This is a genomic window from Deltaproteobacteria bacterium (assembly GCA_016180845.1).
Classification (GTDB): domain Bacteria; phylum UBA10199; class UBA10199; order JACPAL01; family JACPAL01; genus JACPAK01.
The window spans coordinates 57,672-99,066 of sequence record JACPAK010000007.1; the positions used below are offsets into that span (position 1 = coordinate 57,672).

Sequence of the window (41,395 nt, forward strand, 5' to 3'; positions counted from 1 at the left end):
GCAGAGGTCACCAAGAAATTCTCTTTTTTGGAAGACTGAACATATTGAAATAAATCTCTCATCAGCTGAGGGACAAGGGAGGGCTGAGGGCCCATATGAATGACCTCTTTTCCTTGAATGACACCAACACTCTTTGACCGCCACTTTCCAGCATCAAGAATTAAACCGTTCATCATCTGTTGGTGTGCCTTGAGAAAAGATTTTTCAGAAAGTGGGTTGTAGCTGGCAACATGGTTGTAGACCTCAACGGCATTTTTAGCTTCGAGGATGTCTTTAGCTGGTCCAATGACCTGTTTATTCTCAAGGATTGCCGCCACTTGTTCCAAGGATAGGGCATTTCCTTCGATTGATAAGCTGCTCTGGATTGTCTTGATCTGGTTCTTTCGGCGCAGTTGGGGTTCTGGCTTGGGAAGTTTCAAGCCTTCGTATTGACCTACTAACCTACCGATTTCTGTACATAAATTGACAATTTCCGAAGAGAGAGTATAGGGAGGCTTCATAATATGATAGTATCATATGATACTATCAATACGTGTGCAACTGTCTTTTTTTTTAAAAACTAACAAAACAAACAAAACACGACAGTCGATTTTTAGCCAAAAGTCGACTGTCGACTTTCCCTTAAATCCCGATTGCCTCTTTTTGATCTCCAGTGCTAGTCACCCGATCGATGAGATTTCTTACTCGGACACTTATTCTGCTGACCTTCTGTCTGATCCTCTTGGGTGGTGTCGTCCACAACACCGACTCAAGCCTCGCCTGCCCGGACTGGCCGACCTGCTACGGGAGCCTGATGCCCCCGATGAAGGGGAATATTGCGATCGAACATGGACACCGCCTCCTCGCCTCGGCTGTTGGATTCCTTACGATTATTCTGACAGCGCTGCTCTGGAAAAAGTCTAAAAGCCGCTCTCTCAAATGGATGGGGATCTCAGCACTTTTTTTGGTCATCTTCCAGGGGGTTCTCGGAGGGATCACGGTCCTCTACCAACTCCCCGATCTGGTTTCGACCGCACATCTCGGAACGTCGCTGCTATTTTTTTCATTGTTAATTATCATAAGCAGTAAAATTGGGGCAGGTGACTCGGGTTCCGCCCCGTCCCGATTTTTATTCTTCACCCTCACACTCCTCTACCTCCAGATCCTTCTCGGCGCCTTTGTCCGTCATGCCGGTGCCGGTCTCCTCTGCCCCGATATCCCGTTTTGTTATGGAGATCCGTGGCCTGACTTCTGGTCACGACAACTCCATATGGCACATCGGTATGGTGGGATTTTGGTCTTCTGTTTCTTGACCCTTCTGCCGATCCTTTACTGGAAGACTTCTTCCAGAAGGCAACAGTTCCTATTGTCTCTGCTTCCTCTGATGGGACTGTTTCAGATTGTTCTTGGAATTCTTTCTGTAAAAACCTTGCTTGGATTACCAATGGTGATCGCTCATTTGGGAATCGCAGCAATTTTAATGGGCATTTTAGTCTTTAATATGATGTGGCGGGTGACTCGGGCGGGGGCGCCCACCCGCGCGCAACGGGTGAGCACGGGTGGGCTTGAGCCCGAGGCAGGACCCACCACAGTGGTGAGAGACTTGCTTACCCTCACCAAACCCCGCGTTACTCTGTTGGTCATCTTGACAACAGCTTGTGGTCTCTGGATGGCCCCTACCCTCCCTTCCGCCTCAATTATCATTTTGACCCTGTTCGGAACCTCACTGATGGTCGGTGCTGCTAACGCACTGAACATGTATCTCGAGAGAGAGATCGATGCCCTCATGAAAAGGACGGAGAACCGCCCCCTCCCTGCCAAAAGACTCCGACCGAAAATCGCACTATGGCTTGGCATCACACTCTCCGTTCTAGCGTCGTTCTTGCTGGCTCAGGTAAATCTCTTGACCGCGGTTCTCGGATTTTTTGCCTTCGTCAGCTATGTCCTTTTTTATACCCCACTCAAACAAAAAAGCATGACCGCCCTCCTGGTCGGGGCAATCCCCGGCGCGATGCCACCCCTCATGGGTTGGACAGCGGCTACCGGTTCTATCTCTTTTCCAGGACTGGTTCTCTTTTTTATCCTCTTTCTCTGGCAGATCCCCCACTTCCTCGCGATCGCACTCGTTTATAAGGATGAGTATAAAAAGGCGGGTATCCATGTGCTGCCTTTGGAAAAAGGGGAAAAAGAAACCCGTCACTGGATTTTTCGGTATGCGATCGGACTCCTCGCTATTTCATTGTATCCCTTTGTTATCGGACAGACGGGTACGGTTTATTTTGTTATTGCGTTGTTGCTTGGACTTATCTTTCTCGGACTGGGTGGCTATGGACTCCGTGAAAAAGCGGGTCTTAAATGGGCGCGGTCATTCTTCTTCGCCTCGATTATCTATCTCCCGGCCCTCCTGATTTCCCTCGTTGTGGGGAAGATCTGAAAGCTTGTATCACAAAAACCCCCAACAGCAGGAGGGCAGCGAGGTAAAAGGGAAATCCCTGCCGGTAATCATACAGGATTCCGGCGACGACCGGCCCAATGATCCGCCCCAGACTCGCGAATGACTGAAATGTCCCCATGACAGCCCCTCTCTGGTGAGGTGATGATTGCTTGGAGACGAGGCTCATCAGAGAGGGCTGGCTGATCCCACGCCCCATAGAGGCGACTCCCAAAGGGATCAGTAAAAAAGAGACCCTCCCCATCACTGGAATTCCAAAAAAACAGAGACTCAAGATAAGAACGCCGGCCAAGAAGAGCTGTTCCTCGGAAAAAAAATGGGTTGCCCGTCTCATAAAGCCCCCTTGAATCGCGACCATGATGACCGCCATCATGACGAGAATATAGGCGACCTCCCGAGCATCATAGGCAAACCGATCCAACATAAAGAGCGCGAAGACCGATTCGAGCTGGCTGACGGCAATTGTGAAAATCAGATAGACGAGACAGAACTTCAAGACGGTACGATTGCGCAGCACGGAAGTACGCGGGATCCCATTGACAGGATGATGTCGCTTCGGCTTTCGTAACCGAACCGTGGCAAAAATCAAATTAGCCGCCGTGAGCATTGCAGAAAAAAGGATCGGGACATGATACCCATAGGTGGACAGGATCCCTCCGATCGCCGGTCCTAAAATAAACCCGATCCCAAAGGCAGCGCCTATCAACCCCATCCCTTTCGCACGATCTTTTTCCGTTGTGACATCCGTGACGTAAGCGCTCGCCACACTGATGTTCGCGGCAAAAAGCCCCCCCAAAAGACGCCCGATAAAAACGAAAACAAGTGTCGGGGCGAGTCCCAGAAGAAGCTGGGCAAACGTACTCCCAAGCAATGTCGCCAAAATGACGGTCTTCCTTCCATAGCGATCGGAAACCCTCCCCCAAATCGGGGCGAAGAGAAATTGCATCCCGGCATAAGACATGAGGATCATGCCGAGTGTCGTCGCACTCGCTCCGAACTGGACGGCATAGAAAGGGAGGATCGGCATGATGATCCCAAAACCGATCAAATCAATGATCACCACACTGAAAAGAGGCCAGACATTTGACATGGGAGGTTGTGCTATGTCATCAAAACTGAAATGAAGCAAGTTTTCCTTGTCATTTTACTGCTCCTGATGGGAGTTGGGTGCTCGAAACCGCTGCCCACGTTTGGAGAGATCCCGGATTTTTCACTTCTGAATCAGGAAGGAGAATCAATTTCCAAAGAAGATTTTCTGGATTCCGAATGGGTCGCCAATTTCGTTTACACCGGCTGCAGCGACATATGCCCAATGCTCACAACTCAGACAATCCGTCTGGGAAAAGAATTGCAAGAAGCTGGAATTACGGGTGTTAAATTGGTCACCTTCTCTGTCGATCCTGAAAATGACACGCCGGAGCGTCTCAAAAGTTATCGCGAACGATTTGATGGAAGAGATCTTGAGTGGGCACTGCTGACAGGCCCTCTTGATGAGGTCGAAAAGACAGTCATTCATGGATTTCACGTCACGATGCAGAAAAACCCCGAGGAGCTCACGTCTGTTCTTCATATGGAAAAATTTGTCCTCATGGATCGGAAGGCCCAGATCCGTGGCTATTACGATGTCGATAAACTCCCAGAGCTTGTCAAAGCCCTGAAAAAATTAAAAAAGGGTTCATGATGGTAAATCTCGGTTCCCAACTTGCCGCCTTGAATGCCATCCTGAACGGCTCAGCCGCACTTCTCCTTTTATCAGGGCTGATTGCCATTAAAATGAAGAAGGTAAGAATCCACCGAGCCTTGATGGCCAGCGCCTTTTCCGTCTCGATTGTCTTCTTGATCTCTTACCTCACGCGATTTTATCTGACAGGGGTCCACCGGTTTGAGGGTGACCCACTGGTTCGCAAACTTTATTTAGGGATCCTGATTTCCCACACCTCCCTTGCGGCAATAACCCCATTCCTTGCGATCCGAACCTTGTATCTCGCCTGGAAAAAACGATTCGATGCCCACAGAAAAATCGCCCGGATCACCTGGCCGATCTGGATGTATGTGTCAGTGACCGGAGTGGTGGTGTACTGGATGTTGTATCGGCTTTAAATGGCCAGTGTATCCGGCTGGGGGCCTTTTGGTTTTCGGGGTGAAGTAGCTGTGACTTCCGGCTCTTTTTCGTGGCAGCTCTTTAAAAATTCTTTGGCGAGGGCAAACCATTCCTCGGCGACCTTCTCATCAACACTCTTTTCCCGAAGCGATTGGACCTTTTTGTGAAACCCTTTGTACTGAGGAAGAAGGTCAGTCCGGCCAAACTGGTTCTCAAACTCATGAGTCGTCTCGATATCATTAAAGGTGGAAACCAACTTCAGATAGAGAAGACCATTTGCCGCCTTCACGATCGCCTCGTATGCCTTGTGGGCGACCGACTCATACTGCCGATGTTCGCGATGGGCCTTGGCCATTTCCAATAGGGGATCTCCATCAGCCACCTTGGGAGGGATATCCTCCTTCATCTGGCCAGCACACTCACCAATGACCCCTTTTTGAAGCGCAAATTCTTTCTGATCCTCCCAATCAACATAAAAGTCAGGTTTTTCTGTATACGAAAGAATCTTTAAAAGCGGATCCAGGAGTTGAATCACCTTCTCTTTTCCCATCCGCTTATAAAATTCGTTGAATGACTCCCTCCCCTTTTGATTTTCGGCAAAATAACGAACCAAAGAGATGACCGCATCGGGGACGTTTTTTGAGGGAATCTGACAGATCGGTGTCGCAATCACCGTCTCACGTCCAAAATTTCCACCAAGCATGAGTTGGAAGGCAGGCACCGTATGTCCATTGACAGGGATCGCCCCACCATAAAATCCGATATTGGCAATGTGGTGCTGCCCACAGGAGTTTGGACAGCCGCTGATCTTGATCCGGAGATCGCGTGCAAGGGAGGTGATCTTCCCATCTTCCTGATAGAGCCGACTCTCAATCACACGGGCCAGTCCCATCGAAGAGGCGATCCCGAGCCGACAGGTATCGGTTCCGGGACACGCGGTCACGTCGTAAATTGTCTGGGCATCTTTTTTCACCATCCCGATCGCCGCAAGTTCCTCATAGAGCGCAGGCAAATCCTGATCTCGAATCCAACGTATGAGCAGGTTTTGATGAACAATCGTTCGGACCTTTCCTCCGGCATAACGACGCAAGATATCGGCAAGCGACCGCATCTGCGCAGGATTCATATCACCCGTCGTCAATCGGATCTCGACCATTGAATAACCAGCCTGTTTTTGAGGAGTGATATTCGTTTTTTTCCATTCCAGAAAATCTCCCCCGCCCGCTTCGCTGGGCACCCCCCTCTTTGACAAAGAGGGGGGTTGGGGGGGGGATTCTTCCCAATCAGAAAGCCTTTTTAGGTAATCATTTGCCTCCTGCGGCAACTCAACCTCCTTCATCTCTTCCTTCACTAACTGGCAAAATTTCTCGAACCCAAACTTCTCGATCAAAAATTTCATCCTCGCCTTCGCCCGGATCTTCCTCTCTCCATAACGATCGAAGACCCGGAGGATCGATTCGGCAAACCGAAGCAGATCCTCGACCGGCATAAAATCATAAAACTTTTTGGAGACAACAGGGTAAGATCCAAGTCCCCCACCGACATAAACCTCAAAACCACGACGATTTCCTCTCATCGTCGCAATGAGCCCGATGTCGTGGATCAGCGGGAGGGCGGTCATGACCCCTCCCCCATCGAATGCCACCTTGAATTTCCTGGGGAGGTTCTGGTTAATCGGATTTCGGAGCAGATGATAGGCGAGGGCATGCGCATACGGGGTGACATCAAATGCCTCTTTTGGATCAACACCGGCACTCGGGGAAGCGGTTACATTCCTCACGGTATTTCCACACGCCTCGCGCGTCGTGAGTCCCACAGATGCGAGCCTTCGCATCATGTCGATTGTATTCTCCAACTTCACATAATGGATCTGGATATCCTGACGTGTCGTGAGGTGGGCATTGTTATGGGCAATCGTTTCGGCAAGATCGGCAATGCACTCCAATTGGTCGGCATTGAGTCGTCCCAGAGGGATCTTGATCCGGACCATCTGGACCCCCTCTTGCCTCTGACCGTAGATCCCGTGCTGGAGTCGAAAACGTTGAAAACTATCCGGGCCGATCTCCCCTGCCCGAAATTTTTTGACTGTTTCTTCGTAATGATCGATTTCGTCACGAATCTCATCGGTAATTAGAAATTTCTTGTCGATGGTCCCCATAGGGGGTGAATGGTAGGTCAACAAGAAATCACCGTCAAGCGAAGGAAATTTCTATTGTGCAGTCAAATAATGATCGAGTATGAGCAGAAGAATTGATCGGGACGTAGCGCAGCCTGGTAGCGCACACGCTTGGGGTGCGTGTGGTCGCGGGTTCAAATCCCGCCGTCCCGACATTAATTTCTGATTAAAGTACAGGCGGTGTTCCCAACCGCTCGAGGTCCGAGAGGACCCGGGCTCCGACTCGTTTCACTTTCATTGGAGGGTTGAACAGGAGCAGGTAGTGACGTCGGACCCAGATCGGCTGGTCTGGCATCGGTTACAGAAATACCGGTGGTCGCCGTTGGCTGGACCCTGCCGGCAGAGGGATTCCGGTCATCCGAATCACAAACCGCACCGACGGTATCCATATCGACATCGAGCTGGTCCCTATTAGCCATTAACGGGCAGTTGTCGTTCGCATCCGCAATATCATCATTATCATCATCGGTGTCACAGGTATCCCCTTCTCTGTCGTTGTCCTGATTCTCCTGAGACAAGTTCGGCATCGTCGGGCAATTATCCCGATCATCCGCTACCGTATCGCTATCACGATCCCCGTCACAGAGATCACCGATACCATCTTTGTCGAGATCCTCTTGAACCTGATTGGCGGCAAAGGGACAGTTATCATTAGGATCCAAAATCCTGTCATTGTCATCATCAGGGTCGCAGAGATCCCCTCCATCGGCAGCGCCATCCATGTTGACTTGATCACGGTTTGCGACACGTGGACAGTTATCCGGTTCATCAAGAACCGTATCGTTGTCATCATCGGTATCACAGGCATCGCCACCATCGGAATCACGATCCGTATTCAGCTGGTTATCATTCGACAACAGTCGACAGTTGTCAGTGAGATTGGGAACCCCATCACCATCCATATCGTCATCACACTCATCTCCTGCACCATCTCCATCGGCATCGAGTTGTTCGGCGTTCCGAATCAGAGGACAATTATCGACCCGAATCTCTTCAACCATATCCCCATCGACATCACCATCGCAGGGATCCCCCTGTCCGTCACCATCGGTGTCCGTTTGGTCTGCAGATAATTCGAACGAGATAGGGCAATTGTCGGACTTGTCAGAAATAGTATCATCATCGTCATCATCATCACAGGCATTCCCTAATCCGTCACCATCCGTATCGGTTTGGAGAGGATCAAAATTTAGTGGACAGAGATCCGGACGATTATCAGGAACCGTGTCATTATCATCATCACTGTCGCAGGCATTACCACTCCCATCTGTATCGGTATCCAACTGATCTTCATTCGCGGCGAACGGACAATTATCCTGACCTCCGGTCTTACTCAGGCTACAACCAAAAATCTCCTCTGTCCGACTGCAGATCCCGTCGTTGTCGTCGTCTGGGTCGCAAAGATCCCCTTGACTATCGTCATCAAGATTCGACTGGTCGGCATTGGCAGCGTCGGGACAATTATCCATACCATCCAGATCACCATCATTATCGCGATCATCGGCCAGGAAACGAGCGACGAGGAAATCGGAATCACTTGTCTGAGTATTGAGACGCGATCCTGCCAGCACAATCTTATGATCCGGCCCAATCCCAAGAACCGGACTATCATTAGTAACAATAGAGGTCTCAAGAACCATCCCACTCCCGGAAGTGGGTCTGCCAAAGGATGAATGAAACGAACCGTTTTCGTTGAAGACAGCGAATGAAGGATTAATGTCTCTTGATCGACCACTGACAACAACGGAATGATCGGCGCGAATTTTGATATCTGAAGCGTAGATAAATTGTGACAGAAAAACAGGCATTCCACTGTTAAATGACGGATCTGGCTCCAGTGTCATATTCAGGGAAAAACGGGCAATCACCGCTTCACCCTCTGGGGAAGTTGCGGTCGTACTCCTTCCACTCACAACCAGATTTCCATTCCTGTCCAGAACCATCGCGAGGATCCGGTCATAATTTCCGGAGCCGGTGTCCGATGTCGCTCGACCTGTACCAGCTTGAAAATCTGAGCAGGGCAAACCATCAGCCCCTTGGAAACAAGCAACGGCAAAATCATCGTCCGTCGTTGATGAACCTCCACTCCAATGAGTCACACTGGCCAATCCGCCCAGATAAATCTTGCCATTCGCCGTAAGAGCCATCGCGAATGTCTGATCGGTTGATCCAAAATTCGCGAAGGCAACGCCATCCCCACTAAAACCAGGATCGGGTGAACCTGCGCTTAATTCAGGCGTACCTTCAGAGAGGTAACGCGCTACACAGAAATCACCATTACAGGTTCCCGCCGCGAGGATCTTTCCTGAGTTGTCAACGGTACAGGCATTAAAGGTATCAACACCCGATGTGGGGTTTGCTGTCACACAACCATTTGAACCAAAGGTCGTATCAAGACTCCAGGAACCAGGAAGGTTAAAACGACAGATCTTCCCACCTAAGGAAGAGGAGCCACAGGCAATGAGCTTCCCATCACTCTGATAAGCAAGCCCCCTTAAGGTATCTCCCGTCGAGTCGGGCAACAGATGCGTTGTCACGAAGCTGGGATCGCCATTCCGATTCACACTGTAGAATGCCCAGCGGCGGAGACTACTCCTGATCATTTCCCCACCAACGATATAACCATTCAAATCACCGTTCGAGGCAAGGTCGAGGATCATCGCCCTCGCTGCATCTGACGTACTACCGGCATCGGCGGTCCAAATCCCATCGGTATCAAAACTCGCATCACGATCCCCCGGCACTGGAGGGGCGGCATAAGAGGCTTCTGGAATCATCAGGGTGGCAAGGAGGAAAAAAACAAGAACCCTATTTGTCTTCATGCTCACCCCTTAAGTGCATTTCTCATGCCAGAATCGCCATCGGATTTTTATTGCTAACCATTTGATTTATAAAGATATAGTAAATATTCTCGTCGGAAGTTATTATCATTCTGAGAATAAATTCTCAATTTGATAACGTTTTCTTGCAGAGGGTTTATGCCTTATTTAAGGCGGCCTTCAGGACCTGGCTCGGTCGAAAGGTTAAAACCGATCGTGCGGAGATCTCGATCTCCTGCCCTGTCTGTGGATTTCGCCCAATACGCGGTCGTTTTTGACGGACGACAAAATTGCCAAAACCGGAGATCTTTATCTTTTCACCACGCTGAAGTGTTTCCTTCATGGTATTCAGGACCAATTCCACCACCTCGGCGGATTCCTTCTTGGAAAAACCAATCTTTGTATAAACACTCTCAATAATCTCCGCCTTGGTCATGGTCGATTCTTGATTCGTTGTCTCATCTAATGTCTGCATGGAATTCCCTCCTTAAAGATTCTATGATTCTTTGCCACGCCTTCTGAATCTCCTCTTCTATCAAGGTCTTATCTTGCCCCAAGAAGAGGGAAAAGGCGAGACTTTTTTTGCCCTTCGGAATCTGCTCCCCTTCATAAAGATCAAACAAGAGGACCTTCTTGACCAGGTTTTCAGACTGACTTTCCAGAAATTGTTTGATTTGACCTGATGGAATAGTCCCATCAACCAGCAAGGCAAGATCCCTCTGAACCTGAGGGACCTTAGAAAAGGATTGGAAATGGACCTCCGACATCAGCCCCTCCACCAAACGATCCCATAACACCTCAAAAAGAAAGAGGGGTGACTTCAGATTAAAATGCTCAAGCACCTTGGGATGCACTTCACCCAAAAAACCGATCTTTTCCCCATTTCTGGAGACAGAAGCGGACCCTCCAGGAAGAAGCGATGAAAATTCGTCTCTCTGAAATTCAAGCCGAACCCCCAGATGATTGCCAAGCGATTCCAGAAAACCCTTGATGTCAAAAAAATCAGACCGGCGCTGTTCATACCACGCAGGTGTCCGTTCTGAACTGATCACGGCAGCCAACGATCGCCTCTCTTCCTTCCCCCCTTCTTTCCGACGATAGATGGTCCGAAGCTCGAACCCTCGAAACCCTGAGAGTTTATGCTGCTCATGATAGGCAGCTGTTTTTAAGAGCGAGGGGATCAAACTGGGTCGAAGCAGCGAATCTTCATAACCCAACGGATTCGCCAAAGGAACCGCCAGACCAAGAAGTGGAGGATCATATTCCAAATCCCGTGGCGAGACAAAAGAGAGATGGACGCATTCAAAGAATCCCTGATCGGCCATCCAGAGACGCGCCCTCTCCGTCAAATCACGATGAAATGAAAAAACGGGCGGTTCATTCAGAGGAGAAAGCGTCAGCGGGACCTTATCGTACCCCTCGAGACGCACAACCTCCTCTATCAAGTCGATCTCTTCCTGAACATCTCCCCGATAGGAAGGAACGAGCCATTGATTTTTTCCCTTTGGAATGAATCCAAGTCGACGAATCCTGGAACGAATCAGAGAGGGGGACCTCTGATCTCCAAGAAGGCGGGAAACAGACTCCGGCCTGAAAGAAATCTTTTTGGGGCGGAACTTTTCAACTTTTCTATCAACACAATCTGCACTCGACTCGCCGGAAGCGATCTGCCGAAAAAGATCGGTGGCCCTGTCCAGTGCCAAAGAAACAGCCTCGGGATCAACCCGTCGTTCAAACCGATAGGAAGATTCCGTCTGTATGCCAAGACGTCGTGCTGTCTTTCGAATGGTCGCGGGATGAAAAAAGGCGCTCTCCAGAGCGACATCGCTTGTCGAGGAGGAGACCTCGGAATAGGCCCCTCCCATAATTCCAGCAAGGGCGATCGGTCCTTTTGGGTCGGCGATCAAAAGATCACTCGATTCCAATTTGTATTTTTTGCCATCGAGCGCCTCAAACTCCTCGTCCGGCGTCGCATAACGAATGATGATTTTGGAACCAATTTTCTGTAGATCAAAGGCATGCAGGGGTTGTCCTAGTTCCAGCAGGACGTAATTCGTGACATCGACAACATTATTAATCGATCGGAGGCCAGACTGGACCAGACGACGACGCATCCATTCAGGGGAAGGGGCTACTTTCAAATTCCGGATCACGCGAACCATGTATCGCAGACAACCCTTTTTTGCGCGAAGATCCAGATCGAGCACGCCTTTTGTTCTGACCAATGACGTCTCTCTCCTCTGCTTGAGAGAAACTGGAATCCCCTTCCGTCCCAAAAGTGCAGCGACTTCTCGGGCGATCCCGCGGATCGAGAGGCAATCGCCACGATTTGGCATCACAGCAACATCCAAAACCTGATCCCCCTCACTCTCGGAAATCCCCTCCACCTCAAAACCGGCAAGGGTCAACTTTTCAGCCAACTTTTCGGCAGGAAGCGAAAAAGAAACGAACTCTTTAAGCCACGAAATGGGAACCTTCATCGAAATTGCTCCAAAAATCGAAGATCATTTTCGTAAAACATCCGGATATCCGGAATCCTAAGCTTCAGCATCGCCAATCGCTCAATACCGAGACCAAAGGCAAAGCCGGTCACTTTTTTGGGATCATAGCAAACCTTTCGAAAGACATTCGGATGGACCATCCCGCAACCAAGCACCTCAAGCCAACCTTTTCCCTCCCACCAGACATCGACCTCGGCAGAGGGCTCCGTGAACGGAAAGTAGCTGGGGCGGAATCGTATCCGGTTTTTTTTCTGGAAAAACCGATCCAGAAAATAGCTCAGGGTCCCCTTCAGGTCCGAAAATCGGATCCCCTCTCCCACCACAAGCCCCTCCACCTGATGAAACATCGGTGAATGGGAGATATCGGAGTCGCGTCGATAGACGACACCTGGCGCGATCATCCGTATCGGTGGCTTCTGTTTTTCCATGACATGGATTTGAACGGGAGAGGTGTGGGTACGAAGAAGTAGGGGCGATCCCGCGCGCGGGGTCGCCCCTACATTATCTATATAAAATGTATCCTGCATATCTCGGGCGGGGTGATCGGGAGGGATATTCAACGCCTCAAAGTTATAATAATCAGTTTCGATCTCAGGCCCCTCATGGACAGAAAAGCCCATGGAGACAAATATTTTTTCTACCTCCCGAAGTGTCATCGAAATGGGATGCAGAGAACCAGCCGGTGTGGTTCGGCCCGGAAGGGTGACATCAATCATCCTTTCACGAATCTTTTTCTCCTGGGCCTCTTGTTTTAACGATTCAAGCCTTTCGCGGCAGGCATTTTCGATCAAATCTTTCAGCTTGTTTGCGGCTGACCCGACCACCGGACGCTCTTCGGGTGGAAGGGTCCTCAGATCTTGAAGAACTTGGGAGAGATGTCCCTTCTTGCCAAGGAATTGTGATTTAACATCCAGCAACTCCTGAAGAGAATGGACGTTTTGAATCTCATGAGCAAAGCGTTCTTCGACTGTCTTGAGGTCCATGGGATCTTAATGCGAAGCGACTTCAACAATTTTTCGAAATGCCTGCGGATCATGGATCGCCAATTCCGACAACATCTTGCGATTGATCTGGATATTCGCCTTCGAAAGGCGTCCCATCAATTGTGAATAGGAAACCCCCAAATCCTTCGCAGCAGCCCCGATTCGTGTCACCCACAGATTACGAAACTCTCTCTTGCGCACCTTGCGATGCTTGTAGGCGAACCTCTGGGCGCGCTTCACCGTCTCAATAGCAGAACGGATAAGGCGGGATCGTCCCCCACGAAATCCGGAAGCAGCCTTTAAAACCTTTTTTCTTCGTTGGCGGGTTTTGAATCCACCTTTTGCTCTAGGCATAGGGTAACAACCTCCTTATCTCGGCCTGATCGGATCGATGAACAAGCGCTCCACGACGAAGCTGCCTCTTCCTCTTCTTCAATTTTGACGTCATAATATGACGAAGAAATGAATGACGTCGCTTGAACTTTCCATTTCCAGTCTTTTTAAACCGCTTATGCGCGGCCCGATTTGTTTTAAGTTTCGGCATCTCTTCTCCTCTTTATGCTGGCGCCAGTATCATAACCATCATTCTCCCCTCCATCATCGGCGGTGATTCGACAGTCGCCTTGCCTTTCACTGTTTCCAGGACACGATCCATTAACGTCCTTCCATGGATCTTATACTCAAGCTCTCTTCCTCGAAAAACGACGGTCACTTTGGCCTTGTTCCCTTCTTCGAGAAACCGCTGAATGTGTCTCATCTTAAATTGAAAGTCGTGCTCGTCCGTCATCGGACGCATCTTCACCTCTTTTAAATGCACAACCGTCTGTTTCTTCTTCGCCTCATGCTCCTTTTTCTTCTGCAAGTACTTATACTTTCCATAATCCATGATCTTGCAGACAGGTGGTTTTGCTGTCGGTGAAATCTCAACAAGGTCCAGCTCGGCCTCCTGGGCCAATTTCAGTGCCTCCTCAAGTTTCACAACTCCCAGTTGACTTCCATTATTGTCAATCAGCCGGATCTCCGGGATACGGATCCGGCGATTTACTCTTAACTCCTTAATACGAAATCACCTCCTCGATTTAATCTCTTCCTGGATATGGGTTATAAACTGATCAAGACTCATACTGCCTAAATCACCAGACCTTCTCGATCGCACACTTAAGGTGGAAGATGCAACCTCCTTCTTCCCTAAAACCACCATATAAGGCACCTTCTGAAGCTCTGAATCACGGATCTTACCACCCAACTTTTCATTACGCACGTCTAATTCAACACGTATCCCCCCTGATTTTAGCTCGGAAACGACCTTCTCCGCATAAGGGATCTGATCTTCAGCGATCGTGATCACATTCACCTGGACAGGTGATAGCCAAAGCGGAAAGGCCCCTGCATAATGTTCGATGAGGACCCCAAAAAACCTTTCCAAAGAACCGAGGAGGGCCCGATGAACCATAATCGGCTGGGTCCGCACACCGTTTTCAGCGACATAGGTTAACTCAAAACGTTTCGGGAGATTAAAATCGATCTGGATTGTCGAACATTGCCAAGCACGATCGAGGAGATCTTTGATTTTAATGTCAATCTTCGGTCCATAAAAGACCCCCTCTCCCGGATCGACCTGATACGGTATTTTTTTTGATTCGAGCCCCTTTTTGAGGGCACTGGTCGCCCTCTCCCAGTCTTCATCGGATCCGACAGACTTTTCAGGGCGCGTCGAGAGCATGACTTCATAATCTTTGAATCCGAAAGTAGCCAACATCGACAAGGTAAAATCAAGAACTTGAGCAACCTCCTGCTCCAGCTGGTCCGGTCGACAAAAAATATGGGCGTCATCCTGCGTAAACCCACGAACCCTCAGCAGACCGTGCAGGACCCCGGAACGTTCGTAGCGATACACGGTCCCCAGTTCTGCCCATCGGAACGGCAACTCCCTGTAACTCCGCAAGCGACTCTGAAATATCTTGATATGAAAGGGGCAATTCATCGGTTTCAACTGGTAATCCACCTCATCGATCATCATCGGCCCATAGAGATAATCTTTATAAAAATCGAGATGCCCGGAGGTCCGCCAAAGATCACGTTTTGCTATATGGGGTGTGAAAAGGATCTCGTATCCCCCCTGCAGGTGACGCTCCCTCCAGAAATCCTCGATCACCTTTCGAATCCTCGCACCCTTAGGATGCCACAGCACAAGCCCGGCCCCTTCATCATCCATCGTACTGAAAAGATCCAGTTCCTTTCCCAATTTTCGATGATCTCGCGCCTCGGCTTCATGCAAACGATGAAGGTACTGATCAAGCTCTTCCTGCTTCAAAAAAGCGGTTCCATAAATTCTTTGAAGCCTTTCCCGCTTTTCATCGCCTCGCCAATACGAGCCGGCGACATTCAGAAGTTTAAAAACCTTGAGCTCCCCTGTTTTTTCAACATGAGGCCCCTTGCAGAGGTCGATCCAATCGCCATGTTGGTAGCAACTGATTTCCTCTCCCACGGGAAGACCTTCGATGATCTCTACCTTAAATTTCTCCCCTTTTTTCCGGAACAGTTCGATCGCCTCCGCACGACTCATCACCTTTCGCTGAAACGGAGAATTTTTCTCGGCGATCTCCCTCATCTTCTTCTCGATTTTTTCCAGGTCTTCAGGGGTAAACGGGCGGGAAACATCAAAGTCGTAGAAGAATCCCTCCGGGATGACGGGACCAATCGTCACCTTTGTGCCAGGGAAAAGGGCCTGAACGGCAGACGCCATGATATGCGCGGCCGAATGCCGAAGTTTTTCTAACGGATCATTCTCATGTCCTGGACGACAGACCATAATAGTACCTCTAGTTTGCCTCCCCTTGTCGGTCTTCCTCGACACGTGTCGCTCGCCCTCTCAAGGCCGGGCTCGCGCACTCCCTCTCATCCCGCTCATTATCACAGGCCTTTGTAGAGCGGGACTCCGAGAGGTCTCGATTGACCACCAAGGGTTCGGCAAACTTAGTCAAAATATATCTGGAACCCAACACTGTATGGGCGCGACAGGGTTCGAACCTGTGACCCCTTCCATGTCAAGGAAGTACTCTAACCAACTGAGCTACGCGCCCGCGTAACTTCTCGAAAAACTTTGGATTTTTAATTGAATCGGTTTCGAGGTGTCAAGCGTTATAAGAGTCTCGGGATGATCAGGGCGGGGTCAACTGTCCGCGCAGGATAATTTTCGAGGCTTGATTTGTGGTTTGAGTCGTTGTCGTCGAGCCTCCTGTTGCTGTGCCCCCCCCTTCAGTCGTTGGACTGGCGGAGGGACTCGAGGTGGTCGCGCTGACAGAATCCGATGTCGCCGCATCACCGGTATCACCTGATTCTGCCGTCGCAGGATCAAAGTCAAAAACAGCCTCCTCTGTCGACGGGGCTTTGGAAGAGAGACCCTTTTCCCAAAGATCCATAGAGGCGGCGCAACCTGTTGTCAGTGCAATCGCCAATGTGATCAGCACCAATTTAATTTTTTTAATGATCACGGCCGTCCCCTCCCTTCTGGTGGTCCCCTTCTCCCCTCTCCTTCATCATCATTACCGGCAGGAGGCGATGGTTGTGGAGCTGGTGGTGTGGGGGTGGTATCAGCATCATCGAGCAGTTGATCGACAGGATCAATATCGTCCAGGCAGTCTCTTTCTCCCCCGTCTCCGTTCCCTGCCCCCCTGCCTCGACGACATTCACGAACCGATTCATCATGACGATCCAATTCATCTAAAAATTCGTCAGGGTCTGAAAGAAGTTCATCCTCGCTCTCCTGATCCATCTCTCCATCCCCCACTGAATCTGCCAGATAATTGGCAATCAGCCAGGCATCTTCCGAGTCTTCGAGATGATCGTGAACCTCAGGGGCTATATTGATAAAAAGGTCCCCAAGCTCTTGAAGCTGCTCATCGGATAACTCCCCTTCCTCGAGGGACAGTTCACCAACAAGCTCAAGGGCGGCATCAAAATGACCTCGGGAAAAATCGACCTCCATCGCCTGCTCGATAACCCCTAAAAGAACATGCTGATTCATTTCATTCGTGAAAAGGGCCGGTTCCTCTTCCTCCATCCCCTCTTCGATCAGATCCTCAACAATCTCGAAGGCACGATCGCCATTCTGAAGATGGTTGTCACTCAGGCTCTGGACCGTCTGCACCGCCGCATCGATCCATCCAGAATCCTCCTTCATCTTTTCAAAAACCTCTCCCTCGTCACAAAGTCCCGTGGCGGCAAATTGGGCAATCCGACGCGTCACTTCTTGAGCCTGATCAAGGCGTGCCCTGATGATTGTCGCATTATAATCACAATGCGATTCAACATCCTGAGAGAGAGACTCGATCGTTTCACTGCTGAGGCTCCCCTCCCGGATCGCCGAGATGAGATCTTGATAGCTGGAAAAACCATACAGAGAGGGACTCAGGTTTTCCTTGATCAAGCATTTCACGACATCCTTGGCAGCCCCCATCCCTCCTTCAATAGTGGTCACCTCACGAGAGGCGCTTGTATAGAAACGATCCATAAAGGAGACAAAACAGGCAGGTTCGAAATCACGGATCGTCTGCATCCCATTTTCGTCAAGGTGGTCTTTCAACATTTCAAGGGCGATTGTCTGCTCGGTATCGATCTCACCGGCCTGAACCTCTTCCTCACCATCCTCAAACTGTTGCTCATCGTAATCGGTCTCATAAAACATCCCGTAGGTAACGGTCTGGCAATAGGCCTGAATCGCGACGCGGAGTTTTGATCTCTGGTCCGGATCCGCTATCTTCAACGGATCACATTCAATCGCGAACGCCTCCCCTTCACGAATCGTGACCCGTCCGCATTCCTCACCGGTCAGAAAATTTGTCGCGATAACAACACACTCCTCCTGAGTTTCAATCGTTTCATCCCCTCCATCACAATCCTCCGCACAAACCCCCTCCTCCGACGGGGCACAAGTCCCGTCACCGCAGACCGGTTCCGGTTCCCCATCATCATCCGTGATCGTCGCCGTCACGATGCTGCCGGTAAGATTCGCGTTCTCGACATCCAGAATTCTCACCGTAAAACTCTCCATCTCTTCCTCAATCTCGTCATCAACCAACTCGATCGAAAATGTCGCGCTCGTCTCTCCAGATTCTATCCTGATCTCACCCAGATCCGGTGCGAAGTCCAAGGCCATCCGTGCCGTCCCATCGGTAACCGCCTCCCAACGAAACCGAACATCGGAAAGGCTCGTCTCGGAGACCGTCGCCGTAAAAATGATCGTACCATCGCTCTCCGAGGCGCTGGCATTAGTGACAGTCAGGGTTCTCGTTCCATCATTGTCGGTAATCGTACCGATCCCCTCCCCATCGGCAATTGTCGCATTGAACGGATTGGTCAAACGAATCGAAAAGGTTTCAGCCTCTTCTGGCAAAATTCCGAAAATCATTGAGACGATATCATCCAGGACAGGAACCGTAATTGTCTTGTTCGTCTCACCTGGAGAAAAAACCAATTGCCCTATTGCAGGGGCATAGTCGAAGGTTACCAGGGCGGTTCCATCCACGGTCTCATAGTCAACCATCACAGTCTCCTCGTGAGGTTGAGAAAGGGTGACTGTAAAGGCGAGCGTCCTTGTGGCCTCCAGAGGATCTTCGGTCTCTCCTCCTGAAGCATCGCTAATCGAGAGGGTCGGCAACGGACCGTCATTGTCCCGGATCGTCGCCACTCCCCTGTCATCTGAGATAGTCGCATGCAGCGGCTCGCTTAAGACAACCTCAAAAACCTCATCTGACTCAGGGATCGAACCGTCAAGGATCGGGATATAAACAGGAACAGAGGTCTCTCCCGGCTCAATCGACTGAACAAAATCTCGCGCCAGAAAATCGACATCCTCCATGGCGTTGATCCCGTTCGTCGTGACTCGAAAACGGACATATCTCGCACTCGGTTCCGAGAGTGAGACGGTAAACGCAACACTATCGTCCACTTCATCAAAGGTCAGATCGTTAATGGATAGGGTCGGTTCGGGACTGCTGTCCTGGATAACAGCATCACCAAAATCATCCGCCACAGTCGCATTCACCGCACCGGCGAGATAAATAAAAAAGACCTCATCCTCTTCGTCGATCGCATCACCCCACACGGCGACAGAAACTGTCTTGACCGTTTCTCCCGGATCAAATGTCACTGTCCCGTTAAAACTCTCGAAATCAACACCGGGAACGGCATCATTATAATCCTCATTATAATCAACCGTAACCGTCTGTTCGCTGGGACGTGAAAGGGTTATCGTAAAGGTGCCGGTTGCCTGGCCACCCTCGCCAGGCTCCGGGATGGCAATATCATTCACCCTGATCTCAGGACCGGAGTCATTGTCGATAATCGTCCCACTTCCGATCGAATCGACGATTGTGGCATTGACAGGATTTGAAAGTTCTATTTCAAAGCTCTCTTCTCCCTCGACAAGCAGATCACCGGAGATCCAGACGCTCACCGTTTTGCTGGTTTCACCGGGGGCAAAAGAGACTGTTCCGGTGAGAACCGCTCCCTCGGCAATATAGTCATCACCTGCCGTTGTCGACCCATCACGAATCTCATAGTCCACGGTCACTGCCATGGAACGAGCAGTTGAAAGAGTGACCGTGAAAGTTTCAGGGCCGATGTCATCAAAAACAGAATCTGTCTCTATGGCAGAGATATCATCAACAGAGAGCTCATAGAGGCCACTGCGGTATTTAGCCAAAGAAGGACTCCCCGAGGGGCCAACATTAACGACCGACACCGATAAACCGGCGACCAGAATCCCCCCATCACCCTGAAACACAATCGCCCGACCGTCGTCCCCTTTGCTGCTACCCTCCCAGACAAAATCGGTCCTGACCTTTCCATCCCCACTGAAGGTTGGATCGAGGCTCCCGTCACTGTTGTATCGAAACAGCAAGAAATCGTCCTGTTGTGGCGAATCGGCATCGAACCGGCCGGCGACAAGAATTTTCCCATCAGGCTGAAGGGTCACCGCGTTACCGCTTAGAATCTCCGCTACCTTTGGTGTCTTGACGATGCCATCACTGTCAAATGAGGAATCGAGTCCCCCATCGTCACCAAGACGTGCGAGACTGATCCCCTGCATCCCGCCTCCGGAGTAAGATCCCATAACGACGATCTTTCCATCGGATTGAATGACGACATCTTTGGGCACATCATAGCTTTGATTATTGATGTCGATATAAACAGAGCCGTCTGAATCGAACGAAAGATCCGGCTTCCCGTCGGACAATAAACGGATCAGGTGATAATCGATCCCATTCCCATTGGAGTCACCACCACCAACACCGACGATTTTACCGTCAGGTTGAAGGGTCACCGCAGTCGCGATCTCATTTGTAGAGGAGAAGGCAAAAATCGCACGCCCATCTCCACTAAAAGTAGTATCAAGTTTTCCGTCCTCATTCAGGCGTGCAAAGGCATACGTCCCCGCCGGTGAATAGTTTGTCCATCCGACGAGGAGAATCTTCCCGTCGGGCTGAAACGCTAGATCATACGCCTGATTCCATCGGCCATCGTTTAATTTATGTTGGTTGACGTTCGTCGGCATCTTGGCGCCACTAAAAGAGTCGGTAACCAGGCCAGACGCCCCAAAGCTGTTATCCAGCGTTCCATCGGTATTGAGTCGCGCCACGGCAAAATTCTCATAGAGGTCCACCTGCACATCAACGAAACCACCAACAATAATCTTGCCGTCGTCCTGGATCACCACTCCTGTAGCGATTGAAGACCTTCCCGAAGTCACACTGCATTGGGTCCCGTTTTGCTTCAACTCGGGCTCTCCAAAATTCAGAGTCACCTTCCCCTGATCACCAAACGTGGTATCGAGGGTCCCATCGGCGTTGAACCTGGCAACCGCCATATCCTTCCAGATCCAGCCGTTCCCGTCGTTGAAACAACCGACGGTGCGCGAAACGGTTCCGACAACGACAATCTTGCCGTCCGACTGGAGGGCGATCTCTTCGACTGGAAAGCCCCGTGTATCGGATCCTGTAAAGGTGGTATGAACAAGGCCCTCTGTTCCAAACAGCGGATCGAGATCCCCCGGAGCTGCCCATGCTGAAGGGGAAATCAAAAAAAGAATAAATAAAGAGAGTCGTCTCCACATACCCAATGAGTGGTTAATGCAAAGGGCATGCCGGGGACGGTTTTAGTTATGAAAAATGAGTGATTACAATATATTGTCAGTCAAAGGAGGGTTTTATCACTTTAATAAAATTATCATTTTGATAATAAAAAGTGATAATAAAGACCCTACTCTGTAATCCCGTATTCCTTCATTTTATTGTACAAAGTCCGTGAGGTAATGCCGAGGATCTTGGCCGCCTTCCCATGATGTTTGTCTGAGCGACGCAACGCCTCGAGAATGACCTGCCGCTCCACAAGCCTTACCGTCTGCTGGGAAACCTCCATGAGCGGTCGATCATAGGTCACAGGAACCTTGACTTCGTGTATCTTCCCCTCCGTGGAATGAGGTTTTCCCAGAAAGGCAGCGGAAATTTTCCCGAGGACCTCTTCGAGGCGTTCTTTGATTTCCTGAAGCTCCAGATAAAGATTTTCAATAAAAACCTTCGGCTCTCCGTCAGTCACTTTCTCCTCCTCTTCAGATGGTGCTTCAAGAGTCTCTTTTTAGCCGCCCTTTTATAGGGGACAGGGTACAGCGCCGCAACAGGAATGGTTCGGGTCTGTTTTTTCCGATTGATCATCATGATATCAATATCCCCTGCCAATTCCCAAATAACCTGCCGGCACGCCCCACAGGGGGAGATGAATTCTTCTGTGTTCGCTGTCACCGCCAGCACCTTGAATCTTCTCTCACCCGCCGCAACCGCATGATAAAGCGCCCCTCGCTCCGCACAGATCGTGAGCGCATAACAACAGTTTTCCACATTCCCTGAGGAAAAAATCTTCCCCCCGCTCGTCAGAACCGCCGCTCCGACCTTGAGATTCGAATACGGGCTATAGGAGTTTCGTCTTGCGCGAAAAGCAGCCGCAATCAATCGATCTTTCATGAAAATTATCCCCCTTCCAGGTGAAAAAGTTTTTTCAGGATCTCAATATAATAAGGTCTCTCTTCTTCCATCTCTTCCGCCTTCATCGTCACTATCGGTTCGTGAAGGATCTTGTTCACAATTGCCGATGTGCAGGCATTCAGTTCCTCGCGCTCTCCAGCGGTCAGATGAGGGTGTTTTGAAAAATAACGCTCCGTCTCTTTATGTCTGATAAATTCCAGCTTCCTTTTCAGTTCCTCAATAGTCGGGGCGACAGATCTTTCCTGAAGACTCTTTTGAAACAGAAGGACCTCTTCAGCAATAATCCCCTCCGCCTTTCGAGCCTCCTTCTCGCGCTCCTTTTGATTCGCGAGGACAATCCCCTGAAGGGCATCCAAATCATAGAGATAAACATTCTCAATCTGGTTCACCTCCGGATCGATATTGCGCGGGACACCCAGATCGATCAGGAACATCGAGCGCCCCTTCCGTCGTGACATCGCCTTACGGACCTGGTCCGGTTTAAGAAAAACAGTCTCGGTTGCCAGAGACGAGATGAGGATATCAGACTCCTCCAAAGAAGAATCGAGAAGACTCAAAGGGCGAGCTTCCCCTTCAAATTGACCCACCAGCGCCTCGGCATTTTCAAGGCTTCGATTCACCATAATAATTTTTTTGACCCCCCGCTCCTGAAGATGCCGACAGGCGAGAGACCCCATCTCCCCAGCCCCCAAGACAAGAACCGTCTTTTCATCGAGACTCTCAAAAATCTTGGTAGCCAGAATCACCGCCGCATAACTTACCGAAACGGGGTACTGCCCAATCGCTGTTTCGTTGCGTACCCTCTTCGCGACCCGCAAGGAACGATGCACGAGTCTGTTCAAAAAACTTCCGGTCGTTTTGCTTTCAACAGCGATTTTGTACGCCTCCTTCACCTGTCCCCCGATCTGTGGCTCTCCAAGAACCATGGAATCGAGCCCTGCCGTCACACGAAAGAGGTGGGCAATCGCCTTCTCTTCACTTTTAAGATAAAGGTGTGGGGTCAACGCCTCTTCTGACAAGGAACTCAGACGGACAAAAAGGGTCTTGGCCCACCCGGCGCCCCGCTCCACATGCTTCGCAAAAAGATAGGTCTCGACACGATTGCAGGTCGAGATCGCCAACGCCTCCTGAACATCGTCCGAGGAAACGAGCCCTTTAAGCAGCTCGGAGAGTTTTTCTCCAGAAACGGCAAGCTTTTCCCTGAGCTCCAGGGGGGCTGTCCTATGCGAAAGGCCGAGAACAAGAAATGGCATTATAAACCTCGATGATGGATCCCTAAGAAGATCAAAACTACTGTCATAAATCCGATTAACGAAAGAAGGATTCCACGTCTCCCACGCCAACCGGAACGAATCCGGACATTTAAAAAGAAGGCATAAATCGCCCAGGTAAAGAGTGAGGCGATCTGCCTGGGATCATCGGTAAAAAACCTCCCAAACACCTTTTTCGAAAGAAAGGCGCCAAAAAGCATCCCGAGAGAGAGAAGAAGAAAACCGACACTCAAAACCTTGTAGTGAATTCGATCCATGATCTCCTGAGAGGGAATCCTCTGAAACCACGGCGGGATCGGTCGCTGTTTTTTCAAACGTCCCTCCTGAAACAGGTAGAGCAACCCCACCAAAAAACTCACCGCGAAGGTGAGAAGGGCCGCCACCATAAAGATCAAATGGGTTGTCCCAAGCAGGCTCATAGAAACTCCTCTCCAAAATGATCCCTCACCAAAGATCTGATTTTTTCCGAATCATTTGCCCGAATCGCCTCCAGGATCGGGGAGCGAACAAAGAGACTGAATTTTTCCTCATACTTTCTTCTCTCTTCCGGTGGAATTTTCGCTCGAATACCGGCCAAAAGGGCGGTTAGATCGCCGTACTCTTCGCCGAACTGAGCCTCCAACTCCTCCCGAATTTTTTTCGCCAGCGCCGGTGATCCCCCTCCTGTAGAAATCGTTAAAAGAAATTCCCCACGAGCGACCTTGGCCGGAAAGACAAAATCACAAAACTCAGGTTTGTCGACGATATTCAAAAGAACGTTTTCGGAGGTTGCCTCATCACGAAGTTCAAGATTCAGGGCCCGATCATCCGTCGCCGCGATCGCTGCGAAGGCTCCCCGAAGATCACCCGTGACATATCCCCTCTCCTTCAATCGGATCGCCCCCTTTTGAGCTAATTGTTTTAATTCCGGGTGGGACTCAGGGGCAACCACTTCAACAACCGCCCCTGCCTCAATAAGGCCTAAAACCTTCCGATAAGCAACGCTCCCGGCACCGATCACAACGACCTTTTTGCCCTTAAGATCAAGATTGATTGGATAATATCTCATATAAGACAGCACCCTAGGCCAAAATCCCTTGCTTTTTCAAATGGCAAATTTTAAGAGTTTTTCATGTCTTCAGAAAATTTAAAAATCGCGACGGATCAAAATTTCGAGAAAGAGGTGCTCAAAGGTGCCCGACCGGCGATCGTCGACTTCTGGGCCACCTGGTGCGCCCCTTGCCGAGCCCTTGCCCCACTTATTGAAGAGGTAGCGACCCAATATGCCGGCCGTATTGATGTCTACAAAATGGATGTTGATAGCAATCAAGAAACCCCTGCCCGTTTTGGAATTCGCGGGATTCCCACAGTGATCCTTTTCAAAGGGGGACAGGCGGTTGATCAAGTGGTTGGCGCCGTTCCTAAGGCTCAAATTGAGGCATTATTGAAAAAAGCTCTTTAAAAAAGGGGGGGGTATGAGTCACGAACAAGTGATCTCCGTGGATAACAAGGAGCTCCCAGAACTCTACAAACAGCTCTTAGCCCTCGCCCGTCAAAAAGATCCCGGCCAAAAAGAAGAGGTCGCCTTTCCCGAAGATCTCTCGGTCACTGACCTAACCTCCAGACCTTCTGATTTCTCACTTGCCGTTACCAGCGGTGAACACTCCCATACCGTTTATGAGGATCGGTGGCTCAAGGGAATTTACGCGATCGGCAGATATTGGGATCTTGTGAGCGATGACAAGATCGACGGAAACATCGACTTGAGTAAGGTCGATTCCGAAATCTCCCTGGAACCGATCGAGGCGGTCCGATCGTGGCTCCCGTACAAAACAGCACTGCATCTGACCGCCAATTCCGTGGTCCGAATCGATATTATTGACAAGAAAAAGAAACAACCGATCTCCTGTGGTTCCGGTGGGGTCTGGCATGTCGAAAAAGACCCCGGAGGGGCCGGTTACATCAACTACATCGTGACCAACTATCATGTTGTCGAAGAACTTGATCAAAAGGTCGAGGTAACGCCGAAACTGAAACCCCAAGATGATCCTACGGCAGCACCTGAGATAGAATTCAAGATCGAGTTTAAAGAGACAGAGGCGGTGGTGAATGTCGAAGACCCCTTTGGCAAAGAGTCGAAATTTGCCCTCGACAGGGTGATCTATCGAAGCAAGGACAATCCCGACATCGCCCTCCTCGTTGTCCGTACGAAGGACAACGTCTTAAAACCTCTGGAAAGGGAAATCCCCTCTAATCCAAGAACATTGATTGCTCAGGAGGTGATCATTACCGGTGCAGCGGTCTGTCTCAGAGGTTTTGCGAAAGGCATGATTTCCGCTTATCGCGCAAAAGGGGTTGTTGATGAGGCCGAATATTACCAGGTGGATGCCGCACTGAATCCAGGTCACAGTGGCGGACCGACCCTCCGACTCCACAGTCATCGAATAGTCGGGGTGAATGTCGGCAAGCTGACCGGCGACGCTATTGATAATATCGGGCTCGTGATCCCCCTCTCACAAATCGATCGTTTGATTGAAGGGGCTATCAGAGAAGACCTCGAAGCGAGGAAGAAGGCACTCAAGTCCTTAAAAGGGGCATCAACGCCTCAGCAGTATCTTAAAGTCCTTGGCGGGATGTGGGGTAGCGGACACTAATCCAAAGACACCCCTGAAAAGTGAAGCCCCAAGATCACAAGCCCGATCAGGATTCGATAATAACCAAAAATCTTGAAACCGTGACGTGTCAGGAACGTGATGAACGACTTGATCGCGATCAAGGCAACACCAAAGGCGACCAGATTGCCAATCAACAACTCCGGCCAGACATTTCCTAACCCGTTCCCCTGTTCATAAAAGGCCCATAGTTTGTACACGGTAGCGGCAAACATCGTCGGAACCGCGAGAAAAAAGGAAAACTCCGCCGCTGTCTTGCGTGTTAATTTTTGCGACAGCCCTCCGATGATCGTTGCCGCGGAACGCGAGACGCCCGGGATTATCGCGACCGTCTGAAAACAGCCGATCCAAAACGCCGTTCGATAAGAGACCTCCTCCTTACTCTCGGGACCTTCCCGAAACAGACGATCGATGAAGAGGAAAATAACGCCGCCGATCAAAAGAGAGACCGCGACGACGATCACGCTTCCAAGGAGTTGATCAATCCAGTCATCCAGCAACTTTCCAATCACGGCAGCAGGCAAAAACGCAACGAGGAGCTTGGCGTAAAAGACAGTCGACTGAAAAAAACGCCTCCAATAAAGAACAATGACAGAAAGAATCGCCCCAAACTGGATACAGACCGTGAACATCTTCGTAAACTCCTGCCCAGCGATCCCCATTGCCGAAGAGGCGATGATCATATGTCCTGTCGAGGAAATCGGAAGGAATTCCGAAAATCCTTCGATAATCGCCAGGATGATTGCCTGATAAACTGACATCGATCCTCCGTTAGAGGATTTTTGAAGGGTCCGCAAGTTTGTTAATCTTTTAAATGAGATTTTGAGCATCTTTATTCAATCTATTACGATAACCTTAAAGAGTATCATATGGTTAGAATTGGAGTTTCCCCTATAAGACTTATCGAAAAGGCAGTGCATGAGCTGGTAGCCACTGGATCGATGACCGAGGCTCGTTTACAACTGGAATCACTGGTGACCCAAGCCTTCAGACGAATAGTCGAAACTAAGAGATTTTTGGCGGCTGCTGGCCTGTCTGGACGTGATACAATCGGTTCCATGAGATGGTACGATGACGATGAGTTTTGGAGGATTATGGCGCCAAAAATTTTTGGCGCTAAAACGCAATCGACTACCCAAGCTGAAGTCGAACAATTAATTGCCCTCATGAAGCTTACATCCGGCTCTTCTGTACTTGACCTGGCCTGTGGTCAGGGACGACATTCACTCGAGCTGGCGCGTCGAGGATATCGCGTCACGGGGGTTGATCGGACAAGAGATTATCTCGAAACAGCGAGGAAGAGTGCGTCAAGAGAGAGACTCATCGTTGAATGGGTTGAAGGTGACATGAGAGAATTCTGCCGACCGGATTCCTTTGATGGAGGAGTCAATCTTTATACATCGTTCGGATATTTTGCGGACCCTGCTGATGATCTCAGGGTTCTTACTCATGTTTATGAATCTCTACATCCCGGCTCTCCATTTGTCATAGATGTTGTCGGCCAAGAGGTGTTTCTTCGTAGTTTTACGAGACAAGCCACATTTGATATCGACGGAATTCATTTTCTAGAAGAAAGGATTTTAAGCGCCGATCGGACGATCTTAACGACTCAATATACCGCAACTCAGGGTAGATCACGACGGACATTTACAATCTCACATAGACTTTATTCTGCTGAGACCCTGACAGCGCTATTAAGAACTGCCGGCTTTAAAGGAACCCGTGTCTTTGGTTCTCTAGAAGGAACCCCCTACGACGAATCAGCAAAACGACTCGTCGTACTTGCGCACAAGTAAAAACGTTCTTTCGGTATTAATCTGAAATGACTCCCTTAAATTTCTTTAAATTACGCAGATCGATCGCATGTCCTGGGTATTCTTTAAAGAGAGTAATCCGCTCCTCCTGCTCAAAACGATTCCCATCCACTGAAGACTGAATCGTAATGTAACGATGATGGGGAGAGACGAAGGATGACATCGTCGAACTTCCCTCTTGACTGTATTCTGACTTAGCATCGGCACAAACCCTAGCATTTGACTCTGTCTTCCAACACATTCTAAAAAAACCATTTACTGTCCCGCTACTCGTTGGGGTCCACACTTCAACAGCCGGTTCCACAGAGGCTAAAGCAACCTTCGGTGTTTCTCCTTTCAACTCATAACGAGCAGTGATCATCCCCTTTGACCCCACATCATAAGTTACATTGCCTACAAATTCTTCTCCTGAAGAGAAAGAAACAGTCCGCGTAAATTTGATTACCTTCGCATCTCGGAACGGATTTAAGGCCTCGCCGACCGCCTTTGAACAACGTGGCTGCCCTGTCAGAATAATTGTGTTCAGGAATCTTTTGTCAAAATCGTCGGGGGTTTTAGTAAAATCAGCCGTTGCAATCAACTCGCCAGTATTTAAATCACAAAGGGTCTGCACATTGGCCTCTATATCTTCACCATTAATCTGCCCTGTTATGCTTCCTTTAGCCATGACAATGGACGAAGGAAGATTCGGCTTTTTTTGTTCTGCTCCAATCTCTGAAAAGACAATGGAAAAGAGTACGGTTAATCCGACCACTAATACGGCGCTTGATCTAGTATGTTTCATATTTCCCCCTTCTTGGTTAATAAAGTTCCAGTCGGGAGGATGCTATCTTAAAGTCATCCAACCGTCAATTTTTTATTGCGTTTGTTGATCTCGATCTGGAGGGCCTCTTCGCCAGTACTCATGACCCAGTTATGATTCCAACGAAAGAGTGGTTTTAAAAAGGGGGAAAACCACCTCACCAACCGTTTTTCAGCTCGAACATTCCAGTGAAATTCAATTTTCGTATCTGGGCCGTGCTGAGATAGCGTCCATAGACCTGTACCGACTAGCTCTCCTGAGACGCGTATTTCCAACTGCCAAGGAGGATCTTCTCGAACCAGTTCGGTCATAAATCGCAATGTATAGGGAAGTTTTGCTCGAACCTTCGAGATGACTTTTTTATCTGAAAGCAGTTTTGACTCCTGATACGCAGGTTGCCACCATCGGGCGTAATTGGCCCCATCCTTCAGGATGGCAAAAACCTCATGGCAGTCGCCTCGAATTTTCCAGTGGGTTACAAATTGATAGTCGTGATTCATTCAGTTAACTTTTCAAATAACCTGATCAATTTGATCTTCGCTAGCCGGTGGGTATCCCCCGGTGCCAGGCTCTCGCGCGGACCGGCAATATTCAGTGTCCGGATTCCATTATTTTGTAGCCAAAGTTTAAAAGAGGCATCGTCCTTGTTTGATTTCAAATCCAAAATCATGAATGGCTTCTCTAATTTTTTTGCCGTCTCAATAGTAAAAAGTGTGCCGCTACTTGGCTTCCCGAAACCAAGCACAAGAGTCCCATCAGAGTCTCTGACGTTCCACTCGGTACGCTGGCTATAATCACGAAGGGGTGTTTCTTGAAGCGGGTATTTTTCATCGATAACTCCATCTTCGGCAATCCTCCCTTTGGGACACCAACCCCCACAAGGAATACCCAATTCCAAGGCAGAATCGAGCGCCGCACGGTCCACGCCTGTTTGCCCCCCAGAAATGATTTTAATTTTATTAATGATCATACAAACTCTATAGTAATTTCAATAACATATGCCAGGTTTCAAGATTTTCAAGATTTTAATAATAGAGACGAACAACTCAGTCTCATTGGTGAGCGATAATAAAGGTAAATGGAGGCAAACTTATGAGTGCAACACCCCCCGTGACAGTGACAAATGGTGGCTCCTTAACCCTTCCAAGTAAAGGAGACACTGCCGAGGTAGCTCTTCAAGGTAGCTGTTCCTCAGCATACTTCTGTAAGCCGGTCGAGGTTCGACTGGAAGACCCCAGTGCTCCAAGGGGTTCAAGTTTAACCCTTGATAGCGGAGAAAGTTTTAGTGTTACTGTTGGCGGCAGAATTATTCCGGCAGAGGGTAACTATAGAGATGGTTTTCATCTCGAAGTCACATTAGATCATCCGAGAACTTTCCCATCTGATGACAAAAGAATTGCGATCAGGCCCTATCGGCAAGGTCAGTTGGTGACGGTAGGCACTAAGGGTGAACCGATCGTCCCACCGACTCCTGAGGAAAGTGCGGCTATGCTTCTGGCAGAGAGACCTAGACGTAAACACCCTAAATCCTATTCAGTGACTCTGAAACCCACCGAAGCCCCGTCCGAGCAAGTCACTGTTAAAGGCGCTCGCGGCAAAGATGTTACGATTCATCTCGACGACTATGATCCCGCTAAAAACGGGACGGCAGTATTAATCCGAAGCAGAGTACCCTTTTTAGTTTCTGGAATGGAAGTGGGCGAGGGCCGCAAAGATTCTTATGGATATTATAGCGCCGATATCGACACAGAAGATCCAAGGGTCATGGATCAGGGAGCTCATACAATAGTTGTCACACCGGTATCACCAAACCAGGAGTTCCGTGTCGATACCTTAAGAAGGGCTGAATATATTGCTGACCCACATCCCCACTTGAAACAATAAATACAAACTTCAGATCCCAGCTCAAACTTCCGGCTGGCGGCCAAGCCTTTTTACTACCGCGCCGTTTGCCTTCAGCCACTGGCTGAAGTTTACCGGCTTGCTTCCTACAACTTGCCGTGGTCGCATTTGGCGGCGGCGGCCCCGTTTTGTAATTTGCGTCCCGAACAGTGCGTGATTCTGAAACGGGTTGTTTCTTTTAAAATAAGCTGGCAAAGTTAAAGTGGCTTCAATCCTTAGATCCTCGTCGAGAAATTTTCTCTGGATTAAATATAATGAGATTAGTTGATGGCATCCACATGTCTGGCATACGAGACCTCACTGACTCGTAGATAATCCCGTCAAAACCGTTCTCTACAGCTGTAACTGCAATTTGTTCGGTCACTTTATAAGAAACTGCCTGATCCCTTGACTGGAGTATGTCAGAATAAAATGAGACTTCCTCGGGCCACGGACCTTCGTCTTCAATCAGTCCAATTAACGGGTGTGTAGGTCTACTCAAATCGAGAAGGATTACGTCTCTGTGAAGTTTGTACGAGCGTGGATAACCGGTGTAGTCAGGATGGAGATCCGCTTTCCCTGAAAGATAGGGATCGAGATCCTTATAAAAAGTCAGATCTTCCTTGTCACGAAGTGACCTAATTGTTTCACAGCACATGGTGGCAAAATCCTCTGCAAAATAGGCAATGGGCTCTCCCGGAAGGTTAAAGCGACCAACTGACCTTGGGTAAAAGACGTCTCGTTTATAAGGAACTTCCCGATTTCCGTACAAATCAATCTGCTCGAGAAAACCGTCATTTAAATGTGGTTCGGGTCTTCTGAGGTAGAGCTTTCCATTCCACCATTCCCTTTTTATCCATCGAGTGTTTTTGCCCCGCGCATACCAATTTCCCCATTGAATTTTTCCAATTTCTGGCAGAAGAAGTTCTAGGGAAGTCGTACGAGTCTTTTTTCTTTTCATGTTCACAAAGATGGCGCTTTAATGCCTATTTAATCTGAATCGAGAGCTTCTTCCCCGTCGCTGCGGCAAACCGCGCCAAGGCGTCAATACTGACGTTTGCATCACTCATCAGGCGCTGGACCTGGGAAACGCTACTTCTCATTCTTTTGGCCAACTGGCGGATACTCAGGCGCTTTTGTTTGACGATTCTTCGAACCATCTGCCCGATCATGATCTCGGCCGTTACCTTCTGAGGAGGACAACCTCCCCTTCAAAAAACCCATAAAAGACCCGGTGACGACCTGCCCTAATCTCAAAGAGATCCTTTTGTCCTGCCATCTTTCTCCCATGCGGCATATCGAGCCTGCCGGTTACTTCCAAGACACGCAGGCATCCTCCGATCTTGGCCCGGTCCTTGGCGGACAATTCTTTTATGTAATCCTTTACAGGCTCATCACCACGTGCCGTTTGGAAGAACCGGATCTCGAGTTTCACTAAGGATAGATGTACCAACAAACAGGTACGGAGTCAACCCTAAGAATTAAGCGGGTGATAAGTGTAACGGGATTCATCCTTCCCCCGGCGCTTTGCGCCTCCTCCAGGATCCGGCCGCCCTCGCTGTCGTTCGGCCTGGAGTAGGCTAGGCCTCACTTTTCGTCCACTGGACGCGCTTCGGGTCGGCTTCTCATCCCGTGTCGAGATCAAAAAAATCGGCTCAAACCACAAGGGTTCGAGCCGATTTTTTGCGTGAATTAGTGGCCCAAGTTCGAACCTTTTACGAGGAAAATCTATAGAAAAATTGGACGGGATTTTTTGGATGATTGGAAAATATTTTTTTCGAACGTCTTACTTCCCACTTGTCCCTCACTTGCCTGCCCGCCTCTGGCGGGGCCCAGCGACTCGCCCCCCAAGGAAAAACCAAAGTGTCACCGAGGCCACAGCGCCGCTCCTCCCCCCGCCTCTCCGTCGCGGCGCCGTGGCAACCGGGGAGGGAGGGGAGACTAGATGCGCCTAGGCGCATTTAGCGCATATTTTAGTGGAAACGGGCGATCGGATCAGGTAGTCTCCATGACAATGACGACCTCCCTCACCGATACTGCCCCTTACAGAAAACTGGTCGCTGACCTCAAAACTCTCTTGGAGAAAGGCAAGACCGAGGCCGAAGCTGAGGTTAACCGAATCCGGGTCGAGACCTACTGGAAGATGGGGAAACGGATCGCCGAGATGAAAGAGACAGCGGATCCTGCCGAAGAAGGGCAACTCATCTCTACCCTCTCCGAAGGACTGGGCCTCGATACCTCTCTCCTCTACCGAATCCTCCAGATTTACAGAACCTGGCCCGAAGAACTCCCCTCAATGGAAGAAGCGACTCAACTTAGCTGGGCCCATTACGTTGAGCTCCTCTCCGTCAAAGACAAGAGGGAGAGAGATTTCTATTTCAAGACCGCATCTCTCGAGGAGTGGAGCCGCGATACCCTCCGCAAGGCGATCCAGAAGGATTTTTACAACCTCCAAAAGTCGCCAAAGAAATTGAAATCAGGCAAGGCGACCCTCGAACGTGGCGGTGATCCACTTCACATCTACAAAGCGATCGTCGAGAAGGTGGTGGATGGGGACACCTTGGCTGTCCGCATCGACTTGGGCTTTGCCGTATGGGTCAACCAGCGAATCCGGTTTCGGGGGATCAACACGGCCGAACTCGTCAAAGATGGGATCAAGACCGGCAAGGCCCCCGACCGGGCCGATCAGGCCAAGAGCTTCGTGGAGGGGAGGCTCAGGGACATTGAGTTTGTCGTCATCAAAACTTACAAGACCGACATGTACGGCCGCTACGTCGCTGATGTCTTTTATCACCCGACGATCAAGAAGAAGGAGGAGGTTTACGAGAAGGGGTTTTTTCTGAATACGGAGCTTTTGGCTGAAGAGCTTGCTGATATTGTGGTCTGATGAAAATACCATTCAAGAACTAGACAATCCGCTGATAGTTTCGTAGGTTAGATGGGAAACTGGAAAAAGTTTGTAGGGAATCTCTTATGTTCGAACAAGCTTTCAAAAATATCGACGACGTCCTCTGGAAAGATGCCGGTTGCACCAGCGAGCTGGATTACACCGAGCAGACCTCCTGGCTCCTGTTCCTGAAATACCTCGACGCGCTGGAGCAGGATAGAGCCACTGAAGCCGCGTTGGACGGGAAGAAGTACACCTACATCCTTGACAAACCTTATCGCTGGGAAACCTGGGCCGCCCCCAAGGGCAAGGACGGCAAGCTCGATCACAACGCCGCCCTAACCGGCGATGACCTCCGCGACTTCGTCAATCAGAAGCTCTTTCCCTACCTGCACGACTTTAAGCAGAAGGCGAGCGGGCCGAATACGGTCGAATACAAGATTGGGGAGATCTTCGGAGAGATTAAGAACAAGATCCAGAGCGGCTACAATCTGCGCGAGATCATCGACCACATTGACGAACTGCGCTTCCGTTCCCAGACGGAGAAGCACGAGCTCTCCTACCTCTACGAGGCCAAGATCAAAAACATGGGAAACGCCGGGCGCAACGGCGGCGAGTATTACACCCCGCGCCCGCTCATTCGCGCCATCGTTCAGGTTGTGAAACCTATGGTCGGCGAACGCATCTACGACGGCGCAGTCGGCTCGGCGGGCTTCCTCTGCGAGTCGTTCGATTACCTCAAATCCAGGGGCAACCTCACCACCAAAGACCTCGCCACGCTCCAGACCCGCACCTTCTATGGCAAGGAAAAGAAGTCACTCGCCTACGTCATCGCGATCATGAACATGATCCTGCATGGGCTAGAAGCGCCCAATGTCATCCACACCAATACGCTCACCGAGAACTTGGCCGACATTCAGGAAAAAGATCGCTACGACGTAATTCTGGCCAATCCTCCTTTCGGGGGTAAGGAGCGCAAGGAGGTCCAGCAAAACTTCCCGATCCGCACCGGCGAGACCGCCTTCCTCTTCCTCCAGCACTTCATCAAGAGCCTGAAGGCCGGCGGGCGCGGCGGCGTGGTCATCAAGAACACCTTCCTCTCCAATACCGACAACGCTTCGGTGAGTCTGCGCAAGCTCCTGCTGGAAACTTGCAACCTCCACACCGTGCTCGACTGCCCCGGCGGCACGTTCCAGGGCGCGGGCGTGAAGACCGTGGTGCTCTTCTTCGAGAAGGGCAGTAAGACGCGCAAAGTCTGGTACTACCAGCTCGATCCCGGCCGCAATCTCGGCAAGACCAACCCGCTCAACGACGCCGACCTCGCCGAGTTTGTAAAGTTGCAAAAGACCTTCGCCGACTCGCCGAAGTCTTGGAGGGTGGATGCCAAGAGCATTGACCCGACAACCTTCGACCTCTCCGTGAAGAACCCGAATGGCGGCGAGGAAATCGCGCACCGTAGCCCGGAGGCAATCATGGACGAAATCGCCGCGCTGGATGCCGAGAGTGCGGAGGTGCTGGGGAACATCAGGAGACTGCTATGAAAATTATGCCCGTGCTTTTTGAACAACACGAAATCCGGCGTATTTACGATGAGAAGACCGAAACCTGGTTTTTTTCCGTTGTGGATATTATTCAGGTACTGACGCAACAGCCTGACTTCCAAGCGGCGAGAAACTACTGGAAGGTTTTAAAAAATCGTCTTGGCAAGGAAGGAAGCGAGTCGGTTACAAAATGTAACCGACTGAAATTGCCCGCCGCCGACGGTAAAAGCTACCTCACCGACGTCGCCAATGCCGAAACCCTGCTGCGCCTCGTCCAGAGCGTTCCCAGCCCAAAGGCCGAGCCGATCAAGCTCTGGCTTGCCAAAGTCGGCCACGAGCGGATGCAGGAAATGGCCGATCCGTCCCTTTCCCTAAACCGCGCCCGTGCCACCTGGCAGAGACATGGCCGCAGCGAGAAGTGGATTCAGCAACGGATGACCGGGCAGGAAACCCGCAACAAACTCACCGACTACTGGGCCACGCACGACATCAAGAAAGGCGATGAATACGCCATCCTCACCAACCTCATTCATGAGGAATGGAGTGGGGTCAGCGTCAAGGTCCACAAGGATTTGAAAGGTCTCAAAACCCAGAACCTCCGTGACCACATGAGCGAGGCCGAGCTCATCTTCACCGCACTTGCCGAACTCTCCACCCGCCAGATTGCCGAGACCACCGCCGCCACCGGTATGGTGGAAAACAAGACCGCCGCGAAGACCGGCGGCAAGATTGCCAAGCGCGCCCGCTTGGAACTCGAAGCCAAGACCGGCAAACGAGTCGTGACCGGCGAAAACTACCTGCCGCCGGGCGGCGTCAAACGAATCAAAGGCTCAAACGATGAATAAAACCGGCGCCGTTGAGAAACCTCGTGCCAGACACCGGGAGCAAGGAGGTGTTGCAAGCCATCCGAGGGCTGAGATGAAGGCGGGATGGCAAAAAATGCCCCTGGCTGAAGTCTGCGAGGTCTTTGCAGATGGCGACTGGGTTGAGAGCAAAGATCAATCTCCCGATGGCGTCCGCCTCATTCAAACCGGCAATGTCGGCCAAGGCGTGTTCAAGGATCGAGGTGAGAACGCCCGCTACATTTCCGAGGCGACCTTCAAACGCCTGAGATGCACTGAGATTTTCGAGGGCGATTGCCTAATTTCAAGGCTGCCTGATCCGGCGGGGCGAAGCTGCATACTGCCTGACACAGGCGAACGGATGATCACAGCCGTTGATTGCACGATTGTTCGCTTCAGCGCGAAGCAGGTTATTCCGGCGTTCTTCAACTACTACTCTCAGTCTCGAGACTATTTGAAGGATGTCGATTCTGAAACAACCGGTACAACGAGGAAGCGAATTAGCAGGGGCAAGCTCGGAGAGATTCAAATTCCCATCGCACCGCTCCCCGAACAACAGCGGATCGTCGGCATCCTCGACGAGGCGTTTGAGGGGATCGCCGTAGCCATTGCCAATGCCGAAAAGAACCTCCAAAACGCGCGCGCCCTCTTCGAAAGCCACCTCCAATCCGTCTTCACCCAGCGCGGGGAGGGATGTGTAGAGAAAAAGTTAAGTGAAGTTTGCTCGATCACATCAACCCTCGTTGATCCTCGCAAAAAGGAGTTTCTCGATTTAATTCATGTGGGAGCGGGAAACATCGTGTCAAAGACGGGCGTCTTCGTTGACCTCAAGACTGCGCGGGAAGAGGGTCTGATTTCGGGGAAATTTCTTTTCGACAAATCGATGGTACTCTACAGCAAGATTCGTCCTTACCTTATGAAGGTGGCGCGTCCCGATTTCGACGGTTTGTGCAGCGCTGACATGTATCCGCTTGCACCGTTGTCAAAAGAGATCGCCCGCGACTATCTTTTCCACCTGTTGCTGAGCAAAAGTTTTACCGACTACGCAATCCAAGGTTCGGCCCGCGCAGGAATGCCAAAGGTCAATCGGGAGCACTTGTTCGAATTCAAGGTGTGGCTACCCAACGTGAAGAAGCAAAAGGAACTAGCCGAAAACCTCGACGACCTCCACGAAGAAACCCAACGCCTCGCCACGATCTACGAGCGTAAGCTCGCCGCACTGGAGGCGTTGAAAAAGTCGCTGTTGCACCAGGCCTTCACCGGCCAACTCGGAGCGCAAGCCGCATGAACGAAGCCGAAACTAGAGCCGAGCACATTGATCCCGCCCTGAAGACGGCGGGTTGGGGCGTCGTCGAGGGCAGCAAGATCCGGCGCGAGTATCCGATTGCACCCGGTCGCATCGAAGGACACGGGCGGCGGGGCAAACCGCTGACGGCGGATTATGTGCTGGAGTATCGCAACACCAAGCTTGCTGTTATCGAGGCCAAGGCATGGGACGAAGAACTGACCGAAGGGGTGGGACAGGCGAAGAATTATGCCGAAAAGCTCGCCATCCGGTACACCTATGCCACCAATGGGAATGGCATCTACGGCATCGACATGGAGACCGGCAAGGAAGGCGAGGTGCCACGGTATCCCAGCCCGGACGATCTCTGGGGCTTGACCTTTGCCAAAGCGAACGACTGGCACAACCGCTTCTCTGCCGTGCCATTCGAAGACAAGGGAGGCTCGCATCCGAGTCGTTACTATCAGGACATTGCCGTTGGTCGGGTCATGGAGGCTATCGCGGAGAACCGCCAGCGCATCCTGCTCACTCTCGCCACCGGCACCGGCAAGACCTTTATCGCGTTTCAGATCGCATGGAAGCTGTTCCACAGCCGCTGGAATCTTGGCCGTACACCATCCCGCCGCCCCCGCATCCTGTTTCTGGCAGATCGGAACATCCTCGCCAACCAGGCCTACAACGCCTTCTCCACATTCCCGGAGGACGCTCTGGTACGGATCGAGCCGGGGGACATCCGCAAAAAGGGCAAGGTGCCCAAGAACGGCAGCCTGTTTTTTACCATCTTCCAGACCTTCATGAGCGGCCCGCCGAAGGACGGCAAGCCGTCGCCTTATTTTGGCGAGTATCCCCCGGATTTTTTTGATTTCATCATTATTGACGAATGCCATCGGGGTGGCGCGAACGACGAGAGTAATTGGCGCGGGATTCTGGACTACTTTGCCCCAGCGGTGCAGTTGGGCATGACCGCCACGCCCAAGCGCAAGGACAACGTGGACACCTACGCCTACTTCGGTGATCCGGTCTACATCTACTCGCTCAAAGAAGGCATTAACGACGGCTTTCTCACGCCGTTCAAGGTGAAGCAGATTTCCACAACGCTTGATGAGTATACCTACACGCCCGACGATAAGTTGATTGAGGGCGAGATCGAGGCGGGCAAACGCTACGAGGAACCGGAATTCAACGTAGTCATCGAGATCAGGGAGCGTGAGGAGCACCGGGTGGCTTTATTCATGAGCCTGATTGACCAAAACGAGAAGACGCTGGTCTTCTGCGCCACGCAAGATCACGCGCTGGCCGTGCGGGATCTTATCAACCAGATGAAGACGAGCAATGACCCGAACTACTGCCAGCGGGTCACCGCCAACGACGGCGCACTTGGTGAGCAGCACCTGCGCGACTTTCAAGACAACGAGAAGGCGATCCCGACGATCCTGACCACCTCGCAAAAGCTCGCCACCGGCGTCGATGCGCGCAACATTCGCAATATCGTCTTGATGCGCCCGATCAATTCGATGATCGAGTTCAAACAGATCATCGGACGCGGCACACGGCTTTACGATGGGAAGGACTACTTCACGATCTACGACTTTGTGAAGGCGCATCATCATTTCAACGATCCGGAATGGGATGGCGAGCCGATTGAACCGGAGCCGAAGCCATTACCGCCGGACCGACCACCACCCGGTCCGCCTGTGCCTCCGGGCCCGAGACCAGGCCCCGGTCCGCGTCCGCAAAAGATTAAGATCAAACTCGCCGACGGCAAGGCCCGCACCATCCAGCACATGATGGCGACAAGCTTCTGGCATCCGGACGGCACCCCCATGTCCGCACAGCAGTTCATGGAGCTTCTTTTCGGAAAACTTCCCGAGTTCTTCAAGAATGAGGACGAATTACGCGCCCTGTGGAGCGCGCCGGACACGCGCGCAAAACTTTTGCAAGGACTCGCCGAGAAAGGTTTTGGTCACGATCAACTGGCCGAGATGCAAAAGATCATCGACGCCGAGAAAAGCGACCTGTTCGACGTGCTGGCGCACGTGGCCTACGCCATGCCACCGCTCACCCGCGAGCAAAGGGCGGCAAATGCCAAAATCATCATCAGCACGCATTTCAACAGCAAACAGCAGGTCTTCCTCGACTTTGTGCTCTCGCATTACGTGAGCGTCGGTGTGGAAGAACTCGACCAGCAAAAACTGACCCCGTTGCTCCGGCTCAAATATCACGACTCCATCGCCGACGCTGTGGCCGACCTCGGCAAGCCGGACGAGATCGGGAAGGTGTTCACGGGATTTCAGAAGTATCTCTACCAAGAGGTGGCGTGAGTGTGGCGGCATTGATGAAAACTAAATGGGCCAGACAGGAGCAACAATGGAGAATGTGTACACAATCGAAAGGATTAGAAAAACGGTCAAAATGGATCAATCCAAGTTTGCGACTGTGGTTGGTATTCCTGAGGAGAGAATTCGAGATCTTGAACTAAGCGGCCAACCTCCCTCAGCGGAGGAACTCAAGAAGATAACCAATGCGCTCGCGGCATATTATAGAACGCCTGCAAAGTTGCCTACGCTGGAAGCCGTTTACACAAGCCTCCTACAGCAAATTGCAGAGACGCTGTGGGGCAATTTAGAAAAACTTTCTCACCAATTCCTTCCCCAATTCGATGCCTATATTGAACCGCTTTACAGAGAGGCGAGAAACGCGATTTTTTTGGGTTTACATACAGCTGCGTTAGCGACTTCATGTGTTCTTTTGGAATACGTCATAAAAGATTTGATTCAAGATGGCCGAGAGAAGGCCAAAGGGACATCGTTAAACACACAAGAAGAAAAAGAGATTGAAAAGTTAATGTTTTGGAAGGCTATAGCGATAGCAGCAGAAGAAAAAATTATTGATGACGAAGAAAGGAAGAAGCTTCAATGGATCGGCGAATGGATGAGAAACCCATTGATGCATTCTAAATTATTGAAAATCACCGAAAATGATAAATGGGCTAACGTGCAGTCCGCTTCGATGAGCACAGGTGAAACGAAGATGATGGAATTAAATGGCAAAGACCACCGATTTATCAGGAAGGTTATCAAGCTTGAACGGGACAAGCAGGATGCTTGGCCATTCTTTCTCTGGGTCGAAAGCTTTATTGCCAAGAAATATGCTGGAACGATTGAAAAAGCCCAATCTGGTCAATTGGGCGCCATATTTAGGGTAGAAGGATAAAATGAGTACCACCAAAACACAGCAACTTTTAGACGAGCTTCTAAGTAAGGATCCTGCAAAGACCAGTCTCGACATCTATTCATTTATTCAGCAGCACAAGAGACTCTTCCTTGAGAAATTTGGAAATTTCGTGAAACAATTTGAAGATCTTTTTAATGAACTGAATTTGATCATCCAGCTTCTAAATTACGTTCCCAAGGACGGGTGGAAGCAAAGCAAAGGTGCTCAGTATCTTTTATATCCTGAGACAATGAAAACATTGCACAGGGCTTTTGAGGACACAATTGATGGTTACTATGACGAAGCGATGATATTGAACCGGAGTGTCTATGAGACATTTTTGAGGGTCGTTTTCGCCTCTTGTTACCCTAGCGATTATGAATCCATCTTCGTGCCAATTGCCGGAAAGCGTGCTTTTAATGTCACGAATTTTGTAAAAGACGATCTGAAACTCAATTGGGAGTTTCTCTACTCCATCATGTCAGCGATTCATCATTCCAAAAAAACTAAACATCTAAGGCGCATGAATGACCCTTCTCAGCAAAAAAACCCTATAATTCTCGAATACGAATCGAGCGAAGACGGAATGGCTATGTGCGTGAATATTACCTGTTTTAACCTTACTTGTCTTTTTCATGCCATCGCCTCAATTTTTGAAACGGACTTTCCCAATCACCCCGATCTTAAACTCCGTATAGATCGTATTCATAAAATTGACGAGGCCCTCTTGGGGATCATCGAAGCGAACCCAAAGAAGGATTTTAGTAATTTATCATCGGATATCAGAAAAATAGGTATGATCATCAAAGCATCAGGTCAAAACCAGGACTGGAAGAAAGTCGTCTAAGGCTTGAATTATACATTTTATGGCGGCTCCGGCTTCCTGTTATTGGAGAAGAAGGAGCGCCCCGAATTTTCTATTTCCCCACCGCCTCGCGACAACTGAGACAGTTTGCCACTTGCGACCGAGTGCCCACCCTCCCAGCCCTCCGCGGATCCCCGGCCCGCGCGTTGATTGATGCGGGGGGTTTAAAGGTGGCGCGGGCCTCGTAAAGCCGGGGCGAGTCGCTGGGCCCCGCCAGAGGCGGGCAGGCAAGTGAGGGACAAGTGGGAAGTAAGACGTGCAAGCCGAGTGACGGAGTTTACGACGGCGCGA

Annotated in this window: 40 protein-coding genes and 2 tRNA genes (1 of these 42 running past the window's edge); 15 read left to right on the forward strand and 27 right to left on the reverse strand. The window is 50.4% G+C overall.

The window, feature by feature from the left end; genetic code table 11:
• Nucleotides 1-500, reverse strand: partial view of a Fic family protein gene (locus HYT76_09065; protein MBI2083696.1) — the 5' portion only. 463 nt of this gene lie to the left of the window's left edge; only the first 500 of its 963 coding nucleotides appear in the window; its start codon is at nt 498-500; the stop codon falls past the left edge of the window.
• Between the two features lie 170 nt (nt 501-670).
• Here HYT76_09065 and cyoE point away from each other — a divergent pair, with 170 nt between their 5' ends.
• Nucleotides 671-2,413: a protoheme IX farnesyltransferase gene (cyoE, locus tag HYT76_09070; GenBank protein MBI2083697.1), complete on the forward strand. Its 1,743-nt coding sequence runs from the start codon at nt 671-673 to the stop codon at nt 2,411-2,413.
• Here the strand turns inward: cyoE and HYT76_09075 are convergent.
• Nucleotides 2,364-3,521 carry an MFS transporter gene (locus HYT76_09075; protein ID MBI2083698.1) on the reverse strand — a complete coding sequence of 386 codons (1,158 nt, stop codon included), beginning with the start codon at nt 3,519-3,521 and terminating at the stop codon, nt 2,364-2,366. The genes cyoE and HYT76_09075 overlap by 50 nt on opposite strands.
• 30 nt (nt 3,522-3,551) lie before the next feature.
• Between HYT76_09075 and HYT76_09080 the strand changes: the two genes are divergently transcribed.
• The gene (locus tag HYT76_09080; GenBank protein ID MBI2083699.1) at nt 3,552-4,112 is read left to right on the forward strand and encodes an SCO family protein; all 561 of its coding nucleotides are present in this window, start codon (nt 3,552-3,554) and stop codon (nt 4,110-4,112) included.
• A complete protein-coding gene (locus HYT76_09085) occupies nt 4,112-4,531 on the forward strand; it encodes a DUF420 domain-containing protein (GenBank protein MBI2083700.1) in 420 nt (139 codons plus the stop codon). Before HYT76_09080 ends, HYT76_09085 begins: the two co-directional genes overlap by 1 nt.
• Here the strand turns inward: HYT76_09085 and HYT76_09090 are convergent.
• Nucleotides 4,528-6,690 carry a nitrite/sulfite reductase gene (locus HYT76_09090; protein MBI2083701.1) on the reverse strand — a complete coding sequence of 721 codons (2,163 nt, stop codon included), beginning with the start codon at nt 6,688-6,690 and terminating at the stop codon, nt 4,528-4,530. The two genes, HYT76_09085 and HYT76_09090, sit on opposite strands and share 4 nt — an antisense overlap.
• A gap of 97 nt (nt 6,691-6,787) precedes the next feature.
• Between HYT76_09090 and HYT76_09095 the strand changes: the two genes are divergently transcribed.
• Nucleotides 6,788-6,861, forward strand: a tRNA-Pro gene (locus tag HYT76_09095).
• A 2-nt stretch (nt 6,862-6,863) separates the two neighbouring features.
• Here the strand turns inward: HYT76_09095 and HYT76_09100 are convergent.
• The 17 genes from HYT76_09100 to HYT76_09180 form a co-directional block, all read right to left on the reverse strand.
• The gene (locus HYT76_09100; GenBank protein ID MBI2083702.1) at nt 6,864-9,530 is read right to left on the reverse strand and encodes a thrombospondin type 3 repeat-containing protein; all 2,667 of its coding nucleotides are present in this window, start codon (nt 9,528-9,530) and stop codon (nt 6,864-6,866) included.
• 154 nt (nt 9,531-9,684) lie between these two features.
• Nucleotides 9,685-9,963, reverse strand: a complete 279-nt coding sequence (locus tag HYT76_09105; GenBank protein ID MBI2083703.1) for an integration host factor subunit alpha — start codon at nt 9,961-9,963, stop codon at nt 9,685-9,687.
• A gap of 22 nt (nt 9,964-9,985) precedes the next feature.
• Nucleotides 9,986-12,007, reverse strand: coding sequence for a phenylalanine--tRNA ligase subunit beta (locus HYT76_09110; protein MBI2083704.1), 2,022 nt, complete (start codon nt 12,005-12,007; stop codon nt 9,986-9,988).
• Complete coding sequence (gene pheS, locus HYT76_09115; GenBank protein ID MBI2083705.1) at nt 12,004-13,011, reverse strand: phenylalanine--tRNA ligase subunit alpha; 1,008 nt, start codon at nt 13,009-13,011, stop codon at nt 12,004-12,006. Before pheS ends, HYT76_09110 begins: the two co-directional genes overlap by 4 nt.
• A 6-nt stretch (nt 13,012-13,017) precedes the next feature.
• The gene (rplT, locus tag HYT76_09120) at nt 13,018-13,365 is read right to left on the reverse strand and encodes a 50S ribosomal protein L20 (GenBank protein MBI2083706.1); all 348 of its coding nucleotides are present in this window, start codon (nt 13,363-13,365) and stop codon (nt 13,018-13,020) included.
• The gene (gene rpmI, locus HYT76_09125) at nt 13,358-13,555 is read right to left on the reverse strand and encodes a 50S ribosomal protein L35 (GenBank protein MBI2083707.1); all 198 of its coding nucleotides are present in this window, start codon (nt 13,553-13,555) and stop codon (nt 13,358-13,360) included. Before rpmI ends, rplT begins: the two co-directional genes overlap by 8 nt.
• 12 nt (nt 13,556-13,567) lie before the next feature.
• Nucleotides 13,568-14,071, reverse strand: a complete 504-nt coding sequence (locus tag HYT76_09130; GenBank protein MBI2083708.1) for a translation initiation factor IF-3 — start codon at nt 14,069-14,071, stop codon at nt 13,568-13,570.
• Between the two features lie 6 nt (nt 14,072-14,077).
• Nucleotides 14,078-15,823 (reverse strand): threonine--tRNA ligase, encoded by a 1,746-nt coding sequence (gene thrS / locus HYT76_09135; protein MBI2083709.1) that lies wholly within the window; start codon nt 15,821-15,823, stop codon nt 14,078-14,080.
• Nucleotides 15,824-15,833: 10 nt separating this feature from the next.
• Nucleotides 15,834-15,974: a hypothetical protein gene (locus HYT76_09140; protein ID MBI2083710.1), complete on the reverse strand. Its 141-nt coding sequence runs from the start codon at nt 15,972-15,974 to the stop codon at nt 15,834-15,836.
• 46 nt (nt 15,975-16,020) lie between these two features.
• Nucleotides 16,021-16,094, reverse strand: a tRNA-Val gene (locus HYT76_09145).
• 78 nt (nt 16,095-16,172) lie between these two features.
• The gene (locus HYT76_09150; protein MBI2083711.1) at nt 16,173-16,505 is read right to left on the reverse strand and encodes a hypothetical protein; all 333 of its coding nucleotides are present in this window, start codon (nt 16,503-16,505) and stop codon (nt 16,173-16,175) included.
• A complete protein-coding gene (locus HYT76_09155) occupies nt 16,502-21,127 on the reverse strand; it encodes a hypothetical protein (protein ID MBI2083712.1) in 4,626 nt (1,541 codons plus the stop codon). The genes HYT76_09150 and HYT76_09155 overlap by 4 nt, the downstream gene beginning before the upstream one ends.
• A gap of 146 nt (nt 21,128-21,273) precedes the next feature.
• Nucleotides 21,274-21,609 (reverse strand): hypothetical protein, encoded by a 336-nt coding sequence (locus tag HYT76_09160; GenBank protein MBI2083713.1) that lies wholly within the window; start codon nt 21,607-21,609, stop codon nt 21,274-21,276.
• Nucleotides 21,606-22,031 (reverse strand): cytidine deaminase, encoded by a 426-nt coding sequence (cdd, locus tag HYT76_09165; protein ID MBI2083714.1) that lies wholly within the window; start codon nt 22,029-22,031, stop codon nt 21,606-21,608. The genes HYT76_09160 and cdd overlap by 4 nt, the downstream gene beginning before the upstream one ends.
• Nucleotides 22,032-22,036: 5 nt before the next feature.
• Nucleotides 22,037-23,305, reverse strand: coding sequence for a glutamyl-tRNA reductase (locus HYT76_09170; protein MBI2083715.1), 1,269 nt, complete (start codon nt 23,303-23,305; stop codon nt 22,037-22,039).
• Nucleotides 23,305-23,742, reverse strand: coding sequence for a cytochrome c biogenesis protein CcsA (gene ccsA, locus HYT76_09175; protein MBI2083716.1), 438 nt, complete (start codon nt 23,740-23,742; stop codon nt 23,305-23,307). The genes HYT76_09170 and ccsA overlap by 1 nt, the downstream gene beginning before the upstream one ends.
• Nucleotides 23,739-24,371 (reverse strand): bifunctional precorrin-2 dehydrogenase/sirohydrochlorin ferrochelatase, encoded by a 633-nt coding sequence (locus HYT76_09180; GenBank protein ID MBI2083717.1) that lies wholly within the window; start codon nt 24,369-24,371, stop codon nt 23,739-23,741. The genes ccsA and HYT76_09180 overlap by 4 nt, the downstream gene beginning before the upstream one ends.
• A 63-nt stretch (nt 24,372-24,434) precedes the next feature.
• Here HYT76_09180 and trxA point away from each other — a divergent pair, with 63 nt between their 5' ends.
• Together trxA and HYT76_09190 are read left to right on the forward strand one after the other, a co-directional pair.
• Nucleotides 24,435-24,764: a thioredoxin gene (gene trxA, locus HYT76_09185; GenBank protein ID MBI2083718.1), complete on the forward strand. Its 330-nt coding sequence runs from the start codon at nt 24,435-24,437 to the stop codon at nt 24,762-24,764.
• A gap of 13 nt (nt 24,765-24,777) precedes the next feature.
• On the forward strand, nt 24,778-25,956 hold the full coding sequence (locus HYT76_09190) for a serine protease (GenBank protein ID MBI2083719.1): 1,179 nt from the start codon (nt 24,778-24,780) through the stop codon (nt 25,954-25,956).
• On the opposite strand, the gene HYT76_09195 is transcribed toward HYT76_09190, so the two are convergent.
• Nucleotides 25,953-26,735, reverse strand: a complete 783-nt coding sequence (locus tag HYT76_09195; GenBank protein MBI2083720.1) for an undecaprenyl-diphosphate phosphatase — start codon at nt 26,733-26,735, stop codon at nt 25,953-25,955. The genes HYT76_09190 and HYT76_09195 overlap by 4 nt on opposite strands.
• Nucleotides 26,736-26,843: 108 nt before the next feature.
• Between HYT76_09195 and HYT76_09200 the strand changes: the two genes are divergently transcribed.
• Nucleotides 26,844-27,770: a class I SAM-dependent methyltransferase gene (locus tag HYT76_09200; GenBank protein MBI2083721.1), complete on the forward strand. Its 927-nt coding sequence runs from the start codon at nt 26,844-26,846 to the stop codon at nt 27,768-27,770.
• 16 nt (nt 27,771-27,786) lie between these two features.
• Here HYT76_09200 and HYT76_09205 read toward each other — a convergent pair whose 3' ends face one another.
• From HYT76_09205 to HYT76_09215, 3 genes are read right to left on the reverse strand one after another with little or no spacing between them, the layout of a single operon-like run.
• A complete protein-coding gene (locus HYT76_09205) occupies nt 27,787-28,572 on the reverse strand; it encodes a hypothetical protein (protein ID MBI2083722.1) in 786 nt (261 codons plus the stop codon).
• Nucleotides 28,573-28,625: 53 nt separating this feature from the next.
• A complete protein-coding gene (locus tag HYT76_09210; GenBank protein ID MBI2083723.1) occupies nt 28,626-29,090 on the reverse strand; it encodes an SRPBCC family protein in 465 nt (154 codons plus the stop codon).
• Entirely contained in the window at nt 29,087-29,560 is a 474-nt protein-coding gene (locus tag HYT76_09215; protein MBI2083724.1) for a putative molybdenum carrier protein, read from the reverse strand. The genes HYT76_09210 and HYT76_09215 overlap by 4 nt, the downstream gene beginning before the upstream one ends.
• 122 nt (nt 29,561-29,682) lie before the next feature.
• Between HYT76_09215 and HYT76_09220 the strand changes: the two genes are divergently transcribed.
• Nucleotides 29,683-30,474 (forward strand): hypothetical protein, encoded by a 792-nt coding sequence (locus HYT76_09220; GenBank protein ID MBI2083725.1) that lies wholly within the window; start codon nt 29,683-29,685, stop codon nt 30,472-30,474.
• Nucleotides 30,475-30,700: 226 nt separating this feature from the next.
• Here HYT76_09220 and HYT76_09225 read toward each other — a convergent pair whose 3' ends face one another.
• From HYT76_09225 to HYT76_09235, 3 genes are read right to left on the reverse strand one after another with little or no spacing between them, the layout of a single operon-like run.
• Nucleotides 30,701-31,438 carry an RES family NAD+ phosphorylase gene (locus tag HYT76_09225; protein MBI2083726.1) on the reverse strand — a complete coding sequence of 246 codons (738 nt, stop codon included), beginning with the start codon at nt 31,436-31,438 and terminating at the stop codon, nt 30,701-30,703.
• A 19-nt stretch (nt 31,439-31,457) separates the two neighbouring features.
• Nucleotides 31,458-31,643, reverse strand: coding sequence for a helix-turn-helix transcriptional regulator (locus tag HYT76_09230; GenBank protein ID MBI2083727.1), 186 nt, complete (start codon nt 31,641-31,643; stop codon nt 31,458-31,460).
• Nucleotides 31,644-31,654: 11 nt separating this feature from the next.
• Entirely contained in the window at nt 31,655-31,906 is a 252-nt protein-coding gene (locus HYT76_09235) for a type II toxin-antitoxin system RelE/ParE family toxin (GenBank protein ID MBI2083728.1), read from the reverse strand.
• A gap of 510 nt (nt 31,907-32,416) precedes the next feature.
• Between HYT76_09235 and HYT76_09240 the strand changes: the two genes are divergently transcribed.
• From HYT76_09240 to HYT76_09270, 7 genes are all read left to right on the forward strand, one after another.
• Nucleotides 32,417-33,358, forward strand: coding sequence for a hypothetical protein (locus HYT76_09240; protein ID MBI2083729.1), 942 nt, complete (start codon nt 32,417-32,419; stop codon nt 33,356-33,358).
• 86 nt (nt 33,359-33,444) lie between these two features.
• A complete protein-coding gene (locus HYT76_09245; GenBank protein MBI2083730.1) occupies nt 33,445-34,899 on the forward strand; it encodes an N-6 DNA methylase in 1,455 nt (484 codons plus the stop codon).
• Nucleotides 34,896-35,744, forward strand: coding sequence for a hypothetical protein (locus HYT76_09250; GenBank protein MBI2083731.1), 849 nt, complete (start codon nt 34,896-34,898; stop codon nt 35,742-35,744). The genes HYT76_09245 and HYT76_09250 overlap by 4 nt, the downstream gene beginning before the upstream one ends.
• A 358-nt stretch (nt 35,745-36,102) precedes the next feature.
• Nucleotides 36,103-37,029, forward strand: coding sequence for a restriction endonuclease subunit S (locus tag HYT76_09255; GenBank protein MBI2083732.1), 927 nt, complete (start codon nt 36,103-36,105; stop codon nt 37,027-37,029).
• Entirely contained in the window at nt 37,026-39,347 is a 2,322-nt protein-coding gene (locus tag HYT76_09260; GenBank protein MBI2083733.1) for a DEAD/DEAH box helicase family protein, read from the forward strand. Before HYT76_09255 ends, HYT76_09260 begins: the two co-directional genes overlap by 4 nt.
• 25 nt (nt 39,348-39,372) lie before the next feature.
• Nucleotides 39,373-40,239 carry a helix-turn-helix transcriptional regulator gene (locus HYT76_09265; GenBank protein ID MBI2083734.1) on the forward strand — a complete coding sequence of 289 codons (867 nt, stop codon included), beginning with the start codon at nt 39,373-39,375 and terminating at the stop codon, nt 40,237-40,239.
• A gap of 1 nt (nt 40,240) precedes the next feature.
• Nucleotides 40,241-41,086: a hypothetical protein gene (locus HYT76_09270; GenBank protein ID MBI2083735.1), complete on the forward strand. Its 846-nt coding sequence runs from the start codon at nt 40,241-40,243 to the stop codon at nt 41,084-41,086.
• Nucleotides 41,087-41,395: the final 309 nt, after the last annotated feature.

Excerpts from the sequence above, each read along its gene's own strand:
- HYT76_09200 (MBI2083721.1), top strand. The coding sequence starts at position 26,844 with ATGGTTAGAATTGGAGTTTCCCCTATAAGACTTATCGAAAAGGCAGTG.
- thrS (MBI2083709.1), bottom strand. The coding sequence starts at position 15,823 with ATGGTCTGTCGTCCAGGACATGAGAATGATCCGTTAGAAAAACTTCGG.
- cdd (MBI2083714.1), bottom strand. The coding sequence starts at position 22,031 with ATGAAAGATCGATTGATTGCGGCTGCTTTTCGCGCAAGACGAAACTCC.
- HYT76_09270 (MBI2083735.1), top strand. The coding sequence starts at position 40,241 with ATGAGTACCACCAAAACACAGCAACTTTTAGACGAGCTTCTAAGTAAG.
- HYT76_09215 (MBI2083724.1), bottom strand. The coding sequence starts at position 29,560 with ATGATCATTAATAAAATTAAAATCATTTCTGGGGGGCAAACAGGCGTG.
- HYT76_09075 (MBI2083698.1), bottom strand. The coding sequence starts at position 3,521 with ATGTCAAATGTCTGGCCTCTTTTCAGTGTGGTGATCATTGATTTGATC.
- HYT76_09255 (MBI2083732.1), top strand. The coding sequence starts at position 36,103 with ATGATCACAGCCGTTGATTGCACGATTGTTCGCTTCAGCGCGAAGCAG.
- HYT76_09180 (MBI2083717.1), bottom strand. The coding sequence starts at position 24,371 with ATGAGATATTATCCAATCAATCTTGATCTTAAGGGCAAAAAGGTCGTT.
- HYT76_09220 (MBI2083725.1), top strand. The coding sequence starts at position 29,683 with ATGAGTGCAACACCCCCCGTGACAGTGACAAATGGTGGCTCCTTAACC.
- HYT76_09170 (MBI2083715.1), bottom strand. The coding sequence starts at position 23,305 with ATGCCATTTCTTGTTCTCGGCCTTTCGCATAGGACAGCCCCCCTGGAG.
- ccsA (MBI2083716.1), bottom strand. The coding sequence starts at position 23,742 with ATGAGCCTGCTTGGGACAACCCATTTGATCTTTATGGTGGCGGCCCTT.
- HYT76_09210 (MBI2083723.1), bottom strand. The coding sequence starts at position 29,090 with ATGAATCACGACTATCAATTTGTAACCCACTGGAAAATTCGAGGCGAC.
- HYT76_09240 (MBI2083729.1), top strand. The coding sequence starts at position 32,417 with ATGCGCCTAGGCGCATTTAGCGCATATTTTAGTGGAAACGGGCGATCG.
- rpmI (MBI2083707.1), bottom strand. The coding sequence starts at position 13,555 with ATGCCGAAACTTAAAACAAATCGGGCCGCGCATAAGCGGTTTAAAAAG.
- HYT76_09230 (MBI2083727.1), bottom strand. The coding sequence starts at position 31,643 with ATGATCGGGCAGATGGTTCGAAGAATCGTCAAACAAAAGCGCCTGAGT.
- trxA (MBI2083718.1), top strand. The coding sequence starts at position 24,435 with ATGTCTTCAGAAAATTTAAAAATCGCGACGGATCAAAATTTCGAGAAA.
- HYT76_09100 (MBI2083702.1), bottom strand. The coding sequence starts at position 9,530 with ATGAAGACAAATAGGGTTCTTGTTTTTTTCCTCCTTGCCACCCTGATG.
- HYT76_09195 (MBI2083720.1), bottom strand. The coding sequence starts at position 26,735 with ATGTCAGTTTATCAGGCAATCATCCTGGCGATTATCGAAGGATTTTCG.
- HYT76_09260 (MBI2083733.1), top strand. The coding sequence starts at position 37,026 with ATGAACGAAGCCGAAACTAGAGCCGAGCACATTGATCCCGCCCTGAAG.
- HYT76_09085 (MBI2083700.1), top strand. The coding sequence starts at position 4,112 with ATGGTAAATCTCGGTTCCCAACTTGCCGCCTTGAATGCCATCCTGAAC.
- HYT76_09205 (MBI2083722.1), bottom strand. The coding sequence starts at position 28,572 with ATGAAACATACTAGATCAAGCGCCGTATTAGTGGTCGGATTAACCGTA.
- HYT76_09245 (MBI2083730.1), top strand. The coding sequence starts at position 33,445 with ATGTTCGAACAAGCTTTCAAAAATATCGACGACGTCCTCTGGAAAGAT.
- HYT76_09080 (MBI2083699.1), top strand. The coding sequence starts at position 3,552 with ATGAAGCAAGTTTTCCTTGTCATTTTACTGCTCCTGATGGGAGTTGGG.
- pheS (MBI2083705.1), bottom strand. The coding sequence starts at position 13,011 with ATGGACCTCAAGACAGTCGAAGAACGCTTTGCTCATGAGATTCAAAAC.
- HYT76_09155 (MBI2083712.1), bottom strand. The coding sequence starts at position 21,127 with ATGTGGAGACGACTCTCTTTATTTATTCTTTTTTTGATTTCCCCTTCA.
- HYT76_09110 (MBI2083704.1), bottom strand. The coding sequence starts at position 12,007 with ATGAAGGTTCCCATTTCGTGGCTTAAAGAGTTCGTTTCTTTTTCGCTT.
- HYT76_09090 (MBI2083701.1), bottom strand. The coding sequence starts at position 6,690 with ATGGGGACCATCGACAAGAAATTTCTAATTACCGATGAGATTCGTGAC.
- HYT76_09250 (MBI2083731.1), top strand. The coding sequence starts at position 34,896 with ATGAAAATTATGCCCGTGCTTTTTGAACAACACGAAATCCGGCGTATT.
- HYT76_09105 (MBI2083703.1), bottom strand. The coding sequence starts at position 9,963 with ATGACCAAGGCGGAGATTATTGAGAGTGTTTATACAAAGATTGGTTTT.
- rplT (MBI2083706.1), bottom strand. The coding sequence starts at position 13,365 with ATGCCTAGAGCAAAAGGTGGATTCAAAACCCGCCAACGAAGAAAAAAG.
- cyoE (MBI2083697.1), top strand. The coding sequence starts at position 671 with ATGAGATTTCTTACTCGGACACTTATTCTGCTGACCTTCTGTCTGATC.
- HYT76_09265 (MBI2083734.1), top strand. The coding sequence starts at position 39,373 with ATGGGCCAGACAGGAGCAACAATGGAGAATGTGTACACAATCGAAAGG.
- HYT76_09190 (MBI2083719.1), top strand. The coding sequence starts at position 24,778 with ATGAGTCACGAACAAGTGATCTCCGTGGATAACAAGGAGCTCCCAGAA.